Raw genomic sequence first — 54894 nt, 5'->3', positions numbered from 1 at the left:
ACGAGGGCGACGTCGAGTGCGTCGTCGAGGCGGTCGCCGACTCGGCGGGTCGCCTCGACCACCTGGCGAACGTCGCCGGCACGTGGATGGGCGGCCAGCCGATCGACGAAACGGGGGTAGACGAGTTCGAGACGCTGCTGAACGTGAACCTGAAGACCGCCTTCCTCGCGTCGAAACACGCCCTCCCGCACCTCCGGGAGACCGAGGGCGCGATCGTCTCCGTCTCGGCCCGCGCCTCCCTCGAAGGCGGCGAGGGCGACGGCCCCTACCGGGCGTCGAAGGCCGGTATCAGGCTCCTCACCGAGACGCTCGCCGAGGAAAATCGTGGCACCGTCCGGGCGAACTGCGTCATGCCGAGCGTGATCGACACGCCCGCGAACCGCGAGATGATGGACTACAGCGAGGAGTGGGTCGACCCCGCCGACATCGCCGAGGTGTTTCTCGTCCTCTGTAGTGACGCGACGGGACCGACGAGCGGCGCCGCGATCCCGGTCTACGGCGAGGCCTGATTCGCTCAGGTAGCGTGATACGTTTCGTCGCGGCTGGTCCGCGCCGCCGTGGCGTGAACTATATTACCGGTGAACGTATCATGTCGAGTAGACATGAGTACTGTTGACGTAAGGCGATTGTTTTCATCTCTCACGGTCGAGCAGCTCTTCGGGGGGGTCCTGCTGGGCGGCTGTCTGCTGTTGGTCCTCGACCTCGTCCGCCGGCTCGTCGTCGGCGACCTCGCGGTCGGGACGTTCACGACCTTCCTCTGGCGGGGGATCGTCGACGGGTTGCTCATCGGACTCGCGGCGATCGGGCTGTCGATGACCTACAGCATCCTCCGGTTTGCGAACTTCTCGCACGGCGACCTCGTCACCACGGGTGCCTTTACCGGCTGGACGGTCGCCTACCTCGTCGGCGGCGCGGGCGTCGCGGAACTCGGCAGTCGGCTGTTGTTGCGCGCGGACGGCCGGGCCCAGCCGGGCGACCTCGGAATGCACGTGTTCGCCGAGCCGCTGGCGATCGGTCTCGGGCTGGTCGTCGCCGCGGTCTCGACCGTTTTGGTCGCGCTGTTGATCGACCGTCTCGTCTACCGGCCCATGCGCGACACCGGCGGGATCCCCCTGCTGATCGCGAGCGTCGGCGTCGCGCTCGTGCTCAGGTACGTCATCGCGTTCATCTACACGTCGAGCACGCGCGGGGTCACCGCGAGCGCCCCCCGGCTCGAACACGAGCTGATCTTCTGGACGGGATCGCTCAACGTCCACCAGCTGACGATGGTCGCCGCGGCGCTCGTGTTGATGGTCGGCGTCCACCTGCTGCTCCAGCGGACGAAACTCGGGAAGGCGATGCGGGCGATGGCCGACAACAAGGACCTCGCGCTGGTGACGGGCATCCCGACCGAGCGGGTCGTCCGGGCGACGTGGGTGATCGGGGCCGGCCTCGCGGGCGTCGCGGGCTACCTCGTCGTGCTCGACCGGGGGACGATCACCTACAACCTCGGGTGGTTCCTCCTCCTCCTCATCTTCGCGGCCGTGATCCTCGGCGGGATCGGCTCGATCTACGGCGCGATCGCGGGCTCGCTCGTCATCGGGCTCGCCATCAACGTCTCGCTGGTGTGGATCCCCTCGGACATGAACGAGATCGCCGCCTTCGCGCTGATGATCCTCGTGTTGATCTTCCGCCCGCAGGGGCTGCTCGGGGGGGTACAGACCGCATGACCGCCCGGGACGCGATCGGGCGGCTCTTCGAACCGGGCGACCGCCCGCGATGGCAGGCCGACCTCCTGTTGATCGCGAAGATCGTCCTCGTCATCTACGCCGTGTTCGTCGTCTTCGGGCTCGTGTTGGGTCTGAGCGTCAACGGCGTCGTCAGCACGCTCCGTCGGGTGACGTTCTTCGCCGCGGTCTACGCGCTGTTGACGCTCGCGCTCAACCTCCACTGGGGCTACACCGGCCTGTTCAACATCGGCGTCGCCGGCTTCATGGCCGTCGGCGTCTACTCGATGGCGATCCTCACCGCCTCGCCCGACGCCTCCCCCGGCGGGTTCGGCCTCCCGCTGTGGGTCGGCGTCCTCGGCGGGATGGCCGCCGCGGCGGTCGTCGGCCTGATCGCGGCGCTGCCGGCGCTCCGTCTCCGGGCGGACTACTTCGCCATCGTCACGCTCGGATTCTCGGAGATCGTCCGTCTGAGCCTGCTGTCGGCGTCGCTGCGCGAGTTCGAGGTCGCCGGCCGCGAACTCGGGACGGGTGGCGGCAGCGGCATCACCTTCACGGGCACCCAGTCGATCGTCGACTGGCTGTTCTACCCGGGGGGCGACCGCCGCGCCGATCCGACCGTCGTCGGCGAGTTCCTGTTCGGCGTCGGCGACCTCCTCGGGGTCCAGTCGACCGTCGTCAGGAGCGGCATGTACACCGTGTTATTGCTCGTCTGTGTCGTCGCCCTCTACGCGTTGCTCTCGCGGATCGCCTACTCGCCGTTCGGCCGCGTTCTCAAGGCGATCCGCGAGGACGAACTCGCCGCTCGATCGCTCGGAAAACCCACCGACCGCGTCAAGATCAAGGTGTTCATGCTCGGCTGTGCGCTGATGGGGCTCGCGGGCATGCTCTGGCAGGGCGGGCGCGGCTTCGTCACCCCCGAGTCGTTCATGCCGATCCTCACGTTCTACGTCTTCGTCGCGCTCATCGTCGGCGGCTCCGGGTCGAACACCGGGAGCGTCATCGGCGGGTTCGTCTTCGCCGCCGCCCTCTGGGAGGGACCCCCCTTCGTTCAGCGGATCGTCCGCGCGAACCTCGACGCGCGCGCCCCGCCGACGATCTACGACGCGGCCGTCGAACTCGGCTCGCTCGATCCCCTTCCCCTGCTCGGCTACGCCGTCGGCAACGTCGACCAGCTCCGGTTCATGATCGTCGGGCTGGTGTTGATCCTGCTCATGCTCTGGCGGCCCGACGGCCTGCTCGGCCACCGCACGGAGACGGCGGCCGCGACGGACCTCTCGAAACGGCCGACGACGGCGGCCGCGGCCGACGGGGGCGAGACCGATGAGTGACGCCACGTCGAGCGAGGAGGCGGCCGCGTCGACTCCCGTCGATGGGGCGTCCACGAACGACGTCCCGCTTCGCGTCGAGGACCTCCACAAGCGCTTCGGCGGCATCGTCGCGGTCGACGGGGCGAGCTTCAGCGTCGAGCGCGCCTCGATCACCGGGTTAATCGGCCCCAACGGCGCGGGCAAGTCGACGACGTTCAACTGCATCACCGGCGTCCACAAACCCGACTCGGGCCGGGTGCTGTTCGAGGGCGAGGACATCACCGGTCTCGCCCCGCATCGGGTGGCCAACAGGGGGCTGGTCCGCACCTTCCAGATCGCCCGCGGGCTCCCCGAGATGACCGTCCTCGAGAACATGATGCTCGCGCCGAAGGGCCAACTCGGCGAGTCCCTCTGGCGCTCGGTGGTGCCCGGTGCGCGCCGGGGCGTGATCGAACAGGAGGAGGAACTCAGAGAACGGGTCTGGGAGACGCTCGAACTGTTCGAACTCGACCACCTCGCCGGGGAGTATGCGGGCAACCTCTCGGGCGGTCAGCGAAAGCTCCTCGAACTCGCGCGCGCGCTGCTCACCGACCCCGAGATGCTCCTGTTGGACGAGCCGATGGCGGGGGTCAACCCCTCGCTCGAACGGAAACTGCTCGATCACATCCACGCGCTCCGGGAGGACGGCTACACCTTCCTGCTGGTCGAACACGACATGGACGTCATCATGGAGAACTGCGAGCACGTCATCGTGATGCACCAGGGGACCGTCCTCGCGGAGGGCGCTCCCGAATCGATCCGCGAGGACGAACGGGTCATCGAGGCCTATCTCGGGGGTGGCGTCTGATGGCGCTGCTCGAGGTCGCGGACCTCGACGCGGGCTACGGCGACCTTCGGATCCTCGACGGGGTCGACCTCGAAGTGACCGAGGGCGAGTACGTCGCCATCGTCGGCCCGAACGGCGCGGGCAAGTCGACCGTCATGAAGTCGGTCTTCGGGCTGACGACCTACATGGGCGGGTCGATCCGCTTCGCGGGCGAGGAGATCAGCGGTCTCCGGCCCGAGGAGATCATCACCCGCGGCGTCGGCTACGTCCCCCAGACCGACAACGTCTTCCCGTCGCTGACGGTCCAGGAAAACCTCGAGATGGGGGCGTACATCCTCGAGTCGATCCCCGAGGAGCGTCTGGACGACGTCTACGAGCGGTTCCCGATCCTCGAGGAACGAAGTACGCAGAAAGCGGGGACGATGAGCGGCGGCCAACAGCAGATGCTCGCGATGGGACGGGCGCTGATGCTCGATCCCGACCTCCTGTTGCTCGACGAACCCAGCGCCGGCCTCGCGCCGGACCTCGTCGCGGACATGTTCGACCGCGTCGACGCGATCAACGGCGACGGGACCGCCGTGTTGATCGTCGAGCAGAACGCGACGGAGGCGCTCAAACGGTGTGATCGCGGCTACGTCTTGGTTCAGGGGGCGAACCGCTACGAGGACTCCGGCGAGGCGTTGCTCGGAAACGAACGGGTGAGGCGGGACTTCCTCGGCGGGTAGCTACTCGGCCTCGAACTCGACGGTCTCGGTCGTCTGGACCCCGCCGTCGGCGAACTCGAAGATCTCGTACGTGACCGTCTGCATGTCGCCGTTGTCGTCGAAGTCGACGGGACTCGAGGCGCCCTGATAGTTGACCTCCTCGCCGTCCGCAACCATCGTGATCGCCTCCTCTAAGTTGCTCGGGCCGACATCCTCGCCGTCGGGATTGGCGACCGCACGCATGTTGTCGCGGATCGCGGTCCCGTCGTTGTCGCCGGCCGCGACGTTCGCGAGGATGAGCACCGCGGTCGCGTCGTACGCCTGTGCGGTGAACACGCCGGGGGCGCTGCCGAACTCCTCCTCGAAGAGGTCGGCGAAGAAGTCCTCCTCGGGCCCGGCCGCCAGCGGCGCGGTCCCGACGACGTTCTCCATCGGGTTGTCGACGTTGCCCGGCAGCGACCCCGCGCGCAGGCCGTCGGTCACCATGATCGTCTCGCCGCCGTCGAAGTCGGCGTAGTAGTCGCGGAAGATCTGCTCGCCGCTGGCGGGGTAGCCGATCACGATCAACACCTCGGGGCCGCCGCCGAGGGCCTCCTGAAGGATCGACGTATAGGAGGGCTGTTCGGCCTCGAAGGCCACCTCCGCAGAGACCGATCCGCCGAGTCCCTCGAAGGCCTCGACGAACGAATCCGAGAGCTGTTGGCCGTAGTCGTTGTTCAGGTAGAACGTCGCGGCGCTCGAAAAGCCCAGATCCTCGGCGCCCACCTGCGCCATGACCTCGCCCTGGAGCGCGTCGCTCGGCGCGGTCCGAAAGAGGAAGTCGTCGTCGTCGAGGTCCGTGATCCCCGGCGCGGTGCTGGCCGGCGAGCACATCACGACCCCGTTCGGGACGGCCACCTGCTGGGCGACCGGGATCGTCACGCCCGAGGAGGCCGCACCCGTGATCGCGGGATAGCCCCCGTCGACGAGCGCCTGTGCGGCGCTGATGCCCGCCTCGGGGTTCGTCTGGGTGTCCTCCTCCTGTATGTCGATGGTGAACGGGATGTCCGTCCCCTCGAGTTGCGTTCGGGGGAGGACCGCCGCGTCCCGGATCGGACCACCCAGATCGCCGAGGTCCCCGGTCGTGGGCTGTAACACCCCGACCATCACGTCCCGGTCGCCGCCGTTCCCGTTCCCGTTGCCGCCGTCACCGCCCAGACAGCCCGCGAGACCGACCACGCCCGTGGCCCCGATTCCCTTGAGTACGTTCCGCCGGTAGGTGTGTGTTACCATATCCGAGGTTATCCACCCATTCCTCATAAATGTTAGCTTTTTTATATCATCGCGATGGGCGGCGGAACGGAGATTCGGCGGGTACGTGTCGCTCCCCATGTATTCGGTCTCGGTAGACTGACTCTCACATCGACGTGTTTATATGTCGGTTCCAGCAGTTCGTAGGTATGTCACAACGTGAAACGTGGGCGACCAGGACGGGGTTCATCCTGGCCGCCGTCGGTAGCGCGGTGGGTCTGGGGAACATCTGGCGGTTCCCCTTCCAGACCTCTGCGAACGGCGGGGCGGCCTTTCTGGTCGTCTATCTGGCGGCGGTATTGCTGATCGGCATTCCGGTGATCCTCGCGGAGTTCTCGATCGGCCGACGGGCCAACGTCGACGCCATCAAGGCGTTTCGCACCCTCGATCGGCCGAGTTGGCGCTTCGTCGGCGCGATCGGCATCCTCGCGTCGTTCTGGACGCTGTCGTACTACAGCGTCGTCGGCGGCTGGGTCACCCGGTACGTCGCCGGCAGCGTCACCGGCAACGCGCTCGCCGCCCCCGAGGGGTACTTCGGTGCGGTCTCGGCCGGCCTCCCGGCCGTCCTCGCTCACGCGGTCTTCATCGCGATCACGATCGGCATCGTCGCCTTCGGGATCGAACGCGGGATCGAACTCGCGACGAAGTTCATGGTCCCGAGCATCGTCGTCCTGTTGATCGCGCTCGCGGTCTTCGCCGCGACCCTCCCCGGGGCGGGCGAGGGGTACGCCTTCTTCCTCTCGCCGGACTTCAGCGTGATCGTCGAGGACGCCGCGACGATCCTGCCGGCGGCGTTCGGACAGGCGCTGTTCTCGCTGTCGCTCGGCTTCTCGGTGATGATCACGTACGCGTCGTACCTCGGACGGGACGACAGCCTCTTTGCGGACGGCCTCGCCATCGCGGTCACGAACACGTTCGTGGGGGTGCTCGCGGGGCTGGTCGTCATGCCGCTGTTGTTCGCACAGGGCGTCCCGCCGGGCGAGGGCGGTGCCGGCGCCGTGTTCATCGCCATCCCGACGGCGCTCGCGGAGCTACCGGGCGGCGGCATCCTCGGACGGGCCATCGGGGTCGTCTTCTTCGCCGTCGTCTTCATCGCGGCGCTGTCCTCGGCGATCAGCCTGCTCGAGGCCGTCGTCGCCTACGCCGTCGACACGTTCGGGGTCGCGCGCGCGCCGGCCGCCGTCGGCCTCGGGGTCGCCGGTTTCCTCTTGGGAATCCCCTCGGCGCTCGACACCGCGTGGCTCGACTGGTTCGACGGGATCGGCGTCACTCTCTTCCTGCCGATCGCGGTGCTCGCGGTCGTCGTGTTCGTGGGCTGGGTCATGGGCGACGAGGCGATCGACGAACTCCGGCGGGGGTCCTCGCTCGGCGTCGGACCGGCGTGGCTGTGGTCGCTGCGGACGTTCGTGCTCGTGGTCGTGCTCGTGGTCGTCGCGCTCAACTTCAACGACCTGTTTCTCACGCCCGAGACGGGCTACTACATCGTCCCGGGACCGCTCCGGTAACGAGCCGCGATTCGGACGGGCCTGCGGAACCCTTTTGTCGGCGTCCGTAATGGATTGGCGTATGCTGAATCGTGAGGGACGGTGGTGCCCGTGACCATCGACGACGACATCGAGGAGCTACGCGAACTGAAGGCGGAGGCCGAACTGGGCGGCGGGGAGGACCGCATCGAGTCCCAGCACGGGAAGGGGAAGATGACCGCCAGAGAGCGCATCGAGTACTTCCTCGACGACGGGACCTTCCACGAGTTCGACCAGCTCCGGACCCACAGAAACCACAACTTCGGCATGGAGGAACGAAAGATCCTCGGCGACGGCGTCGTCACCGGCTACGGCGACGTCAACGGGCGAAAGACGTTCGTCTTCGCCCACGATTTCACCGTCTTCGGCGGCTCGCTCGGCGAGGTGTTCGCCGAGAAGATCTGTAAGGTGATGGACACCGCCATGGAGGTCGGCGCGCCCATCGTCGGGCTCAACGACTCGGCGGGCGCGCGCATCCAGGAGGGCGTCGTCTCGCTGGCCGGGTTCACGGAGATCTTCCACCGCAACCAAAAGGCAAGCGGCGTCGTCCCCCAGATCTCCGGGATCATGGGGCCGTGTGCGGGCGGGGCGGTCTACTCGCCCTCGATCACGGACTTCATCTTCATGGTCAAGGACACGAGCCACATGTACATCACCGGGCCGGGCGTGATCGAGACGGTCACCGGCGAGCAGGTCACCCAGGAGGAACTCGGGGGCGCGCGCACCCACGCGAACAAGACGGGCGTCGCGCAGTTCGCCGCCGAAAGCGAGAAGGCCGCGCTCGACGACATCAAGCGTCTGCTCTCGTACGTCCCCCAGAACAACGTCGAGGACCCTCCGAGGGTCGAGCCGTGGGACGACCCCGACCGCCGGGACGAGGACCTCAACCGGATCGTCCCCGAGAGCCCGCAGAAGCCCTACGACATGGTCGACGTGATCGACGGGATCACCGACGAGGGGGCGTTCTTCGAGGTCGCCCCCGAGTTCGCGAAGAACATCGTCGTCGGCTTTTCGAGACTCGACGGCCATTCGGTGGGCGTGGTCGCGAACCAGCCCCGTGCCAACGCCGGGACGCTCACGGTGGATTCGAGCATGAAGGCCTCGCGGTTCGTCCGCTTCTGTGACGCATTCAACATCCCGATCCTCACGTTCGTCGACGTCCCCGGATACATGCCCGGCACCGACCAGGAACACCGGGGGATCATCCGCCACGGCGCGAAACTGCTGTACGCCTACTCGGAGGCCACGGTACCGCTGCTGACCGTGATCACCCGGAAGGCGTACGGGGGGGCCTACTGCGTGATGGCCTCGAAACACCTCGGTGCCGACGTCAACTACGCCTGGCCCACCAGCGAGATCGCCGTCATGGGCCCGCAGGGCGCGGTGAACATCCTCTATCGCCAGGAACTCGAGAACGCCGAGGACACCGAGAAGCGCCGTCAGGAGCTCATCGACGAGTACAGAGAGGAGTTCGCCAACCCCTACACGGCCGCCGACCGGGGGTTCGTCGACGACGTGATCGAACCCGCCGACACCCGTTCGAGGCTCGTCGACGACCTCGAGATGCTGCGCTCGAAGCGCGAGTCGGGGCCCGAGAAGAAACACGGGAACATCCCGCTATGAGCGAGGAGCCGCGCGAGTCGGGCGCTCCCGGTACACGGACGCTCGACATCCCCGAGAACGCGAGCGAGGTGGAGGCGGCCGCCATCGCCGCCGCGATCGGGTCGCACCTGCGCGCCCAGGCGGCCACCCGAGGCGATGACGAACCGACGTGGGAGGGCGAGCGCTGGACCTTCGCGGGCCGGATCGAGGGCACCCAGGGACGGACGATACGCGTATCGAGCGGCGCGCCGACCGACCGGTGGGCGGCGGCGGGCCGAACCGACAGAATGAGGTAATCCGCTCGGAGATAGTTCAACAATGTTCAGGAAAGTCTTAGTCGCGAACCGAGGTGAGATCGCCGTGCGCGTCATGCGCGCGTGTGAGGAGCTGAACGTCGGGACGGTCGCCGTCTACAGCGAGGCCGACAAGGAGAGCGGTCACGTCCGCTACGCCGACGAGGCGTACAACGTCGGGCCCGCGCGGGCCGCGGACTCGTATCTGGATCACGAGGCGGTGATCGAGGCCGCACGGAAGGCCGACGCCGACGCGATCCATCCGGGGTACGGCTTCCTCGCCGAGAACGCGGAGTTCGCCGCGAAGGTCGAGGAGGCAGACGGCATCACGTGGATCGGACCGTCGAGCGACGCGATGGAGCAACTCGGCGAGAAGACCAACGCCCGCCGGATCATGCAGGAGGCGGGCGTGCCGATCGTCCCCGGGACGACCGACCCCGTCACCGACCCCGAGGAGGTCAGGGAGTTCGGCGAGGAACACGGGTTCCCCGTCGCGATCAAGGCCGAGGGCGGCGGCGGCGGCCGAGGCATGAAGATCGTCCACGATCCCGACGAGGCCGAAGACCAACTACAGAGCGCCAAACGCGAGGGCGAGGCGTACTTCGACAACGACTCGGTCTACATCGAGCGCTTCCTCGAGAACCCGCGGCACATCGAGGTCCAGATCCTCGCGGACCACGCCGGCAACGTCCGCCACCTCGGCGAGCGTGACTGCTCGCTCCAGCGTCGTCACCAGAAGGTCATCGAGGAGGGGCCGAGCCCGGCGCTGACCGACGAGTTGCGCGAGGAGATCGGCGAGGCCGCACGCCGCGGGGTGAGCGCGGCGGAGTACACCAACGCCGGCACCGTCGAGTTCCTCGTCGAGGAGGACCCCGAGCGCGAGGCGGGCGAACTCCTCGGATCGGGGACGAACTTCTACTTCCTCGAGGTGAATACGAGAATTCAGGTCGAACACACGGTCACGGAGGAGATCACGGGAATCGACATCGTCAAGTGGCAACTGCGGGTCGCCGCGGGCGAGGAGATCGGCTTCGCGCAGGACGACGTCGGGATCGACGGCCACGCGATGGAGTTCCGGATCAACGCCGAGAACGCCGCCAAGGAGTTCGCGCCCTCCTCGGGGGGGAAACTGGCGACCTACGACCCGCCGGGCGGGATCGGGGTACGCATGGACGACGCGCTCAGACAGGGCGACGAGATCGTCACCGACTACGACTCGATGATCGGGAAGCTGATCGTCCACGCGAGCGACCGCGAGGAGTGCATCAGCCGGAGCCTGCGCGCGCTTCGGGAGTACGAGATCGAGGGCGTCGTGACGGTGATCCCGTTCCACCGGCTGATGCTCTCGGACGAGCGGTTCGTCGCGGGGACCCACACCACGAAGTACCTCGATGACGAGATGGACCGGAGCCGGATCGAGGAGGCCCAGAAGCAGTGGGGCAGCGAGACCGACGGCGAGAGCGACGGGGACGATGTCGTCCACCGCGAGTTCACCGTCGAGGTCAACGGCAAGCGCTTCGAGGTCGACCTCGAGGAGCGCGGCGTTCAGGCGGCTGCCGCGAGCGGTGGCGGTGGAGGCGGCGCCCAGCCCCCCCTGCCCGCCGGGGGAAGCGACTCCGGGTCCGAGGAGGTCTCCGCCGAGGGTGCGGAGGTGACCGCCGAGATGCAGGGGACGATCCTCTCGGTCGAGGTGAGCGAGGGCGACACCGTCGAGAGCGGCGACGTGCTCTGCGTGCTCGAGGCGATGAAGATGGAGAACGACGTGGTCGCCTCCTCGGGCGGGACCGTCGCCCAGGTGCTCGTCGGCGAGGGCGAGAGCGTCGACATGGGCGATGCGCTCGTCGTCATCGACTGAATGACGAGCAGGAAGACGCTCTGTGACGCGCTGGCCGCGGGGCCGGTCTCGGGCCCCGAACTGGCCGACGAACTGGGTGTCTCGCGGGCCGCCGTCTGGAAGCGGATCGAGGAACTACGCGAGGCCGGTTTCGGAATCGAGAGCGACGGATCGGGCTACCGGGTCGTCTCTGTCCCCGACTTCTGCGGCCCGGCCGTCGAGTACGGCCTCGATGCGCCCTACCGGATCGAGTACCACGACGCCATCGCGAGCACGAACGCCCGCGCACGTGAGGTGGCGAAGGCGGGCGACGCCGATGTCGTCGTCCTCGCGAACGAACAGACCGCCGGGAGGGGCCGTCTCGACCGGGCGTGGAACGCCCCGTCCGGCGGCGTCTACCTGAGCGTCGTCCTCCGGCCCGAGATGACGCCGATGGAGGCACCCCTCCTCACCCTCGCCGCCGCCGTCGCAACGACGCGGGCACTGCGGGAGGCGGGCGTCGCAGCCGGCATCAAGTGGCCGAACGACATCCTGCTCGAATCCACGGGCGAGAAACTCGTCGGGATCCTCACGGAGATGGAGGGCGAGGCAGACCGGGTCTCGTGGGTCGTCGTCGGAATCGGCGTCAACGCGAACGTCGATAGCGAGGACCTGCCCGAGGGCGCGACGAGCGTTCGCGAGCAGGTGGGAGACATCGACCGCCGTACCTTCGTCCAGCGCGTCCTCGAGGGGTTCGAGTCGCTCCGAACCGATCCCGACGCGATCCTCGCCGGCTGGCGCGAGGGCGCGATCACGCTCGGCCAGCGGGTGCGCGTCGAGACCTCCCAAGGAGCTGTCGTCGGGGAGGCACTCGACGTCGAGTCGCCGGGACGACTAGTGATACAAACGGACGACGGCGAGGTTCGGGTCCACGCCGGGGACTGTGAGCACCTCAGACCGGTCTGATCTCACTCGAGGTCCTCCTCCCGGACGCGGACGGTGAGGACGGGCACCGGCGAACCCCGGACGACGCGTTCGGCGACGCTCCCGAGGAGGAGACGGTCGATACCGCCCCGGCCGTGGGTCCCCATGACGATCAGGTCACAGCCCTCCTCCTCCGCGTAGCGGACGACCTCCTTCGAGGGCGTCCCCTCGATGAGGGCGGTCTCGACCGGAACGTCCCGCCCCTCGGCGATCTCCCGGACGCGTTCGAGCGCCTCCTCGCCGTCCTCGCGGAGCATGTCGCTGACGCCCTCCCAGGAGGTCTCCATCGGGAGGCTGGCGAAACTCGCGGTGTTGACGACGAACACGGCGTGGATCGTCGCCCCGTGGACGCTCGCGAGCGCCACTGCCTGTTCGATGGCGCGCTCGACGCCCGCCGACCCGTCCGTCGGAACGAGAATCCGGTCGTACATGTGCACGGTGTTCGCATACCGACCTTAATTGTGTTGCGCCGGGTGGACCACCCCGCGGACGTCGGCCGTCCCCGCCCGGCGCACGACCGCCCGCACGGGGTCACGAACGCCCGAGAGGTTGTCGGAATCGCCGTCGAGGACGAGCAGACGCGCCTCGCGGCCCTCCTCGATGGTCCCGGCGTCGAGTCCCATCAGCCGTGCGCCCGCACGGGTCGCCATCGCCAGCACCTCGGGCGCGTCGAGGGTCGTCAGTTTGGCGGCGAACTCCATCTCGCGGAACATCGAGGGGCTGTTGAGCATCACGTTGTCGGTGCCCAGCGCCACGGTCGTCCGCTCCACGAGGTCCTCGATGGGTGGCAGGCCGACGTCCGTCACGAGGTTGGCACGCGGACAGACCACGACCGGGATCTCCTCCCGTTCGACGCGATCCAGGTGCTCTTCGCTCGCGTTGACCATGTGGACCAGGTAGTCCGGTTCGAGGTCGAGCGCGGGCACGATGTCGTCGGTGCGGTTCTCGCCGGCGTGGATGCCGAAGGGCTTGCCCGCCTCGCGGGCGGCCTCGCGCTCGCGGGCGAAGTCGGCGTCCGCGGCACCGCTGGCGCCGTAGCCGTCGCCGACTTCGAGGGCCGCGAGTTCGTCCCGTCCCATCGCGAAGGCGTCGACCGGGAGCCCCTCGACGGCCTCCCGGAGCACCCGCACCCCCTCCGCGCCGCCCTCGCGGAAGTCCAGAAACGCCGTCACGCCGCCCGCGTGCATGAACCGGATCGATCTCCTGACGGCCGCGACCATTTCGTCCCGACCGCTCTCGCGGAGCAGGCGGTGTTTCAGCCCGTCGGGCGGGGCGACGAGTTCCTCGAGCGTGAGGCCTCGTCCCGCCTCCTTGGCGATGGAGTCGCCGATGTGTGTGTGGGCGTTGACGAATGCCGGCGCGACGATCCGGTCGCTCTCGACCCGTTCCTCCTCGATTGCGGTGATTCGCCCGTCCTCCACGATAACCCGGCCCTCGACCGGGGTGTACTCGGGACCCCGGAGGACGGTCCCCTCGACGATCATACCGGATGCAGTCGTTCACGGGATTTGAACCCGGCCATTCTACTCCGCCCCCGAACCGAAGCGATCCAGCGTGGTGTGAAGCCCGGGCGCGACGTCGCTGACGAGGGTTCCGTCCGTATCGAGCCCGAGGACGGCCTCCGCGGCGTGGCCCACCCGATCGGCGACGTCGGCGGGCGCGTACACCCCGAGTCGCCACTGGTTGAGTTGGGACTGCCTGAGTGTGCGAACGAGCGGGGACTGCTCGTCGAGCCGGCGGATCTCGCCGCCGACCACCACACGAGTGCTCGATTCGGTCATCTTCGGGTAGCCCGGCACGTCGAGGATCACCGCGTCCGCGTCGACGCCCGCCCGGTCGGCGACGTCGCGTTCGTACTCGACGACCGATTCGTGGGAGGGATCGAGCACCCCTCGGGGGACGTCCCGGAGTTCGGCCCACACCGCCCGCTTGAACAGATCGCGGTGGGCGAGCCGACGGGCGATCCCCCCCGTACTCGCGGTCGTCCGCAACGCGACCAGCAGGTCGTGGTCGTCCATCCGCCGCAGGGTCTCCGGATCGGTTCCCGCCTCGATCAGCCGCTCGGCCCCCCGGCGGAGCATCGACTTGCCGATCCGGGCGACGTGGTGGCTGTAGACGGTGGGGTTCATCAGCGCCCGGGCGACCAGCAGGCTCTCTGCGGTCTGGACGTTCCCCTCCCCGAGGACGAGTTCGTCGTCGACGAACCGGAGTTCGCGCACGAGGCGTCCGTGGTCGATGGTGCCGTAGGGAACGCCGGTGTGGTGGGCGTCCCGCACGAGGTAGTCCATCCGGTCGACGTCGAGTTCGCCCGAGACGAGTCCGCCGTACGTGCCCTCGCCGCAGACGAGGTCGGCGACCCTGTCGGGGTCGAGGTCGTACTCGGCGAGGATCCCGGGGATCGACGAGTCGGCGAACACGTCCTCGACGTCCTCGTGGTACTTGCCGGTGTGGCGCTCGATGACGTCCTCGACGTTGTGGCTGTAGGGACCGTGGCCGACGTCGTGCAAGATGGCGGCGGCCCGGACCCGTTCTGCGGCCCGACCCTCGATTCCGAGCTGGGAGAGCGCCTCGCAGGCGAGGTGGTAGACGCCGAGCGAGTGTTCGAACCGGGTGTGGTTCGCGGAGGGGTACACCAAGGAAACGGTTCCGAGCTGCTTGACGTGGCGCAGTCGCTGGACCTCGGGGGTGTCCAGCAGCGCGCGGGCGACCCCGCCGACCTCGATGTGGTCGTGGACGCTGTCCTTGATCGTCTTCATACCTCCTCTGGGCCGCCATCGGGCTTAAACCGCCGGCCTACAGCGCGGAAGCGATCCCCTCGGCCCAGTTCACGAGGGGTTCGTCGTCGCCGTACCGGGCGACACACTGCAGGCCCAGCGGGAGTCCGCCGAGTTCGTCGGCGGGCAGCGCCATCGCGGGCAGCCCGCAGTGGGTCCACGGGAGGTTCATCACCGGGTCGCCCGTGGTGTCGATCCCCTCGGGGGCGGGACCCGGCGCGGCCGGACAGATCCAGACGTCGACGTCCTCGGCGTCCATCGCCCGCTCGACGGTCTCGCGCAGCGCGCCGCGGCCGGTCCGCGCTTCGCAGAGCTCCCCGACGCCGACCGCGTGGCCCTCGCGGATCAGGTCGGTCGTCGCCTCGGCGTAGCGCTCCCCGTACTCGGCGAACCGCTCGCTGTGCGAGAGGGCGGTCTCGGCGGCGACCAGCGCCTGATGGCGGTCGTTGATCGTCCCGATGTCATCCAGCAGGTCCACACGTCGGACCTCGTAACCCGCTTCCTCGAGTCGGGCGACCTGTTCGCGGAACGCCTCGCGCGCCGCCGGATCGGCCTGTTCGAGGTAGGGACCCTCGGGAACCCCGAGCGTCGGTTCTTCGACGCTCTCGGGGACCCAGTGCTCGTAGAGGACGCTCGCGGCCAACCGGGCGCCCCCGACGTCCTGCGTGAAGAAGCCGACGTGGTCCACGGAGGGCGCGACCGGGAGCACGCCGCCGATGGGTATCCGTCCGTAGGTCGGTTTCAGCCCGACGATACCGCAGAACGCGGCCGGACGAACCACGGAGCCGATGGTCTGGGAGCCGAGCGCGAGCGGGCAGAGCCCGGCGGCGACGGCCGCGGCCGACCCCGACGAGGAGCCACCGGGCGTGTGGTCGGTGTCGTGTGGGTTGCGGGTCGGGCCGGGCTCGAAGTAGGCGAACTCGGTCGTCACGGTCTTTGCGAACACCAGCGCGCCGGCCTCGCGAAGCGCGCGCACGCTGTCGGCCTCGGGGCCGGTCACCGTTTCGGGTGGGACCGTCGACCCCGCTTTCATCGGGAAGCCCTCGACGTTGAAGATGTCCTTCACGCCGACCGGAACGCCGTACAGCGGCGGTCTCGCCGCCGGGTCGTCGAACCGCGCTTCGAGCGCTCGGGCCTCACGCTGGAGTCGATCCCATCGATTCGGTTCGTCGAGCAGCGTCTCGATCCGTGGCTCGACGCGCTCCGTTCGCTCCTCGAGTGATTCGAGATACGCCGAGGGCTCCGTCCCGCCTGCTCGCAACGACGCGGCGGCGTCGGCGAGCGGTTCGTCCGTGATCATTCGCGAAACGAGGGAACGTCTCCCCTTAACCCTTGGTGGTCGCTATCGGGGATCAGTACGGCAGGAAGTACAGGCCGAGCGCGAACACCGGGGTCAGCACGATCATGACGATCAGCGTGTAGCCGAGGATGTCGCGCGCCCGCACCTGCGTGATCCCGAGCAGGGGGATCGCCCAGAACGGCTGGAACATGTTCGTCCACATGTCGCCGGTGCCGTAGGCGATGATCGCCTGGCCGGGCGGGACGCCGAGTTCGACCGCGGTCCCGCCGATGATGCTCCCGATGATCGCCCACTCGCCGCCGCCGCTCGGGGCGAAGAAGTTCATGAAGCCGCCGAGGAGCCACGCGAGAACCGGGAACGTCGCCGGCGTCGCCAGATCCAACAGGAGTTCCGAGACCAGCGCCGAGAGCCCGGAGTTGTCGACGATCCCCAGGATCCCGGCGTAGAAGGGGAACTGCAGGATGATGCCCGCGGAGCTCTCGGTCGCGTTCCGGATCGCGCCCATGTAGGCGGTGGGCGTCCCGTAGAGGTAGAGGCCGACCGCGATGAAGGTGAAGTTGAAGACGTTGAGATCGAGCGCCTCGCCGATCCCGGCGGTCGCGAAGTGCTGGACGACGTACACCATCATCCCGGTGGCGACCACGTACGCGATCAGGCGGCTGTCGTTGAGGCGTTCGGCCGGAAGCGCCGTCCCACCGTCCGTGGCGACCTCCCGCTCGGTTCGATCCGCGGTCCCGTCGTCGATCAGCCCCGGCGCGTACTCCTCGATCCCGACCGCGTTCTCCCGCGTTGGCGCGAGGAGGTACAGCAGCGGGACGACCGTCACGAACACGAGGATCGCGAGGCCGACCGCGTAGACGGTGAAGACGCTCTCGGAGAGCGGGACGACGCCGATGACGTCCTCGAAGACGTGGCCCTCGGTCGCCGACAGCAGGCCGGCGCTGGTCGAGGGACCGACGTGCCAGATGACCTGGCTCGTGTAGCCGGCCGCACACAGAAGCGGGTAGTGGAATGTCTTGCCGCGCCGGTAGCCCGCGCGGGCGACGAAGACGGCGAAGATGGCCCCGACGATGAGGCCGATCCCCCAGTGGAAGTAGCCCGCGAGCATCGCGACCGCCGCGACGAGCGCCGCCGCCTGTGCGCCGTCGCTCGGGATCGAGGCGATCCGGTCCAACAGTCCGCTGACCTGCTTCGAGTCAGCGATCGCGTAGCCGGTGACGAGGACGAGGACCATCTGCATCGCGAACTCCAACAGGGTCCAGAAGCCGTCGTACCAGTTGATGATGTTCTGGAACGCCCCGTCGGGCGTGAGCACGATCGCCGCCGCGTACGCGATCAGCGTGAGCACGATCGCGAAGATGAACGGACTCGGTACCCACCGTTCGGACCAGTCGGCCACTCCCTGTCCGAGGCGCTGTAACCATCCCTGTGAATCGCTAGCAGACATGTAGCCGATGCGAGTCGCGCAGGGGTCATAGCCGTTTTGTTTCGAACGGCGACGCTCGAACGACTGTGACGGACGGGCCGTCGACCGCTCACGAACCCTCGCGCAGGGCACGGCGCTGCGTTCGGAGGTAGACGATGCCGAAGTAGAGCAACACCAGCGGCGGAAGCATCTCGAACAGGAGCCCGCCGCCCAGCGTGGAGCCGAGGACCGCCACCCGGACGATCCAGACGACGCCGAGGACCACGGCAACCGCCGCGACGGCCGCTCGTGCGAGCACGCCGACCGTTCCGGGTCGGCCCGCGGACGGCTCCGCCTCGCCTCCATCGTCGGCGACCATGCCGGGGGTAGGCGGCGGCGACACCTAATTCGCTTCGTCTCCGTCGGCTACGATTCGATCTTCTCGACGATCTCGCGGGCCTGTTCTCTGGCCTTCTCCTCGCCGACGTGTTTCTCGATCAACACCGACGTGACCTCCCAGTCGTCGCTCCCCTCCTTCTTTCCGGTTCGGACCTCGCTCCCCTCCGAGACGGACTCGGCCGGCTCTTTCGCCCAGTCGGGCGTTCGGATCTCGTCGTACCGGTCGGGGTCTCGAAACCGGACGTGGATGTACTCGTCCTCGGTCTCCACGGTCTCGACGTCGGGTATCTCGGCCATGAGGGTCGGTACCACCTTCGCCGACTAAAGTGCCGGCCCTGCTCGCGCCAGCCCTCCCGCTGGTACGTCGAGAGCGAGCGTTTAAGGCCGGGCGCCCGCCTACCCCGCGTATGGTCACGTTTCTCTCCGGGGGGACCGGGACGCCGAAGCTCCTCTCGGGGATCGAGGGCGTCTTCGAGCCGAGGGAGACGACGGTGGTCGCGAACACCGGCGACGACGTCGAACTCGGGGGCCTGTTCGTCTCGCCGGACGTCGACACCGTGCTGTTCGAACGCGGCGGCGTCCTCGACCGCGAGACGTGGTGGGGGATCGAGGGTGACACCCACGAGACCGACGAGTTCCTGTTCGAACTCGCCGACGCGGCCGGATTGGAGGGCGGCCCACGATATCTCCCCGACGGGATGCAGACGGAGGGGAGAGAGATCGCCCGCTGGCGACGGTTCTCGGGGATCGCGGAGTTCATGACGATCGGGGATCGGGACCGGGCCGTTCACATCACCCGGACGAGCCTGCTCGACGAGGGCCACACCCTCACCGAGGTCACGCGCACCCTCGCCGATGCCTTTGGACTCGACCTCGACCTCGTCCCGATGAGCGACGACCCGCTTTCGACGCTGATTCACACGCCCGAGGGGCCGATGCACTTCCAGGAGTTCTGGGTCGGGTATCGAGGGGAACCGACGATCGTGGACGTGGAGTTCCGCGGCGAGGCACGCCCGACGGAGGCGGTCCGGGACGCTCTGACCGACCCCGTGGTGGTCGGCCCGTCGAACCCGGTCACCAGCGTCGGACCGATCCGGGCGGTCGAGGGGGTCGAGGAGCGCCTCGCCGAGACGCCCGTGATCGCGGTCTCGCCGTTCGTCGAGGGTCGCGTGTTCTCGGGACCGGCGGGCGACCTCATGGCCGCGACCGGCCACGAGCCGAGCACGGCGGGCGTTGCCGAGGCCTATCCGTTCGCCGACGCGTTCGTGCTGGACTCGGACGACCGAACGGAACTCGGCCGCCCCGTCGTGCGAACCGACACGACGATGGACTCGCCGACGGACGCGACCCGCGTGGCGCGGGCGGTCCGCGAGGCGCTGGAGGAGGTCGCATGAGGCTCGTCGCCGCGAGCCTGAGCGGGCAGTCCGACGCCGAGTGGGCGCGTGCGGCGAGCGAGCACGTCGACTGTGCGATCCTCGGCGGGATCGCGCTGGACGCCCCTTCGAGGGAGGCGGCCCGGCATCTGGTCGCGCGCGACCGCGAGGAGTTCCTGCCCGCCGATCCCGTCGCGTTCGTCGACGAGCAGCTATCGCTCCTCTCGGACGCCCCCCTCGAAACGGGCTTCAACGTCCGGAGCAGTTCGATCGAACCGGTTCGCGCTGTCGGGGGGGTCTGTCGGGAGCACGGCGCGATCTGCGAGATCAACGCCCACTGCCGGCAGGACGAGCTTCGCGAGGTCGGCTGTGGCGAGACGCTGCTGCGGGACACGGACCGGCTGTGCGAGCAGGTCCGCGCGGCGGCCGAGACGGGCGCACGGGTGAGCGTGAAGGTCCGCGCCGAGGTTCCGGGGGTCGACCTCGTCGAGACCGCGCGGGCGATCGAGGACGCCGGGGCCGAGGTCGTCCACGTCGACGCGATGGACTCCGAGCCCGTGATCCGGGCGGTGAGCGAGGCGAGCGACCTGTTCGTGATCGCCAACAACGAGGTGCGCGGTCGCGAGAGCGTCCACGAGTACCTCGCTCACGGCGCCGACGCGGTGAGCGTCGGGCGGCCCAGCGACGACCCGCGGGTGCTCTCGCGGGTGCGCGAGGCGATCCGGGCGTGGGACGCACGGGAGGCGAGCGCGTGAGGCCCGCCGAGAACGCCCAACTGGCCCTCCTGCTCGAGGTCTCGGGCACGCCCAAACCCGGCAACGTCGACCGCGAGCGGGACCTCCCCGACCTGCGATTCGAGGACTTCCTCGCGGGCGCCGTCGGCGCGGGCGCGGGACTGCGCGCGGCCGAATCCGATTCTATAGGTATCGCCTTCGAGCGCGCCGTCGAGGGGATGGCCGATCTGCACGGCGAGAACACGCAGTTCGGTGCGCTGCTGCTCCTCGTGCCCCTCGTCCGGGCCGCGAGCGAGGGCGACCTCTCGCCGGCGGGCGCAGAGCGCGTGGTACGGAACACCACCGTCGAGGACGCCGCGGCGTTCTACCGGGCGTTCGAGCACTGTTCGGTGTTCGTCTCCGACCCGCCCGCGGAGTGGGACGCGGTCGACGTCCGCCGCGGTGCGGCGGCGATCCCCGCCGTCGAGGAGCGGGGGCTCACGCTGTTCGACGTGATGGCGCTCGGCGACGCCGACGACGTCGCCCGCGAGTGGACCGGGGGGTTCGAGCGCTCGTTCCGGGTGGCCGATCGGATCGAGGAACTGTCGGGCCCGCTCTCGGACCGGGCGGCGACGGCCTTCTGCGAGGAACTCGCCCGCCGCCCCGACACGCTCGTCGCGAAGAAACACGGAGAGGGGATCGCGAGGCGGGTCAGCGAGCAGGTCGCGGCGTTCGACGGGAACGAGCGCCTGCTCGGGGCGCTCGCGCGCGTGTTCGTCGAGCGAGGGATCAACCCCGGCACCACCGCAGACGTCGTCGCCGCCGGCCTGTTCGTCGCGCTCGAACGGGGTGTCGAGGCGTGAGCGGCGAGGGTGGTGAGGACGGGGACGAGACCGGGTGGCCCGTCGAACTCGACGGTGTGGTCGAGTCGGTCGTCGCCACGCTCGGTCCCAACGGCCGGTGGAACCTCGCCGCGCTGGGGCTCTTTTCCCCGGAACCGATCACCGCCAGAACGTGGGGCAACACCCGAACCCGCCGGAACTTCCGCCGCGAGGGCGGGGGCTACGTCCAGTTCACGCGCGACCCCGTCGACTTCGTCGAGGCGGCCTGTTCGATCTACGAGCGCGACGATCCCGTCCTTCCCTCCGCGGACGCGTGGGCGCGCGTCGAGGTCGAGCGCGTCGACACGGGCGAATCCGGGGGCACGCGCTGGGAGGAGTGGGACCTCGCGCCCGTCGAGTCGGGGATCGAAAACCGGGTGGTTCCGACGACCTCTCGGGGGTACGCGGCCGTGATCGAGGCGACGGTCGCCGCCTCCAGGCTCGGCGTCGAGGGCTACGACACCGCCCGACTGGAGGCACGCCTGGCGTACTTCGCGTCGGTGGTCGAGCGCTGTGGGGGCGAGCGCGCACGCGAGGCGCTCTCGCGCCTCGAGGAGCACGTCGAGTGGAACCGGCGAAACGAATCCTTTTAGGCCGCCATCCGAGTAGACCCGGGCATGGCGATCAAACCGGCCTACGTCAAGAAGACGGGGACGCTCCTGATGGAGCGCTACCCCGAGGCGTTCGGCGACGACTTCGAGCACAACAAACGCAGCGTCCGAGAACTCACCAACATCGAGTCCAAGGGCGTCCGCAACCGCATCGCGGGCTACGTCACTCGAAAACACGACCAGCAGCAGTCGGCCCAGTAGCGTCGCTTCTCGCACCCGATCGCACGCCCGTCGAGGGGTGGCTCCGTCGATCCGACTCGACGCGCCCGTACAGCATTTGCCCCTATCACAACCCCCATCCGAACCGACCGATCCAAACCGTTTTGAACGGCTCCGACCCTACCTGCGGTAATGACTCACACTGTCGGCGTCCTCGGTGCGACCGGCGCTGTCGGACAGCGGCTCATCCAGCTTCTGGATCCCCACCCCGACTTCGAGATCCGCGCGCTCACCGCGAGTTCCGAGAGCGCGGGCAAACCCTACCGTGAGGCCGCCAAGTGGCGCATCAGCACGCCCATCCCCGATGACGTCGCGACGATAACGGTCGCCGAAACGGCTCCCGACGCGATTCCCGACGTCGACCTGCTGTTCTCGTCGCTGCCCTCCTCGGTGGGCGAGCGCGTCGAGAGCGACTTCTGCGAGGCGGGCTACGTGGTCTCCTCGAACTCCTCGAACCAGCGCATGGCCGAGGACGTTCCCCTCGTCATCCCCGAGGTCAACGCCGACCACCTCGGCCTGCTGGAGGTGCAGCGCGACTCGCGGGGCTGGGACGGCGCGATGGTGAAGAACCCCAACTGCTCGACGATCACGATGGTGCCCACCCTGAAAGCGCTCGACGAGTTCGGTCTCTCGCGGGTGCACGTCGCGACCCTCCAGGCCGTCTCGGGGGCGGGTTACTCGGGCGTGACCTCGATGGAGATCATCGACAACGCCATCCCGCACATCGGCGGCGAGGAGGAGAAGATGGAAAGCGAGTCGAAGAAGCTCCTGGGGAGCTTCGACGGCGCGGAACTCTCGACGCATGAGGCGACCGTTTCGGCCTCGTGTAACCGGATTCCGACCCTCGATGGCCACCTCGAGAACGTCTGGGTCGAGACCGAGGAGGAGGCGGGCGTCGAGGACGCCATCGGGGTGATGGAGTCCTACGATCCGATCGACCTGCCCTCCTCGCCCGACCCGCTCATCCGGGTGTTCGAGGAGCCAGAACGCCCCCAGCCCCGACTCGACCGCGAGCGGAAGAACGGGATGCAGATCTGTGCGGGCGGCCTGCGCGAGAGCGAGACGGGACTGCAGTACAACTGTCTGGCGCACAACACCCTCCGAGGGGCGGCCGGCGCGAGCGTGCTCAACGGGGAGTTGCTCGCCAAGGAAGGCCACCTCTAGTACCGATCGACGGCTACGTCCTCGAACGCCTCGAAATCGTCCGTGTTTCTCGTCACGACCGCCGCATCGAGATGACTGGCGACGCCCGCGATCAGCACGTCGCCGGCCAGCGATGCGACCCGATCACGACGGGTCTCGTCGGCCCGGAGCGTCGCTTCGAGCACGCCCGCCTCGTGGGCGTGCTCGATCGTGAACGGGACGATCCGAAGCCAGCCGTAGTCCCCGACGAGATCCGCCTTCGAGGGCGAGCCGATCGCGTGTTTGCCGACCGCGAGTTCCTTCATACAGATCGTCGAGGTGACGAACTCCTCGCCGTCCTCATGGACCGTTAAAAATTCGGCGACCGCCTCCTCGCCGCGCTCGTAGTCCACCAGAAACGTGGTGTCCAGCAGCTTCATTCTCCGGCGTCCGACTCATTGCCACCCATCGCCTCCAGAACTCGATCCTGACGGGCCGCGAGGCCGGCGTTCGCGTCCTCACGCTGGGCGGCGATGGCCGCGGCGAGGCGCTCGCCCTCCTCGTCGGAGAGCGACCCGAAGCCCTCCCGCCAGTCGGCGCTCACCTCGCTCGTGATGCGTTTTACCGTGTCGCTAAAGCTCTCGCCCGCGCGCTTCTGGGCCTTCAGTCGGTCGTAGGCCTCCTCGTCGAGCCCGATCGTTTTCGTCCCCATGTGTTGTGTTTGTGTACACAGACACAAAAACCAGCGGGTCAGACGACCCGGTTTCGCAACTCGTCCTCGCCTCCGTCGAGGCGCTCGACGTTCTCCGCGACGATGTCCGCGAGTCGCTCGTAGTACCTCGGCGTGTGGCCGGCGTTGTGGGGCGTGATCTGGACGTTCCCGAAGTCCCACAGCGGGTGCTCCTCGGGCAGGGGCTCGGGGTCGGTCACGTCGAGGGCCGCGCCCCGAAGCTTGTTGCGCCGCAGCGCCGAGACGAGCGCGTCGGTCTCGACGACGGGCCCGCGGGCGATATTAACCAGTAACGCGTCCTCGGGGAGGGTAACGACCTCCTCCTCGCCGATCAGCCCTCGCGTGGTGTCGGTCAGCGGGCAGGCCAGCACGAGCACGTCCGTGCGCGCGAGCGCCCCGTGGAGGTCATCGCTTTCGAACCCGATCACCTCGTCGGTCGGCCCGCCCTTCTCGGGCGTGTAGCGCACCCCGATGGTCGAGACGCCGAAGCCCTCTAGCCTACTGACGATCGCCTCTCCGATCGCGCCCAACCCGACGACCGTCACCGTCGAGCCCATGAACTCGCCGACCTGGTAGTGGCGCCACTCGTGGTTCGCCTGACGTTCGCGGCCCTCGAAGAAGCGCCGCGAGAACGCGAGGATCGAGCCGATCACCTGCTCGGCGATGTTCGGACCGTGGACGCCGGCGGCGTTCGTCACGGCCACGCCCGCCTCTTCCAAAGAGCTCATCGGGAGGTGGCCCGTGCCGGCGTACGCACACGCGAAGAGGTCGAGGTTCTCGGCGTGGCTCAACAACTCCTCGTCGATCCCCATGCCGACGGCGATCGGCACCTCGGCGATCAGGTCGCGTTCCTCGCGGGGGGTCGTCGCCGCTCGCACGTCGTGGTCGGGCAGTCGCTCGCGGAGTTCGTCCCTGAGGTCCGTGACGGGCATGCCGTGGGTTCCCCGCCGGAGGACGAGGACGTCTGGTCGGTCGGACATACCCGGTCTCTCTCGTCGCTCGCCCTTAAGATCCGCCGCTCCGGCAGGAGAGGTCGGGCGAGTGGCTCACGAGGGAGGTCGTAACCAGTCACCGGTGATCGCTCGTTCGGCCCAACGGTCACCGGTACGGGACTACAACCGACCTCATCAGGGGTTTTAAGAGTCACGCGTCTGCTTCTCGGGTATGGAGCGCGTTGACGTTGCGATAGTCGGCGGCGGCCCCGGCGGGATGGCGGCCGCCGAGCAGGCCGCCGAGCGCGAGGCGAGGACCGTCGTCGTCGAGAAGGGCGTCCCGCGTGCGGACCGCGCAGATCTCGGCCCGGACTCGACGGACGCCGCCGGGATGCTGGACTACTGGGTCGACCTCATGGGGATCCCCTTCGAGGAGATCCCCGACGAGATCGTCCTCAGGGAACTGGAGGGAACGGAGTTCGTCGGGCCCACCGAGCGGTGTGCGATGTACTCGACGGGGATCGACGCCTCGTACCCGAAGTTCGGCTTCACGTTCGACCGGCCTCGGATGGACGACTGGCTCCGCGAGCGAGCGGAGGAGGCGGGCGCGGAGTATCGCGTGGGTACGGCGGTAAAGGGCGTCGAGAGCGACCTGTCGTCGGGCCACGTCCACCGCCTGACGCTCGGCGACGGAAGCGAGATCGAGGCCGACCACCTCGTGCTCGCGGACGGCCCCCAGCGAAACGTCACCATCCCGACCCTCGATCAGTTCGTCCCGGAGGGCTCGATCGGCGACCTGCTGGGCACCCACGCCAACCACATCGCCTACCAGGAACACCGCCGGTTTCCCGAGGAGGTCTTCGAGGACGACATGCTCAAGTTCTGGTGGGGGCACATCCCCGGTCGAACCGCCTATCCGTGGGTCTTCCCCAACGACGGCACGGTCGCCCGCGTCGGCCTGACGATGCCGATCGGGCTGAACATCGAGGACGTCGAGAACCCGCGGGAGTACCCCCTGATCCAGCCCGAGGACGAGCGCCTCCCCTCGGGCGCGGTCTACCTCCGACGGCTGCTCGAACGCGAGTACGGCGACCGCTACGACGTCGAGGAGGACTTCCCGCTGGTCGCCGAGCGGGGAAAGCGCGGCGGCACGGAGGCCTACCCGATCTCCTCGACCCGACCGATCGACTCGCCCACGAAGGCGGGGATCGCCGTCGTCGGCGGGGCGATGGGAACCACCTCGGCGTTCCACGAAGGGGGCTACCACGTCGCCGTCCGCTCGGGGAGGCTCGCGGGCCGACTCGCCGCCATCGGCGATCTGGAGAGCTACAACGACACCTGGAAGGGGCGGATCGGTGAGGAGATCCGGCGCAACGTCTCGATGGCCGAACTGGTCAAGGAGTACACGCCCGCCGACTGGGACCGGACGTTCAGGATCGCGGATCGGATGCTCGCGGGCAGCGGCGGGTACGACATGTTCCGCCGGAAGTTCGGTGCCGGCCTCGGCGCGACCAGGCTCCTTCTGGCGTACCGAAAGGCCCGATTCGGCTTCCGCGGCGATCGGTACGTCCAGTTCCGCGAGTCGGAGTACGCGCTGTAGCGTAGCGCGTCGGCGGCCCACGAGGCCCGGGACTACGGCTCCGGGAACGCCCGGAGATCGTGCGGCGGGAGGAGGTAGTTGCCCCGACGGCGCACGGTGAGGTACTGGAGGATCCCGTTGTTGGTGATCGAGCCGATTCCGGTCTCCTCGGCGAGATCCGTGCCGGTCATCGCCTCGCGCACCCGGACGAACTCGTCGATCTCGCGCTGGAGCGAGAGGAAGTGCAGGCCGGGGCGGTCGTCGTCGGTGGTGTTGAAATCACGGCGAAGGAGGAGCGGTTCGCCGTCCTCGCGGGCGCGTGCGGCCTTCTGGGCGTGGCCGACGACGCCGTAGCGACGGGCGTCCTCGGTCGTGTTCGCGATCCGCTCGGCCGTGAGCGCGTTCGACTCGTCGAGCTTCTCGCCGTACTCGCCCACCAGTCCCTCCTCGGCGTGTTGGTGGCTGAAGAGCTTCGCCACCCGCTGGAACTGCGAGTCCTGTTCGTACCACTGCCGGAGGTCGATCGACAGCGTCTCGACGTGCTGTGTGGTGCCCCCGGCGAACGGCCCCTCCTCGATCGTCACGCGGTCCTCGCTCGCCTGGCTCTCCTCGAACCCGGAGCGAAACCCCATGAAGAAGGGGGCCTCCTCGTGGATCGGCTCGGAGTCGGGAACGCCCGGCGTGTCCTGGTGCTCGGCTGGCAGTCCGGGGCCGACGAAGCCGGTGAGCCGTTCTCGGGAGTCGATCAGGTCCTCGATCGACTCCTCGACCCCAACGCCGTTCACCTCCTCGACCTCGCCCACCAGCGCCTCCTCGGCGGCGAGCACCGCCTGCGGGTGGTCGCTCGCCAGGTGGACCTGAAGATCGCCGTCCTCGAACTCCGGGTCCTCGAACTCGGTCAGCGCCGTGGGTTCGGGCAGGCCGTTCCATCCCACTCGCTCGAAGTACGCGGGGGTGTAGCCGACGGTGAACAACAGCCCCTCGTGGCTCCACTCGTAGGCGCGTTCGAGCGTTTCGAGCGCGCGCCCGAAACGCTCGCGGTCCTCCTCGGTCGGGTCGCGGGCGAGGGTGAGCGACAGCAGGACGTGGTGGCGGGCGGGGACGATGTTCTCGTTATCGTCGCCCGAGAGGACGGCGTTCCACGCGTGCTGGCGGGCGGGGACGGCGGCGGGATCGCCCGCCGGGATCTCGACCGCCGACTCCTCGTCGAGACAGGCCGCGAGCGCGCTCGTCCCGCCGGCGGCGACCAGCGCCTTCAGGTACTCGCGACGCGAGAGCGCGCCTCTGTCGGGGAGGGTCATCGGGACCGGATCTAGGGAGCGGACGAGCAAGTACCTGTCCTCGTTCGACGGTCCCGCCGCGGAGCCACAGGGCTTAATCGCCCGCCGCCCCTAGAGCCGGTGCGCACCACAAGTCCCCGCCGGAGTTCTCCCACTCGGGAGCGATGATCGTGCGGCGAACCCAGGTGTGCGATATTCCGGTCCGTCCGTGACCGAACGCGGAACGACTGCGAACGGACTCGCCGGCATCCACCGGCTCGTTTCGTGGTTTCGAGGAAACCACGCTTTGCCTCGGCGGTTTCCACCGCCTCGGCATCCGGTTGCGCTCTGCGCAACCCGCCCGGCACGAGGGTTTCCCGGTCGACGCGGCACGCCGCCTCGGGATGAGACCGGTCGTTAGTGTTCCGGGCGACATCTCACACGCCACCAGTTCGGCGTGGGTCCCACACCGGATCGCTGATAGGGTTTCGACACCTATCGGTACACGACACGATCATGGCCGATCAACTCACGACGCTGGTACGCGACCTGCGTGGGATCGCAGAGGAGTTCCTCTACGACGACGGGATGCTCGGGACGGTGCTCGCGTTCGTGCTGGTGTTCGGCGGGTCGGCCGCGGCCGTCCTCCTGATCGTGCTCGTCGCCGGCCTGCTGGCGTAACGCGATGGAAACGACTTTTCGGGACAGGGTTCAACTGCGGGTATGAACGTCCAGTCCATCGCCGACCTCGGCCCCGAGCGTCGCCGCGCGCTGTTCGAGCGCGACGCCGGCATCGAGGCGATTCGAGGCGACGTCCGCGGGATCGTAGAGCGCGTCCGCGAGGAGGGCGACGTCGCGGTCAGGGAGTTCTGCCGTGAGTTCGACGACGTTGACGTGGGCAACCTCGACGTGACCGACGCCACGGAGCGCGCCTACGAGGCGATCGACGACGAAACCAGAGAGGCGATCGAGACCGCCGCCGAGAACGTCCGTGAGTTCCACGAGCGCCAACTCCCGGCCGACTGGCGCGAGGAGTTCGACGACGGGCGCGAACTCGGCCGGCGGTTCCGACCCATCGAGCGCGTCGGCGTCTACGTCCCCGGCGGCGCGGCGGCCTATCCCTCCAGCGCGCTGATGGGGGTGATCCCCGCGACCGTCGCGGGCGTCGAGACCGTCTGCGTGGCGACCCCGCCCGCGAAGGAGATCAACCCCGTGACGCTGGCGGCGATCCACGCCGCGGGCGCGGACGAGGTCTACAGCGTCGGCGGCGCACAGGCGATCGGGGCGCTCGCCTACGGCACCGAGTCGGTCACCCGCGTCCAGAAGGTCGTCGGGCCCGGAAACCGCTGGGTCACGGCCGCCAAAGCCGAGGTCAAGGGGGACTGCGAGATCGACTTTTTGGCAGGACCCAGCGAGGTCCTCGTGATCGCCGACGCGACGGCCGACCCCGAGTTCGTCGCCGCGGACCTGCTCGCGCAGGCCGAACACGACGAGAACGCCTCGGTGGTCGCGGTCGCGACCGACCGCGAGGTCGCCGAGGCGGTCGCGGAGGCCACCGACCGACAGGCCGCCGCCCGCGAGCGCGAGGGGACGATCCGCGGGGCGCTCGACAACGACGCGAGCGGCGTCTTTCTCGCCCGGTCGATGAGCGAGGCGATCTCCTTCGCCGAGGCGTACGCCGCAGAACACCTCTCGATCCAGGCCGACGAGGACGAGTCGATCCTCGAACGGATCGACAACGCGGGAAGCGTCTTTCTGGGACCCTACACGCCCGTCGCCGCGGGCGACTACGCCAGCGGCACGAACCACGTCCTCCCCACCAACGGACTGGCGAAGGTCACGGGCGGCCTGTCGGTCGAACACTTCCTCCGGGCGAGCACGGTCCAGCGCCTCTCGCCCGATGGGCTCGACTCGCTTTCGGACACCATCGACACGCTCGCGCGCGCGGAGGGTCTCGAAGGCCACGCCGAGAGCGTCGCCGTCAGGGTGCGCGAGCGCGACGAACGCGAGGTCGACCGGGACCGACTCCGGGAGTAGACGACGTTTTTTTACAGCTAGTCGGCTACGCGATAACATGGACTCCGAGGACAGGGAAACGTTGCTGATCGTCTTCGCGATCCTCCTGCTGGTGATCGTTCTCCCCCTGTCGATCCTCGAAGCGCCGTGGCTGCTCGCGCTGGCGATGCTCCTCGGGGCGTGGTACTGGTGGCAGACCGGGGGGAACCCGGTATCCGCGACCCTCGATACGGTCCGACGCGAGCGGGAAACCGAGTCACGAGCGGTCCCCGAACCCGGCGGTGACGACCCGCTCTCGGCCCTCCGGAAACGATACGCCCGCGGCGAGATCGGCGACGAGGAGTTCGACCATCGGCTCGAGCGCCTGCTCGAAACCGAGCCCGAGGAACTGGACCGCGAGCGCGAACGCCTGTTCGATCGGTAGTGTGAGTGGGCGTCACAGTTAACCGCCTCGGCGATAGACCATAGGACATGAGCACCGAGACCGCCGCCGGCGCGGACCCGGAGATCCAGGTCTCCCCGACGGCCGCAGAGCAGGCACTCGATCTGCTGGAGGGCGAGGGATTGGACACCGGAATCGCGGGCCTGCGCCTGTTCGTCCAGCAAGGTGGCTGTGCCGGCCTCTCGTACGGGATGCGCTTCGACGACGAACCCGAGGAGGACGACACCGTCTACGAACACCACGGCCTGCGCGTGTTCGTCGACCCCGCGAGCATGCGCTACATCGAGGGGAGCGTCCTCGATTACGAGTCCGGCCTCCAGGGTGCGGGCTTCCACGTCGAGAACCCGAACGTCGTCAGCGAATGTGGCTGCGGGGAGTCCTTCCGCACCTGAAAGCCCTCAGCGCTCGCTGGCGCTCGCGCTTCGCCCTTTTCATGCCCAAGAAAAGACCGCTTCGCGGTCTTTTCGGGCTGAGCGATGGCGGAGCCATCGCGAGGTCCGCGAGAACTGCGTTCCCGCGAGATCTAGAAAATCGAAGATTTTCTATGACCGCCAGGTACCGCCGAGTCGCGGCGCGTGATCACGCGCCACTTCCGGGGACGCCAGCCTTTCCCCGTTCGCTTCGCGGCAAAGCCGCGAAGCGAGGCCACCGCACCGCCCCTCTCATTTCATCGCGAAAACGGGTTCCGGAAACCGGTTCAGTCCTCGACTTCGAAGGCGACCTCGAGGGTCGCCTGGTACTCGGGTTCGTCCACGTTCTTGAGTTCGACGCCGAACTCCTCGACCTCCGCCCAGTAGACGTTCTCGAGGGTGTTCTGGGCGCGCGCGATCGCGTCGTCGGCCGCGGCGTCGAAGCTCTCGGTGCTCGTCCCGATCAGCGTGACCTTCTTGAAGACCATGTGCACTCCCCTGTTCCCGCGGAATCCACTTAACTCTCGGGCCGCCTCCCGCTAGGTGTCGTCCTCGTGGGTCAGGTTGACCGTGAGGCCGTTCTCGACCAGCGTCCGGTGGCCCCGCCGGAGCCGGTTCGAGAGCGCCTGCTGGGAGACCCCGAGTTCGTCGGCCAGTTCCTTCATCGAGAGGGAACGCGGGATCTCGTAGTAGCCGGCGGATAGCGCCGTAACCAGGGTGTCGTGCTGGAGGTCCGTCAGCCCCGGTTGTCCCTCCATCCGTGGCTGTGTCGGCCTGTAGAGGCGGTGGAGGTCGGCGCTCCGGTCGCTCTTTTCGAGGTGGTCCCAGAAGGCCGAGGAGTCCCCTTCGGTGTCGAAGCGCAACTGGAGTTCCCAGCGACCGTCCCTTCCCGACGCGTCGAGGAGCGTCGCGCCCGTCTGCGTGTAGGCGTACGCCACCGTTTCGACGTCCTCGACCCACTCGGCGCGGTACAGCGCCGCGCCGTCGCGCTGATCGAGTCTGGTGAGGTCCTCGACCGATGGGTCCTCGCGGGCCGCCCGCTCGAAGTCCTCCTGGTCGCCCCCCGACGCCCAGAAGTACGGGACGATCCAGTCGTCGGCGTGAGCGACGACGCGTTCGACCTCGACGGTCGTCTCGGGGACGATACAGAGCGTCTCGTACAGCGTGAACTCCTCGGCGGGAACGGTGAACTCGACGATGATGCTCATTACCACACCGTGCTCACCGTGCCATATAAGACCTGAGTCGCCTCCGGGATCGATCTTCAGCGGTGCGGTCGATCCGTCTCGAGATCGGTGGGCCCGTTCATAGGATGGCCGTTGAGGGCGGTCGTGACGAGCTGTTTGTGCGCCCGTCGGAGCCGTTCGGAGAGCGCTTGGTGCGAGACGTCCATCTCCTCCGCGAGGTCCGAGAGGGTCGTTTCGCGGGGGATGTCGTAGTACCCCGTCGCGAGGGCCGTTTCGAGCGTCCGTCGCTGGTTCTCCGTCAGCGGTCGATCGGCGGTCGCCTCGTCCAACTCGTGGATCGAGTCGACGGTGATCGGGAGTCCGCGCTCGGTGATGGCCTCGTACATCCGCGAGAGCCGTTCCCGGGTCGGAAAGAGGAGTTCGACGGCCCACTGTCCGTCCGTGAGGCTCGCGTATCGGAGATGACCGCCGAACCGTTCCAGCGCGCAGAACGTCACGTCCGCCGGGTCGGTCCACGCCAGTTCGTAGAGCCGACGACCCTCCGCCTCGCCGACGACCGCGTGGCTGGCGACCGTCGGATCGGCGGAGAGCGCCCCGTCGACGGCCCCGTAGTCGTCGGTCTGGATCCAGATCAGCGGACGTTTCGATTCGTCGGCGGCGCTCGCGAACTTCTCGACCTCCATCCGGACTCCGGGGACTGCAGCGATCGTCCCTCCCAGCGTCGCCTCCGTTGCCGGAAACCGAAGCTGAATGATCGCAGCCATACGGCGTCAGCCCCGCTGTCGGCGTGACGATCCCACCGCCGCCGTCGTCTCCGTTCGTCCCCTGCTCGGTACCCCATCGGCTTCGCCCTGTGGTAGCCGGTGCTGAAACACAGTGTAACGAAATCCCCTGCCGTTGATCCGAATATGGGTTGTCATAACAATCCATTTATTGCGATCCTCCATCCGATGCTCGTCGGCGACGGCAGTGGATCCCGGCGTTCTCCGTCGTATCAGCGAGGCGTCCGGGATACGGAGCGGGAGGCGTGAGCTTCGACGCAGGCCTCGCACCTCACAGGCGCGAACGAAGCGCGCCGGTGATCCGGGGGGCCGCATCCGTCACGGTCTCGCGCCAGCGATCCGCGCTCTTGACCCCGATCCAGACGCTGACGGCCGCCAGGACCGTCCCCGCGACGACGTCGGTCGCCCAGTGGATCCCGAGATACATCGTCGAGATCACGACGCTCGTCGCCAGCACCGCCGCGATGGCGAGCCATCGCGGGTAGGCCTCGCGGGTGCGCCACGCGAAGAGCAACACCGTCACCGAGAGCGAGGTGTGAAGCGAGGGAAACACGTTCGTGTTGGTGTTGATGGCGCTCGTGAGCAGGCGCGAGGAGGGGTAGACGTTGTACATGAGCTGCTCGGCGATGTCGAGGTTTCGCGGGCCGTAGGCGACGAACAACAGGTAACAGACGAGCCCGAGCGCGTAGTTGGCGGTGTAGGCGATCGTGAGCTCTTGTAGGGTTCGCTGTTCGGGAAGCGCGAGGTACGCGAGCAGCGGGAAGACGAGCAGGAAGGCGTAGCCGTAGACGTAGACGGCCGAGAAGTACAGGGTCAGCTCGGTCGTCTGGAACGTCTGGATCCACGCGACGAACGTCCCTTCGAGCCGGAAGATCTGGTCGGTGATCTCGAAGCCGATCAGCCACGACAGCCGCTGGGCGGTCCGGCGGGTGAGGCTGTTGAGCACCAGCACGACCACCAGCAGCCCGATCGCGGGGGCCGCTCGTCGGATTCGGGGTTTCAGGTCGGCCCGGAGTTCGCGGAGCGGTCCGCGGCCGATACAGAGGACCGACCCGATCACGAGCAGGACGCTCACGACCACGACGATGGACAGCAGTACCGTTATCAGTCCTGTCAGCATTCCTCAGCGCACGACCAGTTCTCCGCTCTCGTTGTATATATACCCTGCCTCACGGAAGAGGTCGTGTGCGACCTCGGGATCGACGGTTCCGGTACCGCTCTCCCCTGCGAACCCCGACCCGTGGCCCGTGTACCACTCGTCGCTCGGCCCGCCGACCGTGATGGGGCTGAACGCCGGAATCGCGTGACCATCGAACACCTCCGTACGCAGGAACTCCCTGTCGAGCAGCCGCGAGAGCGCGCGTCTGAACCGCGGGTTCGACAGCGGCGCGTTGCGCGTGTTGAACCCGACGTGGTAGTACGCGCTTGTCGCCCCGCCGGCGAGTTCGACCTCGCTCGCCCCCTCGGCACGCTCGATCTCCGTCGGCGGCAGCGCCCTCGCACTGGCGTCGAAGTCGCCCGCCTGAACCCCCTCGACGACGTTCGCCTGCGAGGGCGAGTAGACGAAGACCATCCGCTCGTACGGCGGCCCGCCCGCGAAGGCCGGGAGGGAGCCGTCGGAGAGGCCGACGAGGAAGTGGTCCTCGTTGCGGACGAGTTCGAGGCGGGAATCGGGCGTCGCCGCCTCGAACCGGAGCGGCCCCGAGCCGACGGGGTCCATGTTGTTCACGACGAGCGCCTCGGTGACGTTGTCGAGGTCGAAGCCCGCGATCGAGGTGAGCGTGGTCCGCTCCTCCCAGACGTGCATCGGCAGGATCGGGACGGTGAGCGCGTGCAGGCCGATCTCGGGGTCGGCGTCGAGCGCGAACTCGACCGTCCGCTCGCCGGTGACCTCGACCCCCCCGACCAGCGTACTCTGTGCGCGGAAACAGGGGGCCGGAACGGTGGGGTTCTCTTCGGTGTAGGTGGTGTCCTCGAGCAGGCGGTAGGTGAAGGCGACGTCGGCGGCGGTCAGGGCCTCCCCGTCGTGCCACGTGAGGCCCTCGCGGAGGCTGACGCGCAGGCGGTCGTCGAGCCACGACCAGTCGCTCGCGAGCCACGGCTCGATCTCCCCCTCGACGTACCGACCCAGCGGGTCGTAGAGCAGCCCGGTGACGATCCAGCGGTCGCGGTACTCGACGGCCAGCGGGTTCAGGTTGTGCGTGATCCGTCTGTCGGTGATCCCGAGACGCAGCGTGTCGGGCGCGCGTCCCCCGTTTTCGGCCGCGTTTCGCCCCTGCAGCCCGAGATACCCCAGGGGTGACTCGAGCGACCGGTAGTCCCACCCCGCGTAGCGGTCGGTTCGGACCGCCCGTAGCTCCTCGGGGTAGGCGACGACCGACAGCGGGGCCTCCTCGCGGGCGGCCTCTACGAGCGCCGAGAGCGCCGCGCTTCTGGTGCCGTCGCTCGCCCCGCGTTGGGTTTCGAGCGGCTCGTCCACGCCGGGAACGTTCACGTAGCCGAAGGGGTTCTGCCAGCCGGGTTCCTCGCTGAAGCGCGAGTGAAGCAGTCCGTAGAGGTGGTCGGGGTCGACGTAACCGGGGTACTGGCCGACGTAGACGGCGAAGTCCTGATTGAGCAGGACGTTCCGCCAGAGCTTCTCGGCCGTCACCGGCTGGAGGCCGACGTCGATCCCGGCGGCCGCGAAGGTCTCCGCGAGGTGGCGGGCGATCCGCACGGGGACGGGGTCCTCGTCGGCGGGGACGGTCGCGATCGACAGCGAGACCTGCTCGGGCGTGTCGCGGTCGACCGAGGCCTGAAACCGACTCAGACAGCCGGCGTTCGCGGCGAACGCGCCGGCCACGCCCGACAGGAGCGCACGGCGTCGGATCGGTCCCCTCGGTACGGTCACAGTATGGGCGATACGAGGTCCGAGAGTATCAACGTTCGGTCATAGACCTGCTACGCGCGCATCGACGGCGCGTGAACCACGTCGTAGTCCGCGCCGTCGTCCACCGAGATGACGGCCCACTCGTAGTCGGGTTTGAGTTCCGAGAGCCGACGGACGAGCGATTCGGCCGTCTCCCGATACGTGACGAAACACCGAAGCGAACCCGAGTCGGGGATCGACTCCTCGTTTTCGTCCGCGGTTGCGGTTACGTGAACGACCTTCCACTCGCGCTCGGCGCGGAACTCGGTGCCGTCTCCCGACAGCGTGTAGCCGAGTTCGTTGAAGATCGACCGGGCCTGCTCGACGGGTGGTATGCTAACAGGTCCCATCCGATAGCTACTACGCCGACCACGCTGATAAAGGTTCACCCTCACTCGTGGGCCGCGTCCCACTCGGTCGGCTTGCGCTGGTTGGGACAGTCGTTACAGACGATCCGGCCCATGGTGTCCATCGCCGTGTTCGGGCTCCCGCAGTTCCCGCAGAGATACCCCCACCGCTCGCGGCGGTCCGTCGTCCGATAGACGACGTAGAACGGCCCGTCGGAGCCACGCTCGGCCTCGTCGCGCGCGACGTACAGCGTCTCCCCCTCGGTCGACAGTCGCTCCATACCCCTCCTTCCAGCGGCCGACGGCTTGAGGGTTACCCTAAACGATTCGAGAGCGCTCCTACCAAATTATTTCAAATTATATTATAATATACTGATAGATAGAAACCCGGCATTTATTTGACTGGTTTTATGAATTAATCAGTTGACAATAACGTCGATCCATCGAGGATATCGGGCATGGAAAAGCCCTCGCCCTCCAGGCGGACGTTCCTCGGACTGAGCGCGGCGTCCCTCGCCGGGCTCTCGGGCTGTCTCGGCAGCCTCCGGACCGAGACGGACGGGACGTCCGACGGAAACACGAGCGATACCGATCCCGACGGGAACGAAACGGATAGCGATGACGACCGCGAGGAACCCCTCGATCCGCCCGAAGGCGGGGCGGTGGTGTTCGTCTACGACGACGGCCCCCTCGAAGACTACACCCAGGCGTTCCCCGCCCACCGGGCGTTCGACGCCCCCGCGACGGTCGGCGTCGTCAGCGACTGGCTCGGGCGTGAGGATTACCAACAGAACGGGTGTATGGACGTCGCGCACCTCGAGGAGTTGGTCGAGGCGGGCTGGGAGGTCGCCTCGCACACCACCGAGCACACGACACTGGGCACGTTCGAACTCACTGAGGACGCCCGCCCCGGCGACGAGCGCATCTACCCCGAAGAGATTCGCCACGGCTATCATCGGGGGAAAACCATCGAATTCGTCACCGGAGAGCGGGTCTTCGAGCGCGCTGTGAGCGACTACGGCAGCGACGGCACCGGTCGATACATCGCGGTCGACGAACCCATCGACGAGACGTGTGTCGCGGGCGAGACGAGAGTTAGGTATCCGGCCGAGCAGATGCACGCCGCGCTTGGCGACTCGAAGCGCGCGCTCGAACGCGCGGGCTTTGCGGTCGACACCCTGTTGGCGCCGTACGACAACTTCGACGACTACTCCCGCGAGTTCGTCGCCGAGTACTACTCGGGGGTGGCGAATGCGCGCCACGGCTCGCGCATCAATGATCCCGAGGGGTTCGATCCCTACTACACGCGTCGGGACTACTTCATCGAGTTCACCTCGCGCGAGTCGGTGCGCCGGGACCTCGACGAGGTCGCCGAGCGGGGAGCGCTCGGGGTGATCGGCGCGCACACGTTCAAGGAGGAGGTGACGGAAGAGCGGATTCGCGAGACGCTGTCGTGGGTCACGGAGCGGGGGATCAGCGTTCTGACGCTGCGCGACGCCATCGCGCGATACGCTCACTGACGCCCGCCCAACGCGGACGATCGATCGCTTCGACGGCTCTCCTACCGGTTCGACCAGCGATGTGGGCGTCGAAGCTCGGACGCCGTCACGACGGCTACGCCCGCGAGAGGGGGATCGGCCCGGCGATAGACGGGTGGGGACGCCGTATCGAAGGGAAAGGTTGACGCCAGTCGGCGGGCGAGAATCGGGTGTGACCCGCGTCGTCGTTCCCGTCCGGTACCCGCTCTCGGCCCGCTCGAAACGGACCGTCGAGCGCGCGCTCGACGTCGCAGAAGACGACGACGCCGACTTGACCGTGTTACACGTCAACCTCTATCAGAACGGTCATCCGATCACGCGTGCGGAGTTGAAGCGCGCGGTCGAGACCGAGTTCGGTCGGTTGCCGACCGTGCGGTACGTGGTCCGGTCGGGCTTCCTGGTCGAGGAGACGATACTCGACGAGATCGCGGCCGAGGACGCCGACATCGTCGTCATCGGCAACAGACAGGCCTCGCGCTGGAAGCGCCTGATCAACCGGCTGGTACGCGATCCCGACATCGAGAGCTTCCTCAGGAACCACCTCGACTGCACCGTGATCACGGTCGGCGGCTGACGTCCGGATCGGGCCGGACCCGATCTTCGGCGCGCTCCATCGCCACGCGGGCCTCGCCGCTGGTCTCGTCGAAGACGACGTGGGTGTGGGGGTAGGGGATCCCGACGTCGGCGTCGTCGAGTTCCTTCCAGATCCGTTCCTGGATCTCCGACTGGACCTTCGAGGCGTAGTAGGGCGTTCGCACCCAGTAGCGAAGCCTGAGTCCGACGCCGTGGTCGGCGTACTCGCGGATCTGACAGGTCGGGCGGGCGGGATACCGCGCGTTGCCGACGCGGATCGTCGGGCCGCCGGCGATGACGCCCTCGGCCTGCCGGGCCGCCCGCACGACCAGCCGGCGCGCCTCCGCGAGGTCGCCCTCGTAGGTGACGGTCATGTCCATCGTCATCCGCGTGCGCTCGTCCTCGGCGGTGTAGTTGATCACGTCCCGTTCCCTGATGGTGGCGTTGGGGATCACGAGCACCGAGTTGTCCTCGGTGAGCACCTTGGTGTAGCGGAGCGTGATGTCCTCGATGAACCCCCGCTGTTGGGCGTCGACGATCTCGATCATGTCGCCGATCTCGTAGGGCTGATCCGCGAGGACGAACAGCCCGCCGACGTAGTTCCCGATGACGGGCGCGAGGATGACGCCGACCACCGCCGAGATCACCGTCACGGAGAGGAATATGTTGCCGACGCCGACGCCGAGGATCCCGGCCGCGATCGCCACCGAGAACAGGATCACGCCGATCTTGATGGTGCGGAGGATCGTCCGCGAGAGGCTCTGGCGCTCGAAGCGCTGGGCGACGGGCCGCCCGAGCATCCGGACGACCACGCCCGAGACGTACCAGCCGACGAAGACCACCGCGAGCGCGAGCAACAGCCGGCCCGTGATCGAGGTGACGAGCCACTGGAGGAAGCTCTCGATCGTCTCGGCGATCGTCTGCCCGATCTGCATCGTCCCTAGTTCCACGAGGACCGCCCAAAGTGTTGTCGTCTCACGCCCTGCGGGGTCCGATCACCGACCCGTATCGGGCGATAGAATAACGACGCTACCGGTCGTACCCCTGTCATGGCTCAGAACCCCGTCGAGGCGTCGTTTCGCGTGACCCACGAGGCCGGCGAAACGGGCGATACCCTGCTCGTCGGACTCTCGCAGTTCGGGCTGGCCGGGCTGACGGCGGTCGACTACCTCACCACGCAGCTCGACCTCGAGGAGACGGGCCACATCACCGCCAAGGCCCTCCCCTCGATCACCCCGTTCGCGGAGGGCCGTCCGCGCCACCACACCCGGCTGTACTCCCGGTCGGATCTCGACATCACCGTCCTCGTGGGAGAACTGTTCGTCCCCGTGCAGGCGGCCGACCCGTTCAGCCGGGCGATTCTCGGGTGGACCGACCGCAACGCGATCGACGAGGTCGCCGTCCTCTCGGGGATCCCGCTGGCCCACGGTCCGGAGGACCACCGCACCTTCTACATCGCCACCGAGGACTACCACCGCGACCGGTTGGAGGGGACCGACGTCGACCCGATGGGGATGGGGTTTCTCGACGGCGTGAACGCGAGCCTCGTCGAGCGCGGGATGGACACCGACCTCGGGGTGGGCGTGTTCGTCACGCCGGTCCACGCCCAGACCCCCGACGCCGAGGCGGCCCTCCGGCTGCTCTCGACGCTGAAGGCGGTCTACGACCTCGACTTCGACACCGGGCCCCTCGAGGCGTTCGCGAGCGAGGTCCAGAATCACTACGCCCAACTCTCCGAGCGCCTCGAAGCCGCCGAGACCCACGAGCGACCCGACGACCGGATGTTCATGTAACTCGGTTTCGAAACGACGTGCTACTCGAATCCGGATATATAATATGCTCGCGGCGGCAAGACGGTCCATGGTCAGCCCCGATCTACGCTCGACGCTCGAAGCCGTCGGCGAGCGGTTCAACCTCGGCGAGTACGAGATCGACGCCTATCTCACCGTTCTCGAACACGGCCAGCTCACCGCGAGCGAGATCGCCGATCGAACGGACATCCCCCAGCCACGCGTCTACGACACCGTCCGGAGCCTCTCCGATCGCGGGCTGGTCGAACTCCGGGAGACTCGCCCGATGCAGATCATCGCGGTCGACCCCGAGGAAGCGTTCGGGCGGGTTCGGGGATCGCTCGACGAGATGGTCGACGAACTGGAAGCGCGCTACACCGCACCCGCCCGCGAGACCGAGGCCGTCTCGCTGGTGAAGTCCCGCTCGACGATCCTACGCCACCTCGGCGAGGTGATCGAGGCCGCCGAGTACGAACTCATCCTCTCGCTGACGCCCGACCTCCTCGACCGCTTCGCCGAGGACCTCCGCGAGGCGCTTTCCTCGGGCGTCAGCATCGAACTGCTCGTCACGCCCGCGAGCGGCGCACCCTCGCCCGAGGAGTTCCCCTACGGGGAGGTCTCGACCGTCGCTCGCGCGCGCCGCGGGATCACGACGCCCGTGCTCGTCGTCGCGGACGGGGAGTACTCGGTGTACGCGACGCAGGACGCGATCCGCGACGACCGCGACCGCTACGGTGTGATCTTCAACCGCTCGGCGCTCGGCTTTCTCGTCTCGGGCTTCTTCGGGACCGTCCTCTGGACCACCGCCGAGACGCTCGCCGAGAACGGCGACGGGCGGCCCTTCCCCCGGAAGTACGCCTCGATTCGCCGGTGCGTGAAGGACGTCCACGAGATCGGCGGCGAGTTCTTCGCCAGCGTCGAGGGCCGCGACGTCGAGACCGGCGAGCCACGCGTCGTCCGCGGGCGGGTCTCGGGCGTCGACTTCGAGGACACCGAGGAGGTCGCGACCATGACCGTCGAGACGGACGACGGCGAGGTCTCGGTCGGCGGGCGGGTCGCCGCCTTCGAGGAGATCGAGGCCCACGAGATCCACGTCGGCCGCGATCAGGTCCCCTCCCCGTAACTCCTGTCGGCGAACCGAACGAACGGAGCGTGCAGACCACGGCTACTTTGGCGTGGAGCGCGGTAGTACGACCGATGAGTCACGACGGCGTCCGCTGGGAGTACGAGACGCTCAGACCGCCGAGGGAAGCGACGAAAAAGGAGGCGACCGACCCGAAGACGCAGCTCAACGAGCTCGGGGCCGAGGGCTGGGAACTCGCCGCCACGGTCGAGTACACCGGCGGCGGCACGAAGTACCTGGTGTTCAAACGGCCCGTCGACCCCTCGACATGAGTTCGGACCGCGATTCGAACCCGGACGAGGGAACGGACGTTCCGACGGACCCGGGGGTCGACACGGCGATCGAGTCCGACGCCGAGGCGGAGATCGGTACCGCCAACACGATGCGCGAGCGCTCGAACGAGAGCCGGATCAAGCTCTGGGCCACCCTCACGGGAAACCGCCTGCTCATCACCGGCCTGCTGGCGCTCGGCTTTTTCGTCGCGTTCGTCGTGATCGGGGAGTGGTTCGTCCCCGACTTCGAGTCGTCGCTCCGCCGCGATAGCATGATCGAGTACATGTTCTCGACGATGATCAGCGCGATCATCACCGGGACGACGCTCGTCGTCACGATCAGCCAGCTCGTGATCTCACAGGAGAACGGCCCGCTGGGCGAGCAACGCGAGCGCATGAGCAACACGATGGACTTCCGGGAGTACACCGAGGAGATGATCGGCTTGCCGAGTCCCGCCGACCCCTCGGCGTTCCTGCGCGAGATCGTCAGCCTGACCGAGCGACAGGCCAAGCTGTTGCGCGCGTCGATCGCCGACAACGAGGACGACCAGCTCCGCGCGGAGGTCGACGAGTACACCGAGAGCGTGATCGGGAACGCGGAGCAGGTCCGGGACGAACTGCGGGGCGCGAGTTTCGGCTCGTTCGGCGTGCTCAACGCCGCGCTCAACTACAACTACGGGATCAAGATCTTCCACATCGAGCGCATCGCGAACGACCACTCCGACAGCCTCACGGAGGAGAACGTGGGACTGCTTGACGACCTGAAGTCGACGCTGTCCATGTTCGGGCCGGCGCGCGAACACGTCAAGACGCTGTACTTCGAGTGGGCGCTGATCGACCTCTCGCAGATGATCCTCTATACCTCCGTTCCCGCCCTGCTCGTCGCCGGTAGCATGCTCGGCTTCTACAGCGGGATCTCGTTCCCGAACACGACCGTCGGGGTGAGCGACTCGATCCTGATCATCGGCGCGGCCTTTACGTTCACGCTGCTGCCGTTCCTCCTGCTCATCTCCTACATCGCGCGCATCGCGACGGTCGCGAAACGGACGCTCGCGATCGGCCCGCTGATCCTCCGCGAGTCGGAACGCTGACGGGACCGGCGCCACCCTTTTGCCCGCCTGCATCGATGCCCAGCCATGGACGGCGAATCCGACGTCGACATGGAGTACACCACGCTCGGCTCGACGGGTCTGGAGGTCTCGCGGCTCTGTCTGGGCTGTATGAACTTCGGGAGCGACCAGCCGTGGATGATCGACGACGAAGCGGAGAGCCGCGAACTCATCGACCGCGCGCTCGATCTGGGAATCAACTTCCTGGACACCGCGAACGTCTACTCCCGCGGCGAGAGCGAGGAGATCGTCGGCCGGGCGATCGAGGGCCGGGACCGCTCGGAGCTCGTGATCGCCACCAAGGTCTACGGGTCCATGGGCGAGGGCCCCAATCAGGGAGGGCTCTCGCGGAAACACGTCATCGACCAGTGCGAGGCGAGTTTGGAGCGACTGGGCACCGACTACATCGACCTGTATCAGATCCACCGCTGGGACGACTCGACGCCGATCGAGGAGACCCTCTCGGCGCTCAGCTATCTCGTCGACGAGGGCCTCGTTCGGTACATCGGCGCCTCGACGATGATGGGCTGGCAGTTCGCGAAGGCGCTCTACGAGAGCGAGCTCAGTAGGTATGAACGGTTCGTCTCGATGCAACCCGAGTACAGCCTCGTCGACCGCCACGAGGAGGAGAACCTCTTGCCCGTCTGCCGGGATCAGGGGGTCGGCGTGATCCCGTGGTCGCCGTTAGGAGGGGGCTTTCTCACCGGCAAGTACGACCGCAGCGAAGAACCCGACGAGGGCAGGGCGGCCACCGACGACCACACTCGCGAGCGCTTCACCGAGGAGAACTGGGCGGTGCTCGACGTCGTCCGCGACCTCGCCGCCGAGAAGGGGGTCACGCCGGCGCAGGTCAGCCTCGCGTGGCTCCTCGAAAAGGAGGTCGTCGACGCGCCGATCATCGGGCCTCGCTCGCTCGACCACCTCGAGGAGAACGCCGCGTCGGTGGCGGTCTCGCTCGCCGACGAGGAGATCGAACGCCTCGAGGAACCCAAGACGCCGGTCTGGTCGCGTGCGACCGGCGACCTGTGAGGCGAACGGTGCGTTTATCGCCCGTGGCGTGGACGGACACGTATGCCGAGCGATGACGAAGACCTCGCGGCGGTCCTCGAGCAGGGAGGGCTCTCGCCGTATCAGGCCGCCGCCTTCGTCGCGCTGTTGGATCTGGGCGCCGCCTCGGCCCGGACGATCGCACAGGCCAGCGGCGTGCCCGACCCCCGGATCTACGACGTGTTGCGCGACCTCGAGGCCGCCGGCTACGTCGAGACCTACGAACAGGATCGCCTCCACGCCCGCGTGAGCGACCTCGACCGGATCACCGACGACCTCTCCGCGCGGGCCGAGCGCTTCGCGTGGGCGAGCGACGCGGTCGAAGAGCGGTACGAACGCCCCCACACCGGTCTCGGGGAGGCGCGGATCGTCGGCCGGTTCGAGACGGTGTTCGACCACGCCCGCGGGGCGATCGAGGGCGCGACCGACCGGGTGCAGGCGTCGCTCACTCCCGAGGAGTTCACGGACCTCGAACCCGCGCTCGCGGCGGCGATCGACCGCGGCGTCGACGTCCGACTCTCGCTCCACGGCGACGAGGACTCGTTGCCCGCGGCAGAGACGCTCGAAGCGGCCTGCACCGAGGCGCGCTACCGCCCGCTTCCCTCGCCCTTCGTCGTGCTCGTCGACCGCTCGGAGCTGTGTTTCGTCCCGCACACCGATTCGATCAACGAGTACGGCGTGATCGTCGACGACCGGACTCACGCCTACGTGTTTCACTGGTTCTTCGCCCTCTGTCTGTGGGACGTCTGGGAGGTCCACTACTCGGGTCGGCCGACCGAACCGCCGATCACGTACGCCGGCCTCCGCGAGTGTCTGCGCGACCTCGAACCCGCCATCGAATCCGGCGGGACGCTGTTCGTCACGGTCGAGGGCCGGCGGACCGACACCGGCGAAGACTGCTCGATCGTCGGCCGGGTCGTCGACTGTACGTACACGACCCAGTCGACGCACGCCGGCGCCGACCCGACGATCGCCGCCTACGCCGGGCAGGCGACGCTGATCGTCGCCACCGACGACGGCGAGGTCCGCGTCGGCGGTTGGGGCGCGATCGTCGAGGAGGTCGAGGCGACCCGGATCACCGTCGAGGCGATCGAGTAGGGCGGAACGCTCTTTGCGGCTCCGTCCTACCTGACAGGTATGGCAGAGTTGCCGGCGCGCTTTGGCGGTGCGGACTGGCTCGACCTGGGGCCCGACGAGGAGGTTCTCTGGGCCGGCCACCCGAGTGTCGTCCCCTACCTCGGTGGGTTCGCGCTCGGGGCCGTGCTGATCGTCGCCGGGGTGGCCGGGGCGATACTGCTCGGGGAGTTCGCGCTCGTCGGGGTCCTCGGGATCGCCGCCGGCCTCGCGGTGGCGGGCTGGACGTACTACCGGCGGATCTCGACGGGCTACGTCATCACGACCGCGGAGGTCTACCACAAGGAGGGGCTGATCGCGCGCGACGTGACCCAGATCCGCTACGAACGGGTCCAGAACACCTCATTCAGTCAGACGGTGCTCGAACGCACGCTCTCCTATGGCGACGTGATCATCACCAGCGCGGGCACCGGCGAGGTCGAGATCACGCTCCACAACGTTCCTAACCCCGAACGGCTCAAACGGCTGTTGAGCGAGCAGCTAGACGACGTCTACGCCTCGTCGGGGGCCGCCGGCCCCGCCCGGTCGGAGCTGTAGCCCGTCGACGGAACGCTGATACCGTCCCCGCGAGAACGAACGCCGATGGGACCCATCGAACTCCGTCGCCCGGAGTACACCGGGGAGAACCGCTGTCTCCCCTGTACCGTCGCCAACGGCGCGATCCTTCTGGTCTGTTGTCTCGCGCTCGCGGCGCTCTCCCCCCTGCTCGCGCTCGCTGCGTTGCTCGCGGGCGCGGGCGCGATCCGGTACCGCGGCTACCTAGTCCCCTACACCCCACGGCTCACCGCTCGCGTTCGGGAGGCGCTGGCCGACGAACCGGCCCGTCCGCTCCCCGGGTCGCTCGCCGAGGCCGACGAGGACGTCGGCGAGCGAACGCTCGAAACGCTCGTCGAGGCGGGGATACTCGTTCCGGCGGGGGAACGCCTCCACCTCGACGAACCGTTCAGGGACGACTGGCGCGAGGAGATGGCGCGGCTGCGGGCGCGTTCCGACGAGGAACTGGTCGAGGCGACCGCGGCGGCGACCGAGGAGACGGACGTCGAACTGCTCGACGCGGACCGGCCCCTGTTCGCCCTCACGGGGTCCGAGGGCGGCGAGGCGTGGGTGTCACGACCGGTCGTGATCGCGGAGGTCGCGGCCGAACGGGCGCTGGCGGCGCACGTGCCCGAGTCGTCCCGACGGGACCGCCTCGTCGCCGCCCGTGCGCTGCGCGGATTTCTCGATCGCTGTCCGGACTGCGAGACGCCCACCGAGGAGACGAGGCCACACTGCTGTGGAGGCGTTCGAACACGTACCCAACTCGAGGGGACCGTCCTGATTTGTCCGGCGTGCAACGAGGCGCTGTATCGGTTTCCGGACGCCTGAGCGGCCACGAGACGATTTACAACGCTCGTAGTATCGCTATACAAAACAACTAAATAGGAAAGATCCGTCTGTCAGCCAGAGATGGGGCGAGGGAACAACAGACGACGCTCCGGAGTATCGAGACGCACGTTCGTCAAGGCGGCCGGTGCTTCGGGCGTCACGGCAGGATCGCTCGGTCTCGCGGGTTGTCTCGGGAGTGCCCAAGAGGACACCGTCATCATCCACGCGGACTCCGACTTCAAGGACTATCGGGACCCGTTCTTGGAAGCCCTCCACGAGGCCGGTCTCGACGAGAGCATCACCTACGAAGTCCGCGCGGCCGCGAACAACACAGAACAACGCCGACAGGACATCCAGTCGGCGCTCGAGGCCGGGCGGGCACCGCCGGACATCTTCATGATGGACTCGGGGTGGACCATCCCCTTCATCCTGCGAGAGCAGACGGTGAATCTGGAGGAACACCTCTCCAACGAGGTTCTCAACCGCATCCAGGACACTTACCTTCCGATGTCGGTCGAGACGGCTTCCCATCCCGAGACCGGTAATCTGAACGCCCTACCGCTGTTCCCCGACTTCCCGGTGATGCTCTACCGGAGGGACCTCGTCGAGGAGGCGGGGTACGATACGAGCGGCTGGGCGACGCAGCCGATGTCGTGGCAGGAGTTCTCCCGGGTCGTCGCCGACGCCCAGGAACAGGCCGGCCTCGACTTCGGCTTCACGACGCAGGCGTCGGCCTACGAGGGGCTCTCGTGTTGTACGTTCAACGAGACCATGTCCGGCTGGGGCGGCGCGTACTTCAACGGTCTCGACCAGATCTTCGACGCCGGCGGTCGCGAAGTCACCGTCGAGGAAGAGCCCGTCCTGAACGCGATCCGGATGATGCGATCGTTCATGTACGGCGAGGAGGACGAACACGCCCTTGAGGGATTCGAGCAGATCTCGCCCACCTCGATCGTCCAGTGGATCGAGGACACGTCGCTCGGACCGTTCCAGAACGGGAACGCCGTCGCCCACCGCAACTGGCCGTTCGCGATCGCGGAGACTGCCACCGAGGACGCCTTCGGCGAGGCCATCGGCACCATGCCGATGCCCTACGGCGTGCCCGAGGAGGAGTCCGAGTACGATGGGCTCGGCGGTTCGCGCGTCGCCCTCGGGGGCTGGCATCTGGCGATCAATCCGGGCACCGAACGCCTCGACGAGTGTGTTCAGATCCTCGAGGCGTTCACGGCCGAAAGCGTCCAGCTCACGCTGTTCGAGGTGGGGTCGTGGTTCCCGCCGAACATCGAACTCCTCGAGTCCGACACGGTTCAGGAGACCGAACCGCTGGGCCGCTACACCGACACGCTTCGGTTCGTCGGGAATCGCGCAGTACCGCGGCCGGTGAGCGACGTCTGGACCGAGCAGTCCGCGCACATCTACATCGAGGTACACAACGCGTACACTCGGTCGAAATCCCCAGAGCAGGCGATGGCGGACCTACACGAACGGCTGAGAGACAGCGAACAGGCCGTAGCGCAACTGGAGGAGGAAGATGGCAACTGACACCGGCACCGGAGAGACGGGAACCGGTAGGGATCGGGGCGTCCTCGCACCCGCGACCGACTGGATCGAGAACCTGAGCGAGTCGGCCTACGCCTACCTGCTGTTGACGCCGGCGTTCGCGCTGCTCACGCTCGTCGCCTTCTGGCCGCTGGCCGCGACGTTCCGGATGTCCCTGCTCGCGGACCAGACGCGGGGGGCGCAATCGATCGGCGGCTTCGTCGGCATCGAGAACTACGTCAACGTCCTCACGGGCGACGTCAGGCTGGCACGACAGTTCTTGGACATCGAACTCGTCGGCGGGTTCCCCTTCATCGAACTCGGGACGCCGTTCTTCCAGCAGGCGCTGTTCGTGACGATGGCGTTCGCTCTGCTGAACGTACTCTTCACGACGCTGATCGGGTTCGGACAGGCGCTCGTGCTCGATCAGGACTTCCGCGGTCGACGCTGGGTTCGGGTCGCGATCATCATCCCGTGGGCAGTGCCGATCGTCATCCAGGGGATGATCTTCTTCCTGTTCTTCCAGCCGACCGTCGGCTTCGGCAGCGGCGTGATGCAGTCGCTCGGGCTGTTCGGCTCCGACCCGCTCGCGAGCAGCCAGGACTCCTTTTTCATCGTCCTGATCGCCGACGTCTGGAAGACCTCGGCGTTCATGGCGCTGCTCATCCTCGCGGGGCTCCAGAGCGTCGATCGCAGCCTCTACGACGTCGCGAAGGTGTCCGGAGCGTCGCCGTGGCAGCGCTTCAAGATGATTACGTTCCCGCTGGTGTTGCCCGCGTTGCTGGTCGCAATGTTGTTCCGGACGATGGAGGCGATGCGCATCTACGGGCTGATCGAGTCGACCGCCGGCTGTACCACCGTCCCCTCGATGACCTGCATGGTGATCGAGGGGCTGTTCGGCGGGACGCGGATATACGGGACGGCCGCGGCGATCGCGTTCATCACGGCGGCGATCATCGGGCTGCTGATCTCGGTGTACATCGTCAAGTTCCGCGACAGCGAAGGAGGGCTCTACTGATGGCTGCAGAAACCGAAACTCAAACCCGGACCACGGAGACACGACAGGAGGAACCGGAGCTGGATCGCGGTCCGCTCGAGCGGTGGGTCTCGAAATCTATCTCGAACCCCGAACGCGCCTATAAGTCGCTGTTCTACACCGCCACGATCGTCATGCTCGTGACGACGCTGTTCCCGTTCTACTGGCTGTTGATGGTCGCGCTCACGCCGGAAGGCCAGATTCAGGACATCGTCCTCACGCCGAACGGCTTCAACCCCGGCGCGTTCATCGAGGTGTTTCAGGTGTTGCCGTTCCACCGCTACATGTTCAACAGCTTCGTGATCGCGACGGTCGCGACGGCGTTCGTGCTGGTCATCGCGAGCCTGGCGGGCTACGTCTTCGGGCGTCTGCGGTTCCCCGGCAAGGCTCCGCTCATGCTGCTGGTGTTGATCGTCTCGTTCTTCCCGCCAGCGGCCTTTTTCATCCCGCTGAACGACCTGTTCAACAGCAGGATTCCGATCATCGCACCGCTCCTGAGCAACGGGACCCTCTACAACACGCCGTCGGCGCTGATCATCCCGCTGAGCGCGCTGTTCATGCCGCTCGCGATCTTCATCCTCACCACGTTCTACTCGCAGATCCCCGACGGGCTTGAAGACGCCGCGCGTGTCGAGGGGACGACCAGACTGGGGGCGCTGTTCCGGGTGATCATCCCGCTGTCGGCGCCCGGCGTGGCGACCGCCGGCGTGCTGACGTTCATCGGCGTCTACAACGAGTTCTTCTTCTCGTTCCTGATGACCGACGGCCAGCCCCAGAACTGGGCGCCGATCCTCGACGGGATCCTGGGGTACCAGACGCAGTACCAGGTGTTGTACAACCTGATGGCCGCCGCCTCGATCATCGGGGTGTTGCCGGTCGCGATCCTGGTCGTCGTCGCACAGGAGAAGATCGTCAGCGGGCTCACCGCGGGAGCACTCAAGGAGTAATACACCAATGGCACGAGTACGACTCGAACACGTCACGAAACGCTACGAGGACGTAACGGCAGTCGACGACATGAACATGGAGATCGAGGACGGCGAGTTCGTCACCTTCGTCGGCCCCTCGGGGTGTGGCAAGTCGACGACGATGGAGACGATCGCCGGGTTGACCAAGCCGACCGAGGGTGCGATCTACATCGGCGATCGGGAGGTGACGACCCTCCCGCCGAAGGACAGGAACATCGCGATGGTGTTCCAGAACATCGCGCTGTTTCCCCACATGGACGTCTACGAGAACATCAGCTTCGGCCTCCGGCTCCGGAAGTACGAGAAGGAGGAGATCGACCGGCGGGTCGAGGAGGCCGCGGACATCGTCCAACTCGAGGGGATGCTGAACCGGATGCCCGACGAGATGTCGGGCGGCCAGCGCCAGCGCGTCGCCATCGCCCGCGCGCTCGTCCGCGAACCCGACGTGTTCCTGATGGACGAACCGCTCGCGAACCTCGACGCCAAGCTCCGGGTGCACATGCGCACGGAGCTCCAGCGGCTTCACCGGCGGCTCGACACCACGATCGTCTACGTCACGCACGATCAGGCCGAGGCGATGACGATGTCCGACCGGATCGCGGTGATCAACGCAGGCAAACTCCAGCAGATCGCCCCGCCGCTCACCTGTTACAACGAACCGGCGAACCGCTTCGTCGCGGGCTTTATTGGCTCGCCCTCGATGAACTTCGTCGAGGCCGACGTGACGAGCGACGCTCTCGAGACCGAGAACTTCACGATCGAGTTCGACCCCTCGACGACCGACGGACTCGCGCCCGGGGACAGCGTGACCGTCGGCGTCCGGCCCGAGGACGTCTACCTCGAACGCACCGCCGGCGGCGTCGACCACTCCACGGGGCTCATCGACGCCCGGACGGACGTCCTCGAACCGATGGGCAACGAGGTGTTCGTCTACCTCGTCACCGGCGACGACACCGAGACGAGCATGGAGATCGAGGGCGGCGAGGCGACCGCCGACCAGCTGCTGATGAGCGTCGACCCCGACACGCAGATCGACGTCGACGAGGACGTTCAGGTCGTCCTCGATCGCTCACGGATCCACCTGTTCGACGACGAGACGGGCGAGGCGCTGCGTCACGGTCTCGTCGACATCGCGAGCGCCGAGTCGGGCACGCCGGAGCGCGGCGTCGGGGACACCGACTGAGCGTCCTTTATCGTCAGCATAACAATACGTACACGACGCGAGTGGACGAAGTAGCGCCGTACGACGAACGACACGTGAACCACCCGACACGAGCATGAACGAAAGGGTAATCCCATGACTTTCGCTAGTTCCTCCAATGAACGATCCACGAGACGTTAAAATCGGGGTCATCGGCCTCGGAAACATCGGTCGCTACCACGCGGACCGCCTGCGGAACTACGGGGCCGAGATCGTGGGCGGGATGGACGTTCTCCCCGAGGCTCGCGAGCGCTTCGAACGCGACTACGGCGTCGCGACCTACGAGGACCACGAGGAACTCTACTCGATCGCCGACGCGATCATCGTCACCACGCCCAACAAGTTCCACGAGGAGTACGCGGTGTCGGCGCTCGACGCGGGGCTCGACGTGTTGCTCGAAAAGCCGCTCGCCCACTCCGTCGAGAGCGCGGAACGGATCGCCGCGGCCGTCCAGGCCTCCGAGGGGTTCTGTATGGTCGGCTTCCACAACCGGTATCTCCCCTCGATCGAGGTGCTGACGACCGAACGCGATCGGGGCCGGTTCGGCGACCTCTCGCACGTCGAGGCCAACTACGTCCGCAGGCGCGGGATCCCCGGCCGAGGTTCGTGGTTCACCTCTCGCGAGATCGCGGGCGGCGGCGCGCTGATCGACATCGGCGTCCACGCGCTGGACCTCGCGCTCTACGTGCTCGACTTCCCCGAGATACGCGAGGTCACCGGCGTGACTCGCGCGGAGTTCGGGACGCGCGAGGACTACACCTACCTCCAGATGTGGGGCGACGACGGGGGACACGAGCGCTTCGACGTCGAGGACTCGGTCAGCGCCTTCATCCGCTGTGCGGACGGCAAGACCGTCTCGCTGGAGGTCGCGTGGGCGGCCAACCGCCCGACGGACAACGAGTTCGTCGTTCGCGGTAGCGACGCCGGGGCCCGCTTCGACCGGGCGAGCGGCGAGATGACCATCTACGAGACCAGCGCCGACGGCTCGCCGCATTTCAACGACACGCAGGTCAAGACCCGCGAGCGAGACGCCCACGCCGCCGAACAGGAGACCTTCCTGCAGGCGGTCGCCGAGGGCGAGCCACCGGGGCGAAACACCGTCGAACAGGGGCTGCTCGTCCAGCGGGTGATCGACGCGATCTACCGCTCCAGCGAGGAGGGACGGACGATCCGGTTCGACGAACGGCCGATGGTCGTCGAGTGAGCGCGACCACCGGGATTTATTCTCGTCCGAGTTCACGCCCCCGTATGGACATCGGCGTACTCACCGTCCCGCTGGGCGGACAGTCCCGTGAAGAGGCCTTTTCGTATCTCTCCGACATCGGCGTCGGCGCGGTCGAACTCGGCTGTGGCGGGGCCCCTGGCGACGACCACCTGCCCCGCGAGGAGTACCTCGGCGACGAGGAGGCCCAGTCGGAGCTACGGGACCAACTCGACGAACACGACCTGCGGATCAGCGCGCTCGCGACCCACAACAACCCGATCCACCCCGACGACGGACACGCGAACGAGGCCGACACGGAACTCCGCGAGGCCATCGAACTCGCCGACGAACTCGACGTCGGCGTCGTCACCTGCTTTTCGGGGCTCCCGGCCGGGGGACCGAACGACGAGGTGCCCAACTGGATCACCGCGCCGTGGCCGACCGAGCACGCCGACGCCCACGAGTACCAGTGGGAGGAGGTCGCGATTCCCTACTGGCGCGAGATCGCGGAGCACGCCGCGGATCACGGCGTGGACGTGGCCATCGAGATGCACCCGAACATGCTGGTGTACGAACCCCACGGGCTGGCCCGACTGCGCGAGGAGACCAACGAACGCATCGGCGCGAACTTCGACCCCTCGCATCTGTACTGGCAGGGGATTTCCATTACTGATGCGATCAGGTATCTCGGCGAGCGCGACGCGATCCACCACGTCCACGCGAAGGACACCAAGGTCTACGAGGCCCAGGCGAGGGAGAAGGGCGTGCTCGACACGACGCCGTACACCGACGAGCCGGAGCGGTCGTGGCTCTTCCGTTCCATCGGGTATGGCCACGGCGAGAGCCACTGGAAGGACGTCGTGAGTACTCTCAGAATGGTCGGCTACGACGACGTGCTCAGCATCGAGCACGAGGACTCGCTGACGAGCGCGAACGAGGGGTTGGAGAAGGCCGTCGACCTGTTGGAACGGGCGGTCTTTGAGACGACGCCAGGCGAGGCTTACTGGGCCGAATAGAGCCCTTACGGCTCCAGAACGACCTTGATGCAGTCGTCGTCCTTGTTATTGAACGTCTCGTAGAGTTCCGGACCGTCCTCGAGCGAGCCCCGGTGAGTGATGATCTCGGCCGGGTCGATCTCGCCGTTTTCGATCTTTTCGAGCAGCGGGTTCAGGTAGGCCTGGACGTGGGTCTGGCCGGTGTTCACTGTGAGGGCTTTGTTCATCAGCGGGCCCATTGGCGCGTCGTCCATCCCGTCGATGTAGACGCCGGGGATCGAGAGCGTCCCGCCCTTGCGACAGGACTTGACCGCCTCCTGGAGTACGTACGGGCGATCCGGCTCGTCGGGGACGTCGACGCAGGTGTGGTGGGCCTCCGAGCCGACGGCGTCGATACACCGGTCCGGCCCGCGCCCGTCGGTCTCGTCCATCAGCCACTCGTAGACGTCGTCCTCGGAGTAGTCGATCACCTCGGTGTCGGCGTGGCCCTCGGCCATCTCCAGTCGTTCTTCGATCCGGTCGATCGCGATCACCCGATCCGCGCCCATCATCCACGCGCTCTGGACGGCGAACTGGCCGACGGGACCGCAGCCCCAGACTGCGACGGTGTCGTTGTCCTCGATCTCGGCGTTCTCGGCGGCCATGTAGCCCGTCGGGAAGATGTCCGAGAGGAACAGCACCTCCTCGTCCGAGAGGTCCGAGTCGATCGTGATCGGTCCGACGTCGGCGTGGGGTACCCGCAGGTACTCGGCCTGCCCGCCGTCGTACCCACCGAGGGTGTGCGAGAAGCCGAAGAGGCCGGCCGGGGAGTGGCCCATCGATTCGGCGGCCATCTCGGCGTTCGGATTTGTCTCGTCACACAGCGAGTACAGATCGTTCTCGCAGAACCAGCACTCGCCACAGCTGATCGTGAAGGGGACCACGACCCGGTCGCCCTCCTGGAGGTTCTCGACCGCCTCGCCGGTCTCGACGACCTCGCCCATCGGCTCGTGGCCGAGGATGTCGCCCTCCTCCATCCCTGGCATGAAGTCGTTGTAGAGGTGCAGGTCCGAGCCACAGATCGCCGTCGCGGTGATCTCGACGATCGCGTCGGTCGGCTCCTCGATCTCGGGTTTGGGAACCTCGTCGACGCGGACGTCCCCCTCGCCGTGCCAGCGGAGCGCTTTCATGACGATTAGATACTCGACAGTCGTCTGGATAAAGGCGTGGCCTGTTATCGCAACGGCTGAACCGAGCACCTCCGGGACGGAAACTCCTAACTACACGAGCGGTGAACGAGCCCACATGACGCTCGATATTGGCGTACTCGGCTACCGCTTTATGGGCAAGGCCCACTCGAACGCGATGGCACGCCTGCCGATGTTCTTCCCGGACGCACCGGAGATCAACCGGGAGGTGCTCGTGGGGCGCGACGAGGAGGCACTGGCGGAGGCCGCCGGGCGACTGGGGTTCTCGCGGACGACCACCGACCCCGCGGAGGCCATCCAGGAGGTCGACGTCTTCTACAACCTCGGGCCGAACTTCGTCCACCCCGAGTACTCGATCGAGGCGCTCGAAGCAGGGGTACCGGTCTTCTGTGAGAAGCCGCTCGCGCCGACGCTGGAGGGGACGGAGGCGATGACCGAGGCCTACCGCGAGGCGGGCGTCCCCGCGGGCTGTGCCTTCAACTACCGGTTCGTCCCCGCGATCCGCTACGCGAAGGAACTGATCGAGGGCGGTGAGATCGGTGAGATCCACCACGTTCGGGGCCGGTACCTCCAGGACTGGCTGGTCGACCCCGAGGCGCCCTGGAGCTGGCGAAACGACGAGGAACTCGCCGGTTCGGGCGCGCTCGGCGATCTGGGCGCGCACACGATCGACCTCGCACGCTTCCTCGTCGGCGGACGGGCAGGCGAGATCACCGAGGTCTCGGGCCAGCTCCGAACGTTCGTCGAGGAACGCCCCACCGAGGACGGCGAGACCCGCGAGGTGACCGTCGACGACGCCTACACCGCCCAGGCCGAGTTCGAGAGCGGCGCGATGGGGAGTTTCGAGGCCTCCCGTTTCGCGACCGGCCACAAGAACGACCACACGATCGAGATCGAGGGGTCGAAGGGGAGCATCAAGTTCTCGCTCGAGCGGCTGAACGAACTCGAACACCTCAGCGAGGGCTCCCGGGGCTTCGAGACGATCCTTGTCACGGACCCCGAGGACCCGTACATCGACCACTGGTGGCCGCCGGGCCACGTCATCGGCTGGGAACACACGTTCGTCCACGAGAACTACGAGTTCCTTTCCGCAGTGGAATCGGGCGACGAGTTCGAACCGAGCTTCGAGGACGGACTGGCGACCCAGCGCGTACTCGCGGCGATCGAGGGGAGCGACGCGAGCGGCGAGCGGGTCAGCCTCGACTGAGGAATCCGACGAGAGCGTCGTTGACCCGCTCGGGGGCGTCCAGTTGGACCCAGTGGCTCGCGCCCGCTACCCGTTCGACCTCGACGTCTGGCACCCACTTTTCGAGTCCCTCGGTGAGGCGCTCCGAGAGCGCCTCGTCGTCCGTGCCCCAGACGAGGAGCGTGGG

60 protein-coding genes (2 of these 60 running past the window's edge) are annotated in these 54894 nt (G+C 67.6%); 38 read left to right on the top strand and 22 right to left on the bottom strand.

Annotated features, from left to right (window positions below):
- From QRT08_RS05625 to QRT08_RS05605, 5 genes are all read left to right on the top strand, one after another.
- On the top strand, window positions 1-509 hold the 3' portion of the coding sequence (locus tag QRT08_RS05625; RefSeq protein ID WP_286044935.1) for an SDR family NAD(P)-dependent oxidoreductase. 193 nt of this gene lie to the left of the window's left edge; 509 of the gene's 702 nt are visible here — the last part of the coding sequence; the start codon falls outside the window, past its left edge; its stop codon occupies window positions 507-509.
- 93 nt (window positions 510-602) lie between these two features.
- Entirely contained in the window at window positions 603-1709 is a 1107-nt protein-coding gene (locus QRT08_RS05620) for a branched-chain amino acid ABC transporter permease (protein ID WP_286044934.1), read from the top strand.
- Window positions 1706-3037 carry a branched-chain amino acid ABC transporter permease gene (locus QRT08_RS05615; RefSeq protein ID WP_286044933.1) on the top strand — a complete coding sequence of 444 codons (1332 nt, stop codon included), beginning with the start codon at window positions 1706-1708 and terminating at the stop codon, window positions 3035-3037. The genes QRT08_RS05620 and QRT08_RS05615 overlap by 4 nt, the downstream gene beginning before the upstream one ends.
- Entirely contained in the window at window positions 3030-3863 is an 834-nt protein-coding gene (locus tag QRT08_RS05610) for an ABC transporter ATP-binding protein (protein ID WP_286044932.1), read from the top strand. The genes QRT08_RS05615 and QRT08_RS05610 overlap by 8 nt, the downstream gene beginning before the upstream one ends.
- On the top strand, window positions 3863-4567 hold the full coding sequence (locus QRT08_RS05605; RefSeq protein ID WP_286044931.1) for an ABC transporter ATP-binding protein: 705 nt from the start codon (window positions 3863-3865) through the stop codon (window positions 4565-4567). Before QRT08_RS05610 ends, QRT08_RS05605 begins: the two co-directional genes overlap by 1 nt.
- Here QRT08_RS05605 and QRT08_RS05600 read toward each other — a convergent pair whose 3' ends face one another.
- Window positions 4568-5818, bottom strand: a complete 1251-nt coding sequence (locus tag QRT08_RS05600) for an ABC transporter substrate-binding protein (protein ID WP_286044930.1) — start codon at window positions 5816-5818, stop codon at window positions 4568-4570.
- Window positions 5819-5985: 167 nt separating this feature from the next.
- Here QRT08_RS05600 and QRT08_RS05595 point away from each other — a divergent pair, with 167 nt between their 5' ends.
- The 5 genes from QRT08_RS05595 (at window position 5986) to QRT08_RS05575 (ending at window position 12033) form a co-directional block, all read left to right on the top strand.
- A complete protein-coding gene (locus QRT08_RS05595; protein WP_286044929.1) occupies window positions 5986-7341 on the top strand; it encodes a sodium-dependent transporter in 1356 nt (451 codons plus the stop codon).
- A 96-nt stretch (window positions 7342-7437) separates the two neighbouring features.
- On the top strand, window positions 7438-8982 hold the full coding sequence (locus QRT08_RS05590) for an acyl-CoA carboxylase subunit beta (protein WP_369684819.1): 1545 nt from the start codon (window positions 7438-7440) through the stop codon (window positions 8980-8982).
- Window positions 8979-9257 carry a DUF8022 family protein gene (locus QRT08_RS05585; protein ID WP_286044927.1) on the top strand — a complete coding sequence of 93 codons (279 nt, stop codon included), beginning with the start codon at window positions 8979-8981 and terminating at the stop codon, window positions 9255-9257. The genes QRT08_RS05590 and QRT08_RS05585 overlap by 4 nt, the downstream gene beginning before the upstream one ends.
- A gap of 22 nt (window positions 9258-9279) precedes the next feature.
- Window positions 9280-11109: an acetyl-CoA carboxylase biotin carboxylase subunit gene (locus QRT08_RS05580; RefSeq protein WP_286044926.1), complete on the top strand. Its 1830-nt coding sequence runs from the start codon at window positions 9280-9282 to the stop codon at window positions 11107-11109.
- Window positions 11110-12033, top strand: a complete 924-nt coding sequence (locus QRT08_RS05575; protein WP_286044925.1) for a biotin--[acetyl-CoA-carboxylase] ligase — start codon at window positions 11110-11112, stop codon at window positions 12031-12033. It begins immediately after the preceding gene.
- 2 nt (window positions 12034-12035) lie between these two features.
- Here the strand turns inward: QRT08_RS05575 and QRT08_RS05570 are convergent, their stop codons facing one another.
- The 7 genes from QRT08_RS05570 to QRT08_RS05540 form a co-directional block, all read right to left on the bottom strand.
- Window positions 12036-12482 carry a universal stress protein gene (locus QRT08_RS05570; protein WP_286044924.1) on the bottom strand — a complete coding sequence of 149 codons (447 nt, stop codon included), beginning with the start codon at window positions 12480-12482 and terminating at the stop codon, window positions 12036-12038.
- Window positions 12483-12506: 24 nt separating this feature from the next.
- Window positions 12507-13535: an amidohydrolase family protein gene (locus QRT08_RS05565; protein ID WP_286044923.1), complete on the bottom strand. Its 1029-nt coding sequence runs from the start codon at window positions 13533-13535 to the stop codon at window positions 12507-12509.
- 39 nt (window positions 13536-13574) lie between these two features.
- Window positions 13575-14807, bottom strand: coding sequence for an HD domain-containing protein (locus tag QRT08_RS05560; protein ID WP_286044922.1), 1233 nt, complete (start codon window positions 14805-14807; stop codon window positions 13575-13577).
- Between the two features lie 37 nt (window positions 14808-14844).
- The gene (locus QRT08_RS05555) at window positions 14845-16125 is read right to left on the bottom strand and encodes an amidase (protein WP_286044921.1); all 1281 of its coding nucleotides are present in this window, start codon (window positions 16123-16125) and stop codon (window positions 14845-14847) included.
- A gap of 52 nt (window positions 16126-16177) precedes the next feature.
- Window positions 16178-17572 (bottom strand): short-chain fatty acid transporter, encoded by a 1395-nt coding sequence (locus tag QRT08_RS05550; RefSeq protein ID WP_286044920.1) that lies wholly within the window; start codon window positions 17570-17572, stop codon window positions 16178-16180.
- An 88-nt stretch (window positions 17573-17660) separates the two neighbouring features.
- Complete coding sequence (locus tag QRT08_RS05545) at window positions 17661-17909, bottom strand: hypothetical protein (protein ID WP_286044919.1); 249 nt, start codon at window positions 17907-17909, stop codon at window positions 17661-17663.
- A gap of 47 nt (window positions 17910-17956) precedes the next feature.
- Window positions 17957-18226, bottom strand: coding sequence for a hypothetical protein (locus QRT08_RS05540; RefSeq protein ID WP_286044918.1), 270 nt, complete (start codon window positions 18224-18226; stop codon window positions 17957-17959).
- Window positions 18227-18336: 110 nt separating this feature from the next.
- On the opposite strand from QRT08_RS05540, the gene cofD reads away from it, so the two are divergent.
- The 6 genes from cofD (at window position 18337) to asd (ending at window position 22890) form a co-directional block, all read left to right on the top strand.
- Complete coding sequence (gene cofD / locus QRT08_RS05535) at window positions 18337-19323, top strand: 2-phospho-L-lactate transferase (protein WP_286044917.1); 987 nt, start codon at window positions 18337-18339, stop codon at window positions 19321-19323.
- Window positions 19320-20057, top strand: a complete 738-nt coding sequence (locus QRT08_RS05530; RefSeq protein ID WP_286044915.1) for a tRNA-dihydrouridine synthase — start codon at window positions 19320-19322, stop codon at window positions 20055-20057. Before cofD ends, QRT08_RS05530 begins: the two co-directional genes overlap by 4 nt.
- Window positions 20054-20878, top strand: coding sequence for a triphosphoribosyl-dephospho-CoA synthase (locus QRT08_RS05525; RefSeq protein ID WP_286045026.1), 825 nt, complete (start codon window positions 20054-20056; stop codon window positions 20876-20878). Before QRT08_RS05530 ends, QRT08_RS05525 begins: the two co-directional genes overlap by 4 nt.
- Window positions 20875-21489, top strand: coding sequence for a DUF447 domain-containing protein (locus QRT08_RS05520; RefSeq protein ID WP_286044914.1), 615 nt, complete (start codon window positions 20875-20877; stop codon window positions 21487-21489). The genes QRT08_RS05525 and QRT08_RS05520 overlap by 4 nt, the downstream gene beginning before the upstream one ends.
- Window positions 21490-21513: 24 nt before the next feature.
- Window positions 21514-21708: a 30S ribosomal protein S17e gene (locus tag QRT08_RS05515; protein WP_286044913.1), complete on the top strand. Its 195-nt coding sequence runs from the start codon at window positions 21514-21516 to the stop codon at window positions 21706-21708.
- A gap of 150 nt (window positions 21709-21858) precedes the next feature.
- Complete coding sequence (gene asd, locus QRT08_RS05510; RefSeq protein ID WP_286044912.1) at window positions 21859-22890, top strand: aspartate-semialdehyde dehydrogenase; 1032 nt, start codon at window positions 21859-21861, stop codon at window positions 22888-22890.
- Here asd and QRT08_RS05505 read toward each other — a convergent pair.
- Genes QRT08_RS05505 through QRT08_RS05495 form a run of 3 tightly spaced genes read right to left on the bottom strand, consistent with a single transcriptional unit; the run spans window position 22887 to window position 24558 of the window.
- On the bottom strand, window positions 22887-23288 hold the full coding sequence (locus QRT08_RS05505; RefSeq protein ID WP_286044911.1) for a PIN domain-containing protein: 402 nt from the start codon (window positions 23286-23288) through the stop codon (window positions 22887-22889). The genes asd and QRT08_RS05505 overlap by 4 nt on opposite strands.
- On the bottom strand, window positions 23285-23560 hold the full coding sequence (locus tag QRT08_RS05500; protein WP_286044910.1) for an antitoxin VapB family protein: 276 nt from the start codon (window positions 23558-23560) through the stop codon (window positions 23285-23287). The genes QRT08_RS05505 and QRT08_RS05500 overlap by 4 nt, the downstream gene beginning before the upstream one ends.
- A gap of 38 nt (window positions 23561-23598) precedes the next feature.
- The gene (locus QRT08_RS05495; protein WP_286044909.1) at window positions 23599-24558 is read right to left on the bottom strand and encodes a D-2-hydroxyacid dehydrogenase; all 960 of its coding nucleotides are present in this window, start codon (window positions 24556-24558) and stop codon (window positions 23599-23601) included.
- Window positions 24559-24742: 184 nt separating this feature from the next.
- Here QRT08_RS05495 and QRT08_RS05490 point away from each other — a divergent pair, with 184 nt between their 5' ends.
- Complete coding sequence (locus QRT08_RS05490) at window positions 24743-26110, top strand: NAD(P)/FAD-dependent oxidoreductase (RefSeq protein WP_286044908.1); 1368 nt, start codon at window positions 24743-24745, stop codon at window positions 26108-26110.
- A 32-nt stretch (window positions 26111-26142) separates the two neighbouring features.
- Here the strand turns inward: QRT08_RS05490 and QRT08_RS05485 are convergent, their stop codons facing one another.
- The gene (locus QRT08_RS05485; protein WP_286044907.1) at window positions 26143-27390 is read right to left on the bottom strand and encodes a DUF7405 family protein; all 1248 of its coding nucleotides are present in this window, start codon (window positions 27388-27390) and stop codon (window positions 26143-26145) included.
- A gap of 474 nt (window positions 27391-27864) precedes the next feature.
- Here QRT08_RS05485 and QRT08_RS05480 point away from each other — a divergent pair, with 474 nt between their 5' ends.
- From QRT08_RS05480 to QRT08_RS05465, 4 genes are read left to right on the top strand one after another with little or no spacing between them, the layout of a single operon-like run.
- Window positions 27865-28029, top strand: coding sequence for a hypothetical protein (locus QRT08_RS05480; protein WP_286044906.1), 165 nt, complete (start codon window positions 27865-27867; stop codon window positions 28027-28029).
- Window positions 28030-28071: 42 nt separating this feature from the next.
- Window positions 28072-29385, top strand: coding sequence for a histidinol dehydrogenase (gene hisD, locus QRT08_RS05475; RefSeq protein WP_286044905.1), 1314 nt, complete (start codon window positions 28072-28074; stop codon window positions 29383-29385).
- Window positions 29386-29422: 37 nt separating this feature from the next.
- On the top strand, window positions 29423-29788 hold the full coding sequence (locus QRT08_RS05470) for an SHOCT domain-containing protein (RefSeq protein ID WP_286044904.1): 366 nt from the start codon (window positions 29423-29425) through the stop codon (window positions 29786-29788).
- A 47-nt stretch (window positions 29789-29835) separates the two neighbouring features.
- Window positions 29836-30198, top strand: a complete 363-nt coding sequence (locus tag QRT08_RS05465; protein ID WP_286044903.1) for a HesB/IscA family protein — start codon at window positions 29836-29838, stop codon at window positions 30196-30198.
- Between the two features lie 305 nt (window positions 30199-30503).
- Here the strand turns inward: QRT08_RS05465 and QRT08_RS05460 are convergent, their stop codons facing one another.
- The 7 genes from QRT08_RS05460 to QRT08_RS05430 form a co-directional block, all read right to left on the bottom strand.
- On the bottom strand, window positions 30504-30704 hold the full coding sequence (locus QRT08_RS05460) for a dodecin (RefSeq protein WP_286044902.1): 201 nt from the start codon (window positions 30702-30704) through the stop codon (window positions 30504-30506).
- A 51-nt stretch (window positions 30705-30755) separates the two neighbouring features.
- The gene (locus QRT08_RS05455) at window positions 30756-31424 is read right to left on the bottom strand and encodes a helix-turn-helix domain-containing protein (RefSeq protein ID WP_286044901.1); all 669 of its coding nucleotides are present in this window, start codon (window positions 31422-31424) and stop codon (window positions 30756-30758) included.
- A 56-nt stretch (window positions 31425-31480) separates the two neighbouring features.
- Window positions 31481-32167, bottom strand: a complete 687-nt coding sequence (locus QRT08_RS05450; RefSeq protein ID WP_286044900.1) for a helix-turn-helix domain-containing protein — start codon at window positions 32165-32167, stop codon at window positions 31481-31483.
- Window positions 32168-32456: 289 nt separating this feature from the next.
- Window positions 32457-33305 carry a phosphatase PAP2 family protein gene (locus QRT08_RS05445; RefSeq protein ID WP_286044899.1) on the bottom strand — a complete coding sequence of 283 codons (849 nt, stop codon included), beginning with the start codon at window positions 33303-33305 and terminating at the stop codon, window positions 32457-32459.
- A gap of 3 nt (window positions 33306-33308) precedes the next feature.
- Window positions 33309-35075 (bottom strand): ABC transporter substrate-binding protein, encoded by a 1767-nt coding sequence (locus QRT08_RS05440; protein WP_286044898.1) that lies wholly within the window; start codon window positions 35073-35075, stop codon window positions 33309-33311.
- A 50-nt stretch (window positions 35076-35125) separates the two neighbouring features.
- Window positions 35126-35443, bottom strand: coding sequence for a DUF7116 family protein (locus QRT08_RS05435; protein WP_286044897.1), 318 nt, complete (start codon window positions 35441-35443; stop codon window positions 35126-35128).
- A 41-nt stretch (window positions 35444-35484) separates the two neighbouring features.
- Window positions 35485-35721, bottom strand: a complete 237-nt coding sequence (locus QRT08_RS05430) for a DUF5816 domain-containing protein (RefSeq protein ID WP_286044896.1) — start codon at window positions 35719-35721, stop codon at window positions 35485-35487.
- Window positions 35722-35898: 177 nt separating this feature from the next.
- On the opposite strand from QRT08_RS05430, the gene QRT08_RS05425 reads away from it, so the two are divergent.
- Window positions 35899-36960, top strand: a complete 1062-nt coding sequence (locus tag QRT08_RS05425; protein ID WP_286044895.1) for a polysaccharide deacetylase family protein — start codon at window positions 35899-35901, stop codon at window positions 36958-36960.
- 190 nt (window positions 36961-37150) lie between these two features.
- Window positions 37151-37552: a universal stress protein gene (locus tag QRT08_RS05420; protein WP_286044894.1), complete on the top strand. Its 402-nt coding sequence runs from the start codon at window positions 37151-37153 to the stop codon at window positions 37550-37552.
- On the opposite strand, the gene QRT08_RS05415 is transcribed toward QRT08_RS05420, so the two are convergent.
- A complete protein-coding gene (locus QRT08_RS05415) occupies window positions 37536-38486 on the bottom strand; it encodes a mechanosensitive ion channel family protein (RefSeq protein ID WP_286044893.1) in 951 nt (316 codons plus the stop codon). The genes QRT08_RS05420 and QRT08_RS05415 overlap by 17 nt on opposite strands.
- A 114-nt stretch (window positions 38487-38600) precedes the next feature.
- Here QRT08_RS05415 and QRT08_RS05410 point away from each other — a divergent pair, with 114 nt between their 5' ends.
- The 14 genes from QRT08_RS05410 to QRT08_RS05345 all read left to right on the top strand — a co-directional run bounded on the left by QRT08_RS05410 (window position 38601) and on the right by QRT08_RS05345 (window position 52355).
- Window positions 38601-39344 carry a proteasome assembly chaperone family protein gene (locus QRT08_RS05410; protein ID WP_286044892.1) on the top strand — a complete coding sequence of 248 codons (744 nt, stop codon included), beginning with the start codon at window positions 38601-38603 and terminating at the stop codon, window positions 39342-39344.
- A 67-nt stretch (window positions 39345-39411) separates the two neighbouring features.
- Entirely contained in the window at window positions 39412-40464 is a 1053-nt protein-coding gene (gene trmB, locus QRT08_RS05405; protein ID WP_286044891.1) for an HTH-type sugar sensing transcriptional regulator TrmB, read from the top strand.
- 74 nt (window positions 40465-40538) lie between these two features.
- Entirely contained in the window at window positions 40539-40736 is a 198-nt protein-coding gene (gene sp36 / locus QRT08_RS05400; RefSeq protein WP_286044890.1) for a Sp36 family protein, read from the top strand.
- Window positions 40733-41827 carry a DUF7972 family membrane protein gene (locus QRT08_RS05395; RefSeq protein WP_286044889.1) on the top strand — a complete coding sequence of 365 codons (1095 nt, stop codon included), beginning with the start codon at window positions 40733-40735 and terminating at the stop codon, window positions 41825-41827. The genes sp36 and QRT08_RS05395 overlap by 4 nt, the downstream gene beginning before the upstream one ends.
- 69 nt (window positions 41828-41896) lie before the next feature.
- A complete protein-coding gene (locus tag QRT08_RS05390) occupies window positions 41897-42874 on the top strand; it encodes an aldo/keto reductase (protein WP_369684818.1) in 978 nt (325 codons plus the stop codon).
- A 42-nt stretch (window positions 42875-42916) separates the two neighbouring features.
- Entirely contained in the window at window positions 42917-43990 is a 1074-nt protein-coding gene (locus tag QRT08_RS05385; protein ID WP_286044887.1) for a TrmB family transcriptional regulator, read from the top strand.
- A gap of 39 nt (window positions 43991-44029) precedes the next feature.
- Window positions 44030-44563: a PH domain-containing protein gene (locus tag QRT08_RS05380; RefSeq protein WP_286044886.1), complete on the top strand. Its 534-nt coding sequence runs from the start codon at window positions 44030-44032 to the stop codon at window positions 44561-44563.
- 45 nt (window positions 44564-44608) lie between these two features.
- On the top strand, window positions 44609-45391 hold the full coding sequence (locus QRT08_RS05375; RefSeq protein ID WP_286044885.1) for a DUF8054 domain-containing protein: 783 nt from the start codon (window positions 44609-44611) through the stop codon (window positions 45389-45391).
- 81 nt (window positions 45392-45472) lie between these two features.
- A complete protein-coding gene (locus QRT08_RS05370; protein ID WP_286044884.1) occupies window positions 45473-46933 on the top strand; it encodes a substrate-binding domain-containing protein in 1461 nt (486 codons plus the stop codon).
- Complete coding sequence (locus tag QRT08_RS05365) at window positions 46923-47948, top strand: carbohydrate ABC transporter permease (protein WP_286044883.1); 1026 nt, start codon at window positions 46923-46925, stop codon at window positions 47946-47948. The genes QRT08_RS05370 and QRT08_RS05365 overlap by 11 nt, the downstream gene beginning before the upstream one ends.
- A complete protein-coding gene (locus QRT08_RS05360; protein ID WP_286044882.1) occupies window positions 47948-48913 on the top strand; it encodes a carbohydrate ABC transporter permease in 966 nt (321 codons plus the stop codon). The genes QRT08_RS05365 and QRT08_RS05360 overlap by 1 nt, the downstream gene beginning before the upstream one ends.
- A 7-nt stretch (window positions 48914-48920) precedes the next feature.
- The gene (locus QRT08_RS05355; RefSeq protein WP_286044881.1) at window positions 48921-50117 is read left to right on the top strand and encodes an ABC transporter ATP-binding protein; all 1197 of its coding nucleotides are present in this window, start codon (window positions 48921-48923) and stop codon (window positions 50115-50117) included.
- A 136-nt stretch (window positions 50118-50253) separates the two neighbouring features.
- Entirely contained in the window at window positions 50254-51339 is a 1086-nt protein-coding gene (locus tag QRT08_RS05350; protein WP_286044880.1) for a Gfo/Idh/MocA family protein, read from the top strand.
- 44 nt (window positions 51340-51383) lie between these two features.
- Complete coding sequence (locus tag QRT08_RS05345; RefSeq protein WP_286044879.1) at window positions 51384-52355, top strand: sugar phosphate isomerase/epimerase family protein; 972 nt, start codon at window positions 51384-51386, stop codon at window positions 52353-52355.
- A 5-nt stretch (window positions 52356-52360) separates the two neighbouring features.
- Here QRT08_RS05345 and QRT08_RS05340 read toward each other — a convergent pair whose 3' ends face one another.
- Complete coding sequence (locus QRT08_RS05340; protein WP_286044878.1) at window positions 52361-53503, bottom strand: zinc-dependent alcohol dehydrogenase; 1143 nt, start codon at window positions 53501-53503, stop codon at window positions 52361-52363.
- A gap of 115 nt (window positions 53504-53618) precedes the next feature.
- Here QRT08_RS05340 and QRT08_RS05335 point away from each other — a divergent pair, with 115 nt between their 5' ends.
- Window positions 53619-54728 (top strand): Gfo/Idh/MocA family protein, encoded by a 1110-nt coding sequence (locus QRT08_RS05335; RefSeq protein WP_286044877.1) that lies wholly within the window; start codon window positions 53619-53621, stop codon window positions 54726-54728.
- Here the strand turns inward: QRT08_RS05335 and QRT08_RS05330 are convergent.
- Window positions 54715-54894, bottom strand: the final stretch of a protein-coding gene (locus QRT08_RS05330; protein WP_286044876.1) for an alpha/beta fold hydrolase. Its footprint extends 714 nt past the window's final position; 180 of the gene's 894 nt are visible here — the last part of the coding sequence; its start codon lies beyond the right edge, outside the window; its stop codon occupies window positions 54715-54717. The two genes, QRT08_RS05335 and QRT08_RS05330, sit on opposite strands and share 14 nt — an antisense overlap.

Source organism: Halalkalicoccus sp. NIPERK01 (assembly GCF_030287405.1).
Classification (GTDB): domain Archaea; phylum Halobacteriota; class Halobacteria; order Halobacteriales; family Halalkalicoccaceae; genus Halalkalicoccus.
The sequence above is the reverse complement of the archived record's forward strand: the minus strand, read 5'-3'. Positions and strand labels throughout refer to the sequence as shown.

Coding starts and splice junctions, on each gene's coding strand:
- QRT08_RS05620 (WP_286044934.1), top strand. CDS start 603: ATGAGTACTGTTGACGTAAGGCGATTGTTTTCATCTCTCACGGTCGAG.
- QRT08_RS05615 (WP_286044933.1), top strand. CDS start 1,706: ATGACCGCCCGGGACGCGATCGGGCGGCTCTTCGAACCGGGCGACCGC.
- QRT08_RS05610 (WP_286044932.1), top strand. CDS start 3,030: ATGAGTGACGCCACGTCGAGCGAGGAGGCGGCCGCGTCGACTCCCGTC.
- QRT08_RS05605 (WP_286044931.1), top strand. CDS start 3,863: ATGGCGCTGCTCGAGGTCGCGGACCTCGACGCGGGCTACGGCGACCTT.
- QRT08_RS05600 (WP_286044930.1), bottom strand. CDS start 5,818: ATGGTAACACACACCTACCGGCGGAACGTACTCAAGGGAATCGGGGCC.
- QRT08_RS05595 (WP_286044929.1), top strand. CDS start 5,986: ATGTCACAACGTGAAACGTGGGCGACCAGGACGGGGTTCATCCTGGCC.
- QRT08_RS05585 (WP_286044927.1), top strand. CDS start 8,979: ATGAGCGAGGAGCCGCGCGAGTCGGGCGCTCCCGGTACACGGACGCTC.
- QRT08_RS05580 (WP_286044926.1), top strand. CDS start 9,280: ATGTTCAGGAAAGTCTTAGTCGCGAACCGAGGTGAGATCGCCGTGCGC.
- QRT08_RS05575 (WP_286044925.1), top strand. CDS start 11,110: ATGACGAGCAGGAAGACGCTCTGTGACGCGCTGGCCGCGGGGCCGGTC.
- QRT08_RS05570 (WP_286044924.1), bottom strand. CDS start 12,482: ATGTACGACCGGATTCTCGTTCCGACGGACGGGTCGGCGGGCGTCGAG.
- QRT08_RS05565 (WP_286044923.1), bottom strand. CDS start 13,535: ATGATCGTCGAGGGGACCGTCCTCCGGGGTCCCGAGTACACCCCGGTC.
- QRT08_RS05560 (WP_286044922.1), bottom strand. CDS start 14,807: ATGAAGACGATCAAGGACAGCGTCCACGACCACATCGAGGTCGGCGGG.
- QRT08_RS05555 (WP_286044921.1), bottom strand. CDS start 16,125: ATGATCACGGACGAACCGCTCGCCGACGCCGCCGCGTCGTTGCGAGCA.
- QRT08_RS05550 (WP_286044920.1), bottom strand. CDS start 17,572: ATGTCTGCTAGCGATTCACAGGGATGGTTACAGCGCCTCGGACAGGGA.
- QRT08_RS05545 (WP_286044919.1), bottom strand. CDS start 17,909: ATGGTCGCCGACGATGGAGGCGAGGCGGAGCCGTCCGCGGGCCGACCC.
- QRT08_RS05540 (WP_286044918.1), bottom strand. CDS start 18,226: ATGGCCGAGATACCCGACGTCGAGACCGTGGAGACCGAGGACGAGTAC.
- cofD (WP_286044917.1), top strand. CDS start 18,337: ATGGTCACGTTTCTCTCCGGGGGGACCGGGACGCCGAAGCTCCTCTCG.
- QRT08_RS05530 (WP_286044915.1), top strand. CDS start 19,320: ATGAGGCTCGTCGCCGCGAGCCTGAGCGGGCAGTCCGACGCCGAGTGG.
- QRT08_RS05515 (WP_286044913.1), top strand. CDS start 21,514: ATGGCGATCAAACCGGCCTACGTCAAGAAGACGGGGACGCTCCTGATG.
- asd (WP_286044912.1), top strand. CDS start 21,859: ATGACTCACACTGTCGGCGTCCTCGGTGCGACCGGCGCTGTCGGACAG.
- QRT08_RS05505 (WP_286044911.1), bottom strand. CDS start 23,288: ATGAAGCTGCTGGACACCACGTTTCTGGTGGACTACGAGCGCGGCGAG.
- QRT08_RS05500 (WP_286044910.1), bottom strand. CDS start 23,560: ATGGGGACGAAAACGATCGGGCTCGACGAGGAGGCCTACGACCGACTG.
- QRT08_RS05495 (WP_286044909.1), bottom strand. CDS start 24,558: ATGTCCGACCGACCAGACGTCCTCGTCCTCCGGCGGGGAACCCACGGC.
- QRT08_RS05490 (WP_286044908.1), top strand. CDS start 24,743: ATGGAGCGCGTTGACGTTGCGATAGTCGGCGGCGGCCCCGGCGGGATG.
- QRT08_RS05485 (WP_286044907.1), bottom strand. CDS start 27,390: ATGACCCTCCCCGACAGAGGCGCGCTCTCGCGTCGCGAGTACCTGAAG.
- QRT08_RS05480 (WP_286044906.1), top strand. CDS start 27,865: ATGGCCGATCAACTCACGACGCTGGTACGCGACCTGCGTGGGATCGCA.
- hisD (WP_286044905.1), top strand. CDS start 28,072: ATGAACGTCCAGTCCATCGCCGACCTCGGCCCCGAGCGTCGCCGCGCG.
- QRT08_RS05470 (WP_286044904.1), top strand. CDS start 29,423: ATGGACTCCGAGGACAGGGAAACGTTGCTGATCGTCTTCGCGATCCTC.
- QRT08_RS05465 (WP_286044903.1), top strand. CDS start 29,836: ATGAGCACCGAGACCGCCGCCGGCGCGGACCCGGAGATCCAGGTCTCC.
- QRT08_RS05460 (WP_286044902.1), bottom strand. CDS start 30,704: ATGGTCTTCAAGAAGGTCACGCTGATCGGGACGAGCACCGAGAGCTTC.
- QRT08_RS05455 (WP_286044901.1), bottom strand. CDS start 31,424: ATGAGCATCATCGTCGAGTTCACCGTTCCCGCCGAGGAGTTCACGCTG.
- QRT08_RS05450 (WP_286044900.1), bottom strand. CDS start 32,167: ATGGCTGCGATCATTCAGCTTCGGTTTCCGGCAACGGAGGCGACGCTG.
- QRT08_RS05445 (WP_286044899.1), bottom strand. CDS start 33,305: ATGCTGACAGGACTGATAACGGTACTGCTGTCCATCGTCGTGGTCGTG.
- QRT08_RS05435 (WP_286044897.1), bottom strand. CDS start 35,443: ATGGGACCTGTTAGCATACCACCCGTCGAGCAGGCCCGGTCGATCTTC.
- QRT08_RS05430 (WP_286044896.1), bottom strand. CDS start 35,721: ATGGAGCGACTGTCGACCGAGGGGGAGACGCTGTACGTCGCGCGCGAC.
- QRT08_RS05425 (WP_286044895.1), top strand. CDS start 35,899: ATGGAAAAGCCCTCGCCCTCCAGGCGGACGTTCCTCGGACTGAGCGCG.
- QRT08_RS05415 (WP_286044893.1), bottom strand. CDS start 38,486: ATGCAGATCGGGCAGACGATCGCCGAGACGATCGAGAGCTTCCTCCAG.
- QRT08_RS05410 (WP_286044892.1), top strand. CDS start 38,601: ATGGCTCAGAACCCCGTCGAGGCGTCGTTTCGCGTGACCCACGAGGCC.
- trmB (WP_286044891.1), top strand. CDS start 39,412: ATGGTCAGCCCCGATCTACGCTCGACGCTCGAAGCCGTCGGCGAGCGG.
- sp36 (WP_286044890.1), top strand. CDS start 40,539: ATGAGTCACGACGGCGTCCGCTGGGAGTACGAGACGCTCAGACCGCCG.
- QRT08_RS05395 (WP_286044889.1), top strand. CDS start 40,733: ATGAGTTCGGACCGCGATTCGAACCCGGACGAGGGAACGGACGTTCCG.
- QRT08_RS05390 (WP_369684818.1), top strand. CDS start 41,897: ATGGAGTACACCACGCTCGGCTCGACGGGTCTGGAGGTCTCGCGGCTC.
- QRT08_RS05385 (WP_286044887.1), top strand. CDS start 42,917: ATGCCGAGCGATGACGAAGACCTCGCGGCGGTCCTCGAGCAGGGAGGG.
- QRT08_RS05380 (WP_286044886.1), top strand. CDS start 44,030: ATGGCAGAGTTGCCGGCGCGCTTTGGCGGTGCGGACTGGCTCGACCTG.
- QRT08_RS05375 (WP_286044885.1), top strand. CDS start 44,609: ATGGGACCCATCGAACTCCGTCGCCCGGAGTACACCGGGGAGAACCGC.
- QRT08_RS05370 (WP_286044884.1), top strand. CDS start 45,473: ATGGGGCGAGGGAACAACAGACGACGCTCCGGAGTATCGAGACGCACG.
- QRT08_RS05365 (WP_286044883.1), top strand. CDS start 46,923: ATGGCAACTGACACCGGCACCGGAGAGACGGGAACCGGTAGGGATCGG.
- QRT08_RS05360 (WP_286044882.1), top strand. CDS start 47,948: ATGGCTGCAGAAACCGAAACTCAAACCCGGACCACGGAGACACGACAG.
- QRT08_RS05355 (WP_286044881.1), top strand. CDS start 48,921: ATGGCACGAGTACGACTCGAACACGTCACGAAACGCTACGAGGACGTA.
- QRT08_RS05350 (WP_286044880.1), top strand. CDS start 50,254: ATGAACGATCCACGAGACGTTAAAATCGGGGTCATCGGCCTCGGAAAC.
- QRT08_RS05345 (WP_286044879.1), top strand. CDS start 51,384: ATGGACATCGGCGTACTCACCGTCCCGCTGGGCGGACAGTCCCGTGAA.
- QRT08_RS05340 (WP_286044878.1), bottom strand. CDS start 53,503: ATGAAAGCGCTCCGCTGGCACGGCGAGGGGGACGTCCGCGTCGACGAG.
- QRT08_RS05335 (WP_286044877.1), top strand. CDS start 53,619: ATGACGCTCGATATTGGCGTACTCGGCTACCGCTTTATGGGCAAGGCC.